This window comes from Terriglobia bacterium, from assembly GCA_020072785.1.
Lineage (GTDB): Bacteria > Acidobacteriota > Terriglobia > Acidiferrales > UBA7541 > Acidiferrum.
In genome coordinates this window covers 113710-171380 of the sequence record JAIQGG010000002.1, presented here as the reverse complement: position 1 = coordinate 171380, position 57671 = coordinate 113710, and the positions used below count along the sequence as shown (strand labels likewise).

At 64.7% G+C, this 57671-nt stretch carries 47 protein-coding genes and 2 tRNA genes (2 of these 49 only partly in view); 18 read left to right on the top strand and 31 right to left on the bottom strand.

The genetic code is table 11. The features are described from left to right. Window positions 1-383: the 3' portion of a phosphoenolpyruvate carboxykinase (GTP) gene (locus LAN61_04045; GenBank protein ID MBZ5539675.1), read on the top strand. The gene continues 1390 nt to the left of window position 1, outside the view; only the last 383 of its 1773 coding nucleotides appear in the window; its start codon lies beyond the left edge, outside the window; the stop codon is at window positions 381-383. 80 nt (window positions 384-463) lie between these two features. Here LAN61_04045 and LAN61_04040 read toward each other — a convergent pair whose 3' ends face one another. Then, entirely contained in the window at window positions 464-706 is a 243-nt protein-coding gene (locus tag LAN61_04040; protein ID MBZ5539674.1) for a hypothetical protein, read from the bottom strand. 349 nt (window positions 707-1055) lie between these two features. Here LAN61_04040 and LAN61_04035 point away from each other — a divergent pair, with 349 nt between their 5' ends. Next, window positions 1056-1517: a peroxiredoxin gene (locus LAN61_04035; GenBank protein ID MBZ5539673.1), complete on the top strand. Its 462-nt coding sequence runs from the start codon at window positions 1056-1058 to the stop codon at window positions 1515-1517. 166 nt (window positions 1518-1683) lie between these two features. Here the strand turns inward: LAN61_04035 and LAN61_04030 are convergent, their stop codons facing one another. The 3 genes from LAN61_04030 to LAN61_04020 all read right to left on the bottom strand — a co-directional run bounded on the left by LAN61_04030 (window position 1684) and on the right by LAN61_04020 (window position 4226). Then, complete coding sequence (locus LAN61_04030) at window positions 1684-2058, bottom strand: amidohydrolase family protein (GenBank protein MBZ5539672.1); 375 nt, start codon at window positions 2056-2058, stop codon at window positions 1684-1686. A 222-nt stretch (window positions 2059-2280) separates the two neighbouring features. After that, a complete protein-coding gene (locus LAN61_04025; GenBank protein MBZ5539671.1) occupies window positions 2281-2808 on the bottom strand; it encodes a c-type cytochrome in 528 nt (175 codons plus the stop codon). Between the two features lie 41 nt (window positions 2809-2849). Next, window positions 2850-4226 (bottom strand): Nramp family divalent metal transporter, encoded by a 1377-nt coding sequence (locus LAN61_04020; GenBank protein MBZ5539670.1) that lies wholly within the window; start codon window positions 4224-4226, stop codon window positions 2850-2852. 195 nt (window positions 4227-4421) lie between these two features. Here LAN61_04020 and LAN61_04015 point away from each other — a divergent pair, with 195 nt between their 5' ends. From LAN61_04015 to LAN61_04000, 4 genes are all read left to right on the top strand, one after another. Next, on the top strand, window positions 4422-4718 hold the full coding sequence (locus tag LAN61_04015; protein MBZ5539669.1) for a DUF3467 domain-containing protein: 297 nt from the start codon (window positions 4422-4424) through the stop codon (window positions 4716-4718). Between the two features lie 73 nt (window positions 4719-4791). Further along, window positions 4792-4868: transfer RNA gene (locus LAN61_04010), tRNA-Ile, on the top strand. Between the two features lie 494 nt (window positions 4869-5362). Further along, complete coding sequence (locus LAN61_04005) at window positions 5363-5746, top strand: PilZ domain-containing protein (protein MBZ5539668.1); 384 nt, start codon at window positions 5363-5365, stop codon at window positions 5744-5746. 48 nt (window positions 5747-5794) lie between these two features. Continuing rightward, entirely contained in the window at window positions 5795-6112 is a 318-nt protein-coding gene (locus LAN61_04000; protein MBZ5539667.1) for a PilZ domain-containing protein, read from the top strand. A gap of 84 nt (window positions 6113-6196) precedes the next feature. Here the strand turns inward: LAN61_04000 and LAN61_03995 are convergent, their stop codons facing one another. Both LAN61_03995 and LAN61_03990 read right to left on the bottom strand, forming a co-directional pair. Continuing rightward, on the bottom strand, window positions 6197-7855 hold the full coding sequence (locus tag LAN61_03995; GenBank protein MBZ5539666.1) for a GMC family oxidoreductase: 1659 nt from the start codon (window positions 7853-7855) through the stop codon (window positions 6197-6199). Beyond that, the gene (locus tag LAN61_03990; protein MBZ5539665.1) at window positions 7852-8508 is read right to left on the bottom strand and encodes a gluconate 2-dehydrogenase subunit 3 family protein; all 657 of its coding nucleotides are present in this window, start codon (window positions 8506-8508) and stop codon (window positions 7852-7854) included. The genes LAN61_03995 and LAN61_03990 overlap by 4 nt, the downstream gene beginning before the upstream one ends. 187 nt (window positions 8509-8695) lie before the next feature. Here LAN61_03990 and LAN61_03985 point away from each other — a divergent pair, with 187 nt between their 5' ends. After that, entirely contained in the window at window positions 8696-9313 is a 618-nt protein-coding gene (locus tag LAN61_03985; GenBank protein ID MBZ5539664.1) for a CDP-alcohol phosphatidyltransferase family protein, read from the top strand. 37 nt (window positions 9314-9350) lie between these two features. Here LAN61_03985 and LAN61_03980 read toward each other — a convergent pair whose 3' ends face one another. The 12 genes from LAN61_03980 to LAN61_03925 form a co-directional block, all read right to left on the bottom strand. Beyond that, the gene (locus LAN61_03980) at window positions 9351-10091 is read right to left on the bottom strand and encodes a 1-acyl-sn-glycerol-3-phosphate acyltransferase (GenBank protein ID MBZ5539663.1); all 741 of its coding nucleotides are present in this window, start codon (window positions 10089-10091) and stop codon (window positions 9351-9353) included. Continuing rightward, complete coding sequence (locus tag LAN61_03975; GenBank protein ID MBZ5539662.1) at window positions 10088-10990, bottom strand: diacylglycerol kinase family lipid kinase; 903 nt, start codon at window positions 10988-10990, stop codon at window positions 10088-10090. Before LAN61_03975 ends, LAN61_03980 begins: the two co-directional genes overlap by 4 nt. A gap of 29 nt (window positions 10991-11019) precedes the next feature. Then, entirely contained in the window at window positions 11020-12729 is a 1710-nt protein-coding gene (locus LAN61_03970) for an AMP-binding protein (GenBank protein MBZ5539661.1), read from the bottom strand. Then, complete coding sequence (locus tag LAN61_03965) at window positions 12729-12971, bottom strand: acyl carrier protein (protein MBZ5539660.1); 243 nt, start codon at window positions 12969-12971, stop codon at window positions 12729-12731. The genes LAN61_03970 and LAN61_03965 overlap by 1 nt, the downstream gene beginning before the upstream one ends. Before the next feature lie 87 nt (window positions 12972-13058). Further along, window positions 13059-14918 (bottom strand): CocE/NonD family hydrolase, encoded by a 1860-nt coding sequence (locus LAN61_03960; GenBank protein MBZ5539659.1) that lies wholly within the window; start codon window positions 14916-14918, stop codon window positions 13059-13061. 167 nt (window positions 14919-15085) lie between these two features. Then, window positions 15086-15889 (bottom strand): enoyl-CoA hydratase/isomerase family protein, encoded by an 804-nt coding sequence (locus LAN61_03955; protein MBZ5539658.1) that lies wholly within the window; start codon window positions 15887-15889, stop codon window positions 15086-15088. Continuing rightward, window positions 15886-17655, bottom strand: coding sequence for an AMP-binding protein (locus tag LAN61_03950; protein MBZ5539657.1), 1770 nt, complete (start codon window positions 17653-17655; stop codon window positions 15886-15888). Before LAN61_03950 ends, LAN61_03955 begins: the two co-directional genes overlap by 4 nt. 5 nt (window positions 17656-17660) lie before the next feature. Then, window positions 17661-19103, bottom strand: a complete 1443-nt coding sequence (locus LAN61_03945) for a polysaccharide pyruvyl transferase family protein (protein ID MBZ5539656.1) — start codon at window positions 19101-19103, stop codon at window positions 17661-17663. Continuing rightward, window positions 19100-20263, bottom strand: a complete 1164-nt coding sequence (locus LAN61_03940; protein MBZ5539655.1) for an SDR family oxidoreductase — start codon at window positions 20261-20263, stop codon at window positions 19100-19102. Before LAN61_03940 ends, LAN61_03945 begins: the two co-directional genes overlap by 4 nt. Further along, window positions 20248-22623 (bottom strand): SDR family oxidoreductase, encoded by a 2376-nt coding sequence (locus LAN61_03935; protein ID MBZ5539654.1) that lies wholly within the window; start codon window positions 22621-22623, stop codon window positions 20248-20250. Before LAN61_03935 ends, LAN61_03940 begins: the two co-directional genes overlap by 16 nt. Before the next feature lie 171 nt (window positions 22624-22794). Next, complete coding sequence (leuB, locus tag LAN61_03930; protein ID MBZ5539653.1) at window positions 22795-23901, bottom strand: 3-isopropylmalate dehydrogenase; 1107 nt, start codon at window positions 23899-23901, stop codon at window positions 22795-22797. A 224-nt stretch (window positions 23902-24125) separates the two neighbouring features. Beyond that, window positions 24126-25334, bottom strand: coding sequence for a 2-isopropylmalate synthase (locus tag LAN61_03925; protein ID MBZ5539652.1), 1209 nt, complete (start codon window positions 25332-25334; stop codon window positions 24126-24128). A gap of 116 nt (window positions 25335-25450) precedes the next feature. On the opposite strand from LAN61_03925, the gene LAN61_03920 reads away from it, so the two are divergent. Together LAN61_03920 and LAN61_03915 are read left to right on the top strand one after the other, a co-directional pair. Further along, window positions 25451-26335 carry a LysR family transcriptional regulator gene (locus tag LAN61_03920; GenBank protein MBZ5539651.1) on the top strand — a complete coding sequence of 295 codons (885 nt, stop codon included), beginning with the start codon at window positions 25451-25453 and terminating at the stop codon, window positions 26333-26335. Between the two features lie 157 nt (window positions 26336-26492). Beyond that, the gene (locus LAN61_03915; GenBank protein ID MBZ5539650.1) at window positions 26493-27302 is read left to right on the top strand and encodes a high-affinity nickel-transport family protein; all 810 of its coding nucleotides are present in this window, start codon (window positions 26493-26495) and stop codon (window positions 27300-27302) included. 24 nt (window positions 27303-27326) lie between these two features. Here the strand turns inward: LAN61_03915 and LAN61_03910 are convergent, their stop codons facing one another. The 3 genes from LAN61_03910 to LAN61_03900 all read right to left on the bottom strand — a co-directional run bounded on the left by LAN61_03910 (window position 27327) and on the right by LAN61_03900 (window position 30671). After that, window positions 27327-27791 carry a PaaI family thioesterase gene (locus LAN61_03910; GenBank protein ID MBZ5539649.1) on the bottom strand — a complete coding sequence of 155 codons (465 nt, stop codon included), beginning with the start codon at window positions 27789-27791 and terminating at the stop codon, window positions 27327-27329. A gap of 177 nt (window positions 27792-27968) precedes the next feature. After that, complete coding sequence (locus tag LAN61_03905; protein MBZ5539648.1) at window positions 27969-29423, bottom strand: hypothetical protein; 1455 nt, start codon at window positions 29421-29423, stop codon at window positions 27969-27971. A 90-nt stretch (window positions 29424-29513) separates the two neighbouring features. Further along, on the bottom strand, window positions 29514-30671 hold the full coding sequence (locus LAN61_03900; protein MBZ5539647.1) for a serine/threonine protein kinase: 1158 nt from the start codon (window positions 30669-30671) through the stop codon (window positions 29514-29516). 252 nt (window positions 30672-30923) lie between these two features. Between LAN61_03900 and LAN61_03895 the strand changes: the two genes are divergently transcribed. From LAN61_03895 to LAN61_03880, 4 genes are all read left to right on the top strand, one after another. Next, window positions 30924-31000: transfer RNA gene (locus LAN61_03895), tRNA-Arg, on the top strand. A gap of 509 nt (window positions 31001-31509) precedes the next feature. Beyond that, the gene (locus LAN61_03890) at window positions 31510-32802 is read left to right on the top strand and encodes a glycosyltransferase (protein ID MBZ5539646.1); all 1293 of its coding nucleotides are present in this window, start codon (window positions 31510-31512) and stop codon (window positions 32800-32802) included. A gap of 434 nt (window positions 32803-33236) precedes the next feature. Continuing rightward, entirely contained in the window at window positions 33237-33602 is a 366-nt protein-coding gene (locus LAN61_03885) for a cupin domain-containing protein (protein MBZ5539645.1), read from the top strand. A gap of 39 nt (window positions 33603-33641) precedes the next feature. Beyond that, on the top strand, window positions 33642-34847 hold the full coding sequence (locus LAN61_03880) for a saccharopine dehydrogenase NADP-binding domain-containing protein (protein ID MBZ5539644.1): 1206 nt from the start codon (window positions 33642-33644) through the stop codon (window positions 34845-34847). A gap of 20 nt (window positions 34848-34867) precedes the next feature. Here LAN61_03880 and LAN61_03875 read toward each other — a convergent pair whose 3' ends face one another. After that, entirely contained in the window at window positions 34868-35278 is a 411-nt protein-coding gene (locus LAN61_03875) for an EamA family transporter (protein ID MBZ5539643.1), read from the bottom strand. A 291-nt stretch (window positions 35279-35569) separates the two neighbouring features. On the opposite strand from LAN61_03875, the gene LAN61_03870 reads away from it, so the two are divergent. Further along, complete coding sequence (locus tag LAN61_03870; GenBank protein MBZ5539642.1) at window positions 35570-37000, top strand: glutamine synthetase family protein; 1431 nt, start codon at window positions 35570-35572, stop codon at window positions 36998-37000. Between the two features lie 392 nt (window positions 37001-37392). Further along, window positions 37393-39216 (top strand): cadmium-translocating P-type ATPase, encoded by a 1824-nt coding sequence (gene cadA / locus LAN61_03865; GenBank protein MBZ5539641.1) that lies wholly within the window; start codon window positions 37393-37395, stop codon window positions 39214-39216. Between the two features lie 210 nt (window positions 39217-39426). On the opposite strand, the gene LAN61_03860 is transcribed toward cadA, so the two are convergent. The 3 genes from LAN61_03860 to LAN61_03850 form a co-directional block, all read right to left on the bottom strand. Beyond that, a complete protein-coding gene (locus LAN61_03860) occupies window positions 39427-40524 on the bottom strand; it encodes a c-type cytochrome (GenBank protein MBZ5539640.1) in 1098 nt (365 codons plus the stop codon). Between the two features lie 324 nt (window positions 40525-40848). Next, complete coding sequence (locus LAN61_03855; protein MBZ5539639.1) at window positions 40849-41574, bottom strand: FHA domain-containing protein; 726 nt, start codon at window positions 41572-41574, stop codon at window positions 40849-40851. Between the two features lies 1 nt (window position 41575). Further along, a complete protein-coding gene (locus LAN61_03850; GenBank protein ID MBZ5539638.1) occupies window positions 41576-42415 on the bottom strand; it encodes a Stp1/IreP family PP2C-type Ser/Thr phosphatase in 840 nt (279 codons plus the stop codon). A 398-nt stretch (window positions 42416-42813) separates the two neighbouring features. Here LAN61_03850 and LAN61_03845 point away from each other — a divergent pair, with 398 nt between their 5' ends. The 3 genes from LAN61_03845 (at window position 42814) to LAN61_03835 (ending at window position 46066) form a co-directional block, all read left to right on the top strand. Continuing rightward, complete coding sequence (locus LAN61_03845) at window positions 42814-43467, top strand: peroxiredoxin (GenBank protein MBZ5539637.1); 654 nt, start codon at window positions 42814-42816, stop codon at window positions 43465-43467. Window positions 43468-43490: 23 nt separating this feature from the next. Continuing rightward, on the top strand, window positions 43491-44891 hold the full coding sequence (locus tag LAN61_03840) for an MBL fold metallo-hydrolase (protein MBZ5539636.1): 1401 nt from the start codon (window positions 43491-43493) through the stop codon (window positions 44889-44891). A 218-nt stretch (window positions 44892-45109) separates the two neighbouring features. Then, entirely contained in the window at window positions 45110-46066 is a 957-nt protein-coding gene (locus LAN61_03835) for a hypothetical protein (protein ID MBZ5539635.1), read from the top strand. Window positions 46067-46170: 104 nt separating this feature from the next. Here LAN61_03835 and LAN61_03830 read toward each other — a convergent pair whose 3' ends face one another. From LAN61_03830 to cydB, 6 genes are all read right to left on the bottom strand, one after another. Next, window positions 46171-47304 (bottom strand): DNA recombination protein RmuC, encoded by a 1134-nt coding sequence (locus tag LAN61_03830; protein MBZ5539634.1) that lies wholly within the window; start codon window positions 47302-47304, stop codon window positions 46171-46173. Window positions 47305-47454: 150 nt separating this feature from the next. Continuing rightward, window positions 47455-51336, bottom strand: a complete 3882-nt coding sequence (locus LAN61_03825; protein MBZ5539633.1) for a TonB-dependent receptor — start codon at window positions 51334-51336, stop codon at window positions 47455-47457. Window positions 51337-51490: 154 nt separating this feature from the next. Next, entirely contained in the window at window positions 51491-51799 is a 309-nt protein-coding gene (locus LAN61_03820) for a SemiSWEET transporter (GenBank protein MBZ5539632.1), read from the bottom strand. 182 nt (window positions 51800-51981) lie between these two features. Beyond that, the gene (locus LAN61_03815; protein ID MBZ5539631.1) at window positions 51982-54579 is read right to left on the bottom strand and encodes a PilZ domain-containing protein; all 2598 of its coding nucleotides are present in this window, start codon (window positions 54577-54579) and stop codon (window positions 51982-51984) included. A gap of 356 nt (window positions 54580-54935) precedes the next feature. Further along, the gene (locus LAN61_03810) at window positions 54936-57209 is read right to left on the bottom strand and encodes a protein kinase (GenBank protein ID MBZ5539630.1); all 2274 of its coding nucleotides are present in this window, start codon (window positions 57207-57209) and stop codon (window positions 54936-54938) included. 288 nt (window positions 57210-57497) lie between these two features. After that, window positions 57498-57671 carry the 3' end of a cytochrome d ubiquinol oxidase subunit II gene (gene cydB, locus LAN61_03805; GenBank protein ID MBZ5539629.1) on the bottom strand. Its footprint extends 879 nt past the window's final position, so only the last 174 of its 1053 coding nucleotides appear in the window; its start codon lies off the right edge, out of view; the stop codon is at window positions 57498-57500.

The window sequence follows — 57671 nt, the reverse complement described above, 5'->3', positions numbered from 1 at the left end:
AGATGGGCAGGCGCATCCCGCACGCGCCGAAGATTTTCCACGTGAACTGGTTCCGGCGGGACACCAGCGGGAAGTTTCTGTGGCCGGGGTTCGGAGAAAACGTGCGCGTGCTGAAGTGGATCCTGGAGCGCGTGGAGGGACGCGGCGAAGCGCAGGAGACGCCGATCGGCTATGTGCCGGCGCGCAGCGCGCTGACACTGGACGGCCTGGCGCTCGCGCATGGCGCCGTGGATGAACTGCTGCGCGTGAATCCGGCGGACTGGGAGCCGGAGCTCGCGGACACCAGGCAGTTTCTTGCAAAGTTCGGCGAACGCCTGCCGAAGGAACTTCTGGACGAGCACCATAAGCTGGCGCAGCGCTTTCAGCGAGCCGTGCCGGCCTGAGAACAATTCTTCGCCAATCGTAAACGTAATTGCCAGGCACGCTCCGCGCGCAGCAGGAGGAGGTGTGCCGCAAGGTCCGGCTAGAGGATGACGGAGATGGTTTCGTCGATGCGGACGTGGGTGGCGGGGATGCCGTTGATGGCGTAGGAGTCGCCGTTGGACTCGGTGAAGTGGAAGAAGCGGCTGATGTGGTAGTCCTCGTCGCAGGAGGAGAAGAGGCGCTCGGTTTCGCCGGGGGAGAGAGCGAAGGCAGAGAGAGGCACGGGCGTGCCGAAGGCGCCGGCGAGGGCGCAATAGCGGTCGACGAGTTCGGCAAGGGTCAACAATGGATTGGGGGACCGCACAGCGGCCGACGCCTGGAGCGGCTGCGCGACAGGGGACGTCGCGCGTGGCTGCGGAGCGGGGGACGGGGCACGGCGAGTGGCTGGTGAACTCATAATAATGCGCGACCGCACAGCGAACATTCTTCCGGGCGACCGCACAGCTTGCTGCACGGCCTCCTGCGGCGGAGTGTACTGCTGGGAGGGAGAGAAGAAAAGAGGCAAGAACCAAAAGCGCGGAGAAGAGGAAGAAAAGATCGGAAATCGGGAAGAACGAAGCGCGCGAAGGGTTTGTGGCGCCGGGCGGGTTTCGCTATCATCGTAGGGCGACTTCGCAAACGGAGGAAGAGACATGGCTATCGCAGTCGGACAGGCGGCACCGGATTTCGTGTTAAAGGATCAGAGCCAGAAAGAAGTGAAGCTTTCGGAATTTGCCGGGAAGAAGAAGGTCGTCCTGGTGTTTTACCCGCTGGACTGGAGCCCGGTGTGCACGAACGAGCACGCCTGCTTCGTGAACGACATGAAGGATTTCGAGAAGCTGGACGCGGAAGTGCTGGGCGTGAGCGTGGACAGCGTATGGTCGCACAAGGCCTACGCGGAAAAGATGGGGATCAAATATTCGCTGCTGGCGGATTTCCAGCCGCGCGGGGCGATGGCCGAGAAGTACGGCGTGTACCTGGCGGAAAAGGGGATCACGGGGCGGGCGATCGTGATCATTGACAAGGCGGGCAAGGTGGCGTGGTTCAAGAACTACGACATCCCCTCCGTGCCGGACATCAAGGAAGTGGCGGCGGCGCTGGCGCAGGTGAAGTAAGAGAAAGATTAGCCACAGAGACACCGAGACACAGAGGTACGGAAAGAAAAATGGGACGGCCCTGAATCGCGGGATTCAGGGCCGTTTCCATTTTGGGGATGCTCCGCGGCAAACGCGCCGGGGAAAAGAACCGGCGGGACGCCGGCGCTACCCGGGACTGGGTCGCTTAGCGGGCGGCGAGGTCGTTGCGGACGACGGAGCCGCCCTTCATGACGAATTTGACGGATTCGAGGACGCGCACGTCGGCGAGGGGATCACCGGAGACGGCGATGAGGTCGGCGTAGCGTCCTTTTTCGAGGGAACCGATCTTATCGGCCAGGCCGAGGAGGTCGGCGGCGTTGACGGTGGCGGCCTGGATGGCGTCGAGGGGTTGCATGCCCCACTCGACCATTTTGGCGAACTGCTTGGCATTGTCGCCGTGCGGGTAGACGCCGCCGTCGGTGCCGAAGGCCATCCTGGCGCCGCCCCGGAAGGCGCGGCGGAAATTTTCGCGCTGCAGGCGGCCGATCTTCTTTTCCTTCTCGATGGATTCGGGGAGCATGCCAACCTTCCCTGGCGCGGTGCGCTGCGATACAGGCGCGCCCTGCAAAAGACCGGCGAAAAAGCATGCGGTGGTTGCAAGCGCTGACGTTGAGATCCTTTCCGGCAGGAGCCGGAATCTTTCCGACAAGGTCGGAATCCGCGATCGGTCGTCCCGGTAAAAAACACCGGGACTCAGGATGACAATGCCTGCCTTTTGCGCCTGGCTTCTAAGCGCAGTGTTTTAGCGCGGGCTGGTTGCGACGGGACGGCTCTCGGGGGCGGGCTGCTTTCCCAAAGCAGGCTGCGCTTCGGAGGCGGGCGGCGTTTCCGGCGCGGAGGATTTCCGGGCGAAGCTACGGATGAGGAGGACCAGCTGCCAGCGCTGTTCCTCGGTCAATCGGCTACGAAAGGAAGGCATCGGCCTGCGCCCCTTGCTGATCTTGAAGAAAAGCTCGCCGTCGCTGACGGCGTTCATGCGCGGGGCATCGGTGAAGCTGGCGGGCGGGGGATCGTGCCTCTTGCCCTCGGGGCCGTCGCCCTTGCCCGTCGGGCCGTGACACTGCGCGCATTTGTCGCGGTAGGTCGTGGCCGCCGCCTGCAGCGCGGCCGCGGAGGGCGGGAGCGGATTTTTCCGCTGTTTGGCTTCCTCGGGGACGTTCCAGTCGCTCTTCTGCAGGGCGGCAAAGACGATGGCGATGGCGATCGCGGCGAAGATGCAGGCCAGAAGGAATTTGCGCAGGCGGAGACTTCTTCGGCGATTCGGATCCATAGGCGGAGAAATTTTCGCACATCCGCAGCAGGGCGGGAAGCTCAGGAGTGGAAGGTGAGCCAGAGGAGCTCGGCGTTGAAGCCGACGATGGCGATGGCGACGACCCAGGCACAGGCCGCGGTCCAACGGGAGTTGGCGAATTCGCCCATGCGGGCGGGGTCGTTGGTAAAGCGGATGAGCGGGATGACGGCGAAGGGCAGCTGAAAACTGAGAACCACCTGACTGAAGATGAGCAAGGCCGTGGCCTTCCCCTCCCCGGCAATGCCGATGACGATGGCCGCGGGCACGATGGCCAGGGAGCGGGTGATGAGGCGGCGCAGCCAGGGCTTGAGGCGCAGGTTGAGGAAGCCTTCCATGACGATCTGACCGGCGAGCGTGCCGGTGAGCGTGGAATTCTGCCCGGAGGCGAGCAGGGCCAAGGCGAAAAGAGTGCTGGCCAGGCTGGCGCCGAGGACCGGGGTCAATAGTTTGTAAGCGTCGCCGATCTCCGCCACCTGGGTCATGCCGCGGGAGTGAAAGGCGGCGGCGCCGAGGACCAGGATGGCGGCGTTGATGAACAGGGCGACGAAGAGGGCGGCGGTGGAGTCGAAGATGGCGTAGCGCACGGCCTCGCGTTTTTCCGGGACGGAGGCGCCAAAGGCGCGGGTCTGCACGATGCTGGAGTGGAGATAGAGATTGTGGGGCATGACCGTGGCGCCGAGGATGCCGATGGCCAGATAAAGCATCTCGCGATTGCGCAGGATCTCCAGTTGCGGGATGTAGCCGTGGGCGGCTTCCAGCCACAGGGGACGGGCGAAGAAGATTTCATAGGCGAAGCAGCCGGCGATGGTGGCCGTGAGGGTAACGACAAAGATCTCGATCAGGCGGAAGCCGCGGTTCTGCATGGCCAGCACCAGGAGCACATCCAAGCCGGTGAGGAAGACGCCGGCGAGAAGCGGCAGGCCGAAGAGCAGCTTCAGCGCCACGGCGGAGCCCAGGACTTCGGCAAGGTCGCAGGCGGCGATGGCGACTTCGCAAAGCACCCAGAGCACGAAGTTGATGCGGCGCGAATACTGGCTGCGGCAGGACTGGGCGAGGTCGCGACCGGTGACAATGCCGAGCTTGGCGGCCAGCCCCTGCAGGAGCATGGCCATGCAGTTGCTGAGGAGGACGACGCTGAGCAGGGTATAGCCGAATTTGGAGCCGGCGCCGATATCCGTGGCCCAGTTGCCGGGGTCCATGTAGCCGACGGCGACCAGGTAGCCCGGTCCGGCGAAAGCCAGCATCTTGCGCAGCCAGGAGGCGCCGTGGGCGAAGGGCACGGTGCGGTAGACCTCGGGGAGCGACGGTACAGGGGCCCTGGGGGGCTCCGCTGCGGGAGCGGGGGCTCCGCCGGCGGGGGTTAAGGCGTCGAGTTCGGGAGGAACCGTGGGTGTCATAGCCGAAAGGAGCCGGGCCTAAGTTAACCACGCTAAATCTATAAATGAAACTATACTTAATGCCGGGCCGTGTCAATGGCCCCGCAGACCCCTTTGTGCATTTTGCCAGCCTCTGCGGCTCCCTTCGCGAGGGCCCGGCAGCGGAAGCGGCGCGGGTATGATACTTTCGTGGGGATATTCCGGGAGAGGGCGACGATGGAAGAACAGAGGCAGGTACAAATCAAGGCGGACGAAAAAGAGCTGCAGGGGCAATACAGCAACCTGGTGATGATCCACCACAACGTGGAGGAGTTCACGCTCAACTACATCTACATTTTCCCCAACGGCGCGCAGGGCAAGCTGCTGGCGAGCATGATCGTCAGCCCGGCGCACGCCAAGCGCATCCACCGGGCGCTGGGGGAGAACATCGCGCGCTATGAGGCGCAGTTTGGCACCATCAAAGAGGCGCCGGAGGGAGGCACGCCGGTGCCCAACGTGGGGTTTGTGCAGTAGAAACGGGCGGGCAAGCAGCCGGGGATGCAGAAACCGCCCGGGCGTGCTAGAATTTTTGAGTTGTTGTTGGAGTGGGCCTGTAGCTCAGGTGGCTAGAGCGCGCCCCTGATAAGGGCGAGGTCGGTGGTTCAAGTCCACCCAGGCCCACCATTCCTTCCTTTCGCGTTTTCAGTGCTTCCCTTCGCATGCTCAGGATAAGCAAGTCCACCCAGGCCACCTTACCCCTCGTTAGCACCCTGCTTTTCGGCGGTAGTTCCGTTCGCTGCGCTCAGGATGCGCACCTCCACCCAAGCGCGGAGAATCGAGGCGAAGGGTCTCATCTTGAGATCGCTGATGATAACCCCTTCTATCTGCAGGTACCTCTGAAGGAATAAGCGGAATGTTTTTCAGAAGAGATACCAGGAAAAGTGCTGGGCCGAGAGTACTACCTTGCTTGCCAGCTCTTTGGTACCGCCAACCTATTCTTTTTGTGGAAATTAGCTCATATGATGTGACTGATGTGGACATGGTTCGAGCTCCCTGCGTCAACTACTTCCTGTGCCCATTTTGGCTGCCTGTTCGTACGTGCCTTGACGCTAAAGCCGGTCCGCAGGGGAAAGACCTAGGACAGGGTCCGGCAATTCCGGAGAGAGGATTCAGCCGCCATGCCAATCCTTCACTTCCGTAGCGTAGAACGCCGCCGTACCGCGCGAGTGACACTTCCTATCAGGTTGGTAGTCTCCGGCCACACAGAGACGAGCGAGAAATTCAGTGTCAAGACGCGTTCTCTCTCTGTGAGTGGCCATGGCGGGTTGCTGTCGCTCGATGCCACAGTGGTTGTCGGGCAGACGTTCCAGTTGATCAACGAAAATAATCAGCGGGAAGCGGAGTGCAAAGTCGTCTCCATTCGGCGGGGCCGTGACGGCAAGACGAATGTGGCATTCGAATTCGTAGATCCGCAAACAAACTTTTGGAATATGTTTTTCCCGGCCGTGGAGGTGAAACCATTGCGACGGGCGGGGCCTTCGAGAATTTCCGTGTGCGATTGAGACTGCACACGTATCACAGCTTTGCGAACTCTTAGACGGAGATTCCAAATGCAATCCGGACGACACCGCGCACGCCGATACCCCTTCGCCGCCAGAATTGAGCTGATTGACCTGCAATCAGAAGCTGAGACGCAAGGGCAAACCAGAGACCTAAGCCTGTTTGGCTGCAGCGTGAACACGTTAAAACCCTGGAAGGTAGGAACAAGAGTCCGAGTCAGAATCCTGCACAAGGGTGTCGTCTTCGTGGCTTTGGGCCGGGTAGCGAATACTCGGGCAAATGCCGGCATGGGGGTGATCTTCACCACCATCGAAGCGAAGAATCAGATGTCTCTCGAGAAGTGGATCGATGAGCTGAGAGGGCAGTGAAGACTGGAATGATAAATGCAATGGTTGGTCATCTGAACGCCATATCGCCAGCCGATAACTGCGGTACCGTGTCGCGCTTCGGCGCTAGAGCGCGCCGCGTTTGGCGAGGGCGGTGATGCGGTCGGCGGCGCGATAGGCCAGCGCCTGGATGGTCATAGTGGGCTGGCCGCGGCCGGAGGTGACCAGGCTGCTGCCATCGCAGAGGAAAAGATTGGGCACGTCGTGGGTGCGGTGATCGGGATTGATCACCGAAGATTTCGGGTCCTTGCCCATACGGCAGGTGCCCAGCAGATGAACGGCGATCTCGCTTTCCTCGATCGGGAAGTGCCACTTCTTGCGGGCCCCGGCGGCCTCCAGCAATTCGAGCGCGCGGTCATTGATCCAGTGCATGGTCTGGAGATCGTCGGGATGATCCTTGTAGGTCATGCGCAGCGCGGGAAGCCCCCAGGCGTCCTTCAGGCCGGGGTCGAGTGAAAAGCTGTTGGACTCAACCGGGAGCGAAGTGCTGTGTCCCATGACCTGCATGGTCCGGGTGTAGGAGTCCCGCAGGACGTCCTTGAAGCCCTTGCCCCACGGCGGCGTTCCAGGAGGAAGAGCAGCCAGGGCGAAGGAGATGGGCGGAAGATCAAACCGGGCATCCAGACCGCCTCCTCCGTAAAAGCCGAGCTTCCGCGTGTCCAGCTCGTAAAAATCATGGAGGACGCGGCTGACGGCAAAACCCTTGTAGTCGTTGAGAGGGTGTTCGAAAACGCCGAGCGCGAAGGATCCGCCATTGAGCATGAGGTATTTGCCGACCAGGCCGCTGGAGTTGGCCAGGCCGTTGGGAAACTGTTTGCTGGCGGAGAGAAGAAGTAAACGCGGGGTTTCCGCTCCGTTGGCACAGACGATGACGGTCCTGGCGCGCTGCAGATGGGCATGGCGCTGGGAATCGAAATAGACGGCGCCGGTGACGCGCCCGGCGGCATTGGTCTCGATGCGGTGCACATAGCAATTGGGGCGAATCTCGCAGCGGCCGGTCTTCAGGGCCATGGGGATTACGCTGGACAAGGAGGTGGACTTCGCCCCGACCTCGCAGCCGAAGAATTCGCACGAGCCACAATGAATGCAGGCGCTGCGGCCGGCGCGCGGCTGGGAAAGGATGGCCATCGGCGCGGGAAACGGATTCCAGCCGAGCTTGCGGGCGGCCCGCTCGAAGATCACGCCGGAGGATTTCACCGGCAGGGGCGGCATGGGATAGGGCTTGGAGCGCGGGGGATCGAAGGGGCTGGCGCCGGCGAGGCCGGAAACCCCGATCTCCCATTCGACCTTGGTGTAGTAGGGCTCGAGGTCGGCGTAGGTAATGGGCCAGTCGGCAAAGCCGGTGCCGGGGATGGCGCCGAGCTTGCTGCGCTCGATGAAGTCGATTTCGTGGAAGCGCCAGAAATTGGCGGTGAAATGGACGCTGCTGCCACCGACGCAGCGGCCATAGATGACCGCGGGCTGCTGCTTGGCTTGCTCCCCGGGGGTCTTGCGGAACGTGTTGGGCTGGGACTTCCAGTCGTTGGTCAGCGCGTGTTCGTTGAGAACTTCTATTTCATCGTGGGAGAAGTCCGCTTCGGTCCGATAGGGCCCTTGTTCGAGGACCACGACGCGAAAACCGTTGGCGGCAAGCTCTTTGGCCATGACCCCACCCGCGGCGCCGGAGCCGATGATGACGAAATCCACCTCGTCCGAGGTCTTGTAAAGCGGCTGGACAGGCTTCATTTCTTTTCTGTCTCCCGGGTAACCGGCTGCCAGCCGGGATAATCCTTGTCGTAATAGCCGAAGGGCGGGTCAAAGGAGTGCTCGTCTTCGCGGCCGATGAAGCGCCAGCCTACCCCGCCGGGGTTGCCGCCGCGCAAAGGATTGGCCAGAAAACCGGCGATGGTGTGAACGCGCAGCACAGCCAGAAAGGAGGGCTCGGCGGATCCCGGATCAAAGGGTCCCCAGCCTTGATGAGTCTGATCTTCCATGGCGTGCAGGACCGCATCCTGCTGCTCCGGTGTGGCTGCGGAGAATTTTTCTGTGCCGGGAAGCATGGCGCGGACCTTGGCCTGCATTTCCGGGAGCCCCTTTTGGTAGGTCTTGAGGGAATCGGCGGCAAAGGTCTTCAGGGCGCGGTCGATGAAGTAAGCAACTCCGGCTTCGCGCGCGCCCGGCAGGTCGTCGGTGGGAATGATGCGCGCGGCCGCGGCTGCAATTTCCACGGCGTCTTCGGCAGAGAAAACCTCAAATTTCGGCGGGGCGGAGGAACGGACAGCTTCGTGGCCGTGCTGTGCGGCGGAAGCGATTTCCGGCCAGTGGAGAGCGAGCCAAGCCGCCGGGATGCCCCTCAGCCCCTGGGCGAGGAAGCGGCGGCGTGCGAATACAGATTGCATTTCAGTACCCTCGCAAAGGCGTCCGAAACTCTATGCCGCAGGGCGATACGGGTCAAGCAAAAAGGCGGCAAACGACTCCCGCACATGGCACCGGAGGACCAGCGCGTTTGCGGAGCGGCGGCGGGCTAGTGTAGGATGCCGCAGAAACAGAAACGACCGCGCGAAGCGGGGTGATGGGCGCACAGGCATGGCTACGTTCACAGGAGCGATCGGCACCGGCAGCAAATGGCTGCTCGACAAGATTGTGGGGGCGCTGGCGGCGACCGGGATCAACCCCAACTTCCTGACCTTCCTCGGGCTGGTGGTGAATTTCGGAGCGGCGGCGATGTTCGCCACGGGGCGCTTTCGCACCGGGGCGATCATCATTTTCTTCGCGGGCTTCCTGGACATGCTGGACGGGCAGGTGGCGCGGCGGCAGAACCGGGTGACGGCCTTCGGGGCGTTCTACGACTCGACGCTGGACCGCTACGCGGACATGGCGCTGTACATGGGGCTGCTGGTCTATTATTCGGTGAGCGGGCGGACGCCCTACGTGGCGCTGGCGGCAGTGGCAACGGCGGGTTCGGTGATGGTGAGCTACGCGCGGGCGCGCGCGGAATCGCTGATCCCGCTGTGCAAGGCGGGCTTCATGGAGCGGCCGGAGCGGCTGGTGCTGCTGATCATCGGGGGGATGTTCAACCGCATGGGGCCGGTGCTGTGGGTAATTGCAGTGGTGTCGACGATCACGGTGATCCACCGGATCGTCTTCACGTGGCAGGAAACGCGCGCCGGGCGCACCCTGCCCGGGATCAAGCTGAGCCTCTGAGCGGCAATCGCTGAAACGGGCAACCGAAGGCCCGCCCCTACCCTCTCGTTTTTTTCAACCATTCCTCCAGCGGGGCGGCGATGACCGCGCGGACGCGGTCGCGCAGCGCGGGAACATCGTCCTTGGTGAGGCCTGTGGTCTCAATGGTGTCGTGAATGTAGACGGTGATGGTGGCGGGGCGGAGCATCCAGTCGCCGGTGCGATGGTGTTCGAACGAGCCGACCACGGTGACGGGAACGACGGGTACGCCGAGCTGCTGCACGACGCGGAAACCGCCGACCTGAAATTCGCTGAGGCGGCCGTCACGGGTGCGCTTGGCCTCCGGGAAGACGATGAGGCTGGTGCCGCCGTCAATGGCCGCCTGCGTGAGCCGCCACATGCGCTTGAGGTCGGAGGGGCGGCGCACGTCCGGCACGGGAACGTTGCCGAAGCGCTTCATCAGCCAGCCATACACGGGAATCTTGAAATGCGACTCCAGCTCCCAGCCGCGGACGAATTGCGGCAGCGCGCTATACAGCACGAAGGGATCGAAGAGGTTGACGTGATTGACCATGAAGAAGGAGGTGCGCTGGGGATCGAAGCCGGGGGCGCGGTGCACGACAAGTTTCGCGCCGGCCAGAAAGACGATGCGGCGGCAGAGGCCGCGCTGCAGCCAGTCATGCTTGCGCGGGTCGAGCACCGCGGCCAGCAGGATGAGGACCGGAACGAAGGTGAAAAAATGCAGCCCGCTGACCAGCCACAACAGCACGCTGCGCACGGCCGGCCACGCGCTTCTCATATGTAAACGTCCACGGCGGCGGGAAGAATATCCAGAGAATGGCAGTCGAGGGTGAAAACTTCGCCGTCCACGAGAACGTCCACGGGCGCGGGAAGATTGAATTCCACGCGGCGCACGGCGCGGCGCGAGGCCAGCGGGTGCTGGATGTGCGTGCCGTCATAGAGGCGGGGAAGCATGCGCACCAGCCCGAAGCGGCCGATGGGCCCCCAGCGCACGTACTCGATGAGGCCGTCGGTGGGGTCGGCCTGGGGAGCGATGAGCATCGTGCCGCCGGTGAATTTGCTGTTGCAGAAGGCGAGAAACAGGCAGCGGCGCGTGTCCCACTCGGTGCCGGCGTCGCAGCGCAAAGGGAAAGCGCGGCGGCGCAACTGCAGGACGCGCACGAAGACGCCGAGCAGATAGCCCAACTCGCCGAGGCGCTTGAAGCGGCGGTTGGCGAGCGCACCCACGTCCGCGGTGAACCCCACGCTCAGAAGATTGATGGAATAGAGCGTGCCCGTGGCGTGCGTGAGGCGGAGAAGATCGCAGCGGCGCGTGCGGCCCGCGAGGAGCGCCTGCATGGCGGCCTCCGCGCCGTTTTCGGAGAAATCGCGGAGAAAGGAGTTGCCCGTGCCGAGCGGGAGGAAAGCCAGCGCTACGCGGTCGGGAGCAGGGTCCGCGGCAAAGATGCCGTTGACGATTTCGTGGGCCGTGCCGTCGCCGCCCACCGCCAGGAACTGGCGGTAGCCCTGCCGGTAGCCCTCGTGGGCCAGCTCGATGGCATGCCCGGGTCCGGTCGAAGCGATGACGTCCACGCGCACGCCGGCATCGCGCAGGCGCGCGAGCGCCGGGCCGGCCAGCTTGGCCGAGCGGCCGCCGCCGGCGGCGGGATTCACGATGGCGAAAAAGTGTTCCTTCACAGTTCCTTCGCGAAGCGCCGGCAAACTCCTCACAGGGGCTGCATGGCGGCGTCGCGGTCCAGCTGCGCGATCCGCTCGGCGAGAAGATTGCGTTTGATCTTCAACGAGGCCGTACGGGGAAAATCCTCGGCCCACAATACCACGCCGTGGATGCGCTTGTAATTGAGCAGGCGGCTGTTGCGGGCATTGATTTCGGACTGCAGCTCGGGGGAGAAGGACTGCCCGGGCTCGAGATGCAGCACCAGGACGAGCTGCTCGCCGCTCAGGGAGCGCCGCGGCCAGATGTAGTTGGCGGCAAAGACACAGAACTCCCTGACCGGGAGGCCCTCGAAGACGTTCTCGATGTCCTCGGGGTAGATGTTCTTCCCTTCCTCGGTGACGATCATGTTTTTCTTGCGGCCGAAAAGCTGCAGGTGGCCGGTGGCGTCGAGCCGCCCGAGGTCGCCGGTCATCAACCAGCCGTCCACGATGGTTTCGGCCGTCAGCTCCGGCTCGTTGAGGTAGCCGGACATGACGGTGCGGCCGCGCACGGCCACTTCCCCGATGCCTTCGGCGTCCGGCTTGACGATGCGCACTTCCATGCCGGGGAGCGGCTTGCCCACGGTGTCTGCGCGGAACGGCCGGAGGTCGTTCACGGTGATGGCCGTGCAGGCCTCGGTGAGGCCGTAACCGTTGGCCACGGGAATGCCCAGGTCATAGAAGAACTGCAACGTCTGCGGCTCGGTGAACGCGCCGCCAACGATGATGGCGCGGAGCTCGCCGCCGAACGCCGCATGCACCTGCTTGAGCAGCAGGCGGCTGAGGGCGAGGCGCGGATGATCCCGCGTAAGCAGCTTGTTCAGGGCGATCATGGCGTTGAGCACCCGGCGCTTGAGCGGTGGCAGCGCGGCAAAGCGCGCCTGCAGGCCCTTCTGCAGATTCTTCAGGACCAGCGGCACCAGGCTGACATAGGTGATTTTGTACTTCGGGAAAGCCTCGCGGACGTATTCGGGGCGGAGGGTGCGCAGGTGCACGACAGCGGCGCCGCAGGTGAAAGGGCCGATGAAGCCGACCATGAAGTCGATGGCGTGGTTGGTGGGGAGAATGCTCAGGTAGCGCACGCCGGGCCAGAAGGGATAGAGCGCGGTGAGCGCGACGCACTGCGCGAGATAGTTCTCGTGGGTCATCACGCAGCCCTTGGGCTGCCCGCCCGTGCCAGAGGAATAGACGATGCAGGCCGCATCGCTGCGCTGGCGCAGGAGAAACTCCGGTTCGCCCGCGCCGCGGAACTCCTCCCAGCGCTGCGCACCGGCGAGGTCCGCGTTCGGCGGTGCTTCGCTGACGAGGATCGTGCGCACGGCGCACTCGGCGCGGCCGGGCGCGGCGGAGAGCTGCCGCCAGATGGGGTATTCGGTGATCAGCACCGTGGCGCCGGAGTGCTTCAGCAGCTGCCAGTGCTCGGCGGGGGTGAGCTTGTAATCAAGGGGCACCAGGACGCCGCCGCGGAAGAAGATGGCCGCAGCGGAAATCAGCCACTTAGACTGATTGGTCATGATAATCGAGGCGCGAGCGGCGGCGGCAAAACCAGCGTCCTGCAGGGCCCGGGCGAGCGGGAACGCACACTGCTGGAAATCACGGTAGGTGAGCCGCTCTTTCTCTTTCTCGCGGTCCGCCTCGATCAGACAGACTTCCCCGGCAAAACGGCCGAGGGCATCGTGCAGAGCCGCGCCGAGCGACTCATACTTGGTGAGGTCCAGCATTACAGGCGGGCCTGGATGCGGTCAGCGAGGGTGCGGAAATCGCTGACGCCCTGCACTTCGTAGTCGGGGAGCTCGATGCCGAAATGGTTTTCGAGGCGGGTGAGCAGCTCGAGGGCCTGCAGGCTGTCAATGCCCAGCTTCTTGAAGAAGTCGTCGTTCGGCGCCAGCGTCTCGAGGGGCACGTGGAAATGCTGAGCCGCCAGGGCGAGGACTTCCTGCGTGGTCTGCTCCAGTGTACGCATAGCAATGAATTTATCATCCCCGCGGGAGATGGAAAAGCGAAAGTGGCGGGGAAAATCCGCCTGTGCAGCGGCCCAGCCAGGGCCACATCAGGGGATGACCGGCAGGAGGATATAGGAGACGTGGGAGCCGGAGTGGTAAACGGTGTTGCGGGCCACATGCCAGACCGCTCCGTCAAAGTTGGCGCCGCCGGTGTTGAGGTTGCGGTCGAAGCGCGGAAAGTTGCTGGAAGAGATTTCCAGGCGGATGCGGTGGCCGGGGCCGAAGTAATTGCTGGTGGCGTTGAGGTTGATGTGCAGCTCGTAGGTTTCGCCGGGCTTCAGGAACGCCGGCTTGTCGTAGCCCTCGCGGTAGCGCGCGCGCTGGATGCCTTCCTGCACGTTGTAGGCGGTGCCGTCGGGATAGACGTCCACGAGCTTGGCGGTGAAGTCCGTGTCCGGAGCGTCCGAGCTGACGTAGAGGACGACCTCGACCGGGCCGGTCACTTCGGCGCCCTTTTCGAGGAGCGGCGTGGTGTAAACGAGGACATCCTGGCGCATCTCGACGTCGGACTGATCCACGGCGCCGGATTTCAGGTCGCCCAGGGCTGCGCCCCAGTCCGGTCCACCGGTGGAGGGCACGGGCGAGCGCGGATCGTAGACATAGTGGTCGGGAGTTTCCTCCGCGGGGCGGTCGAGGGAAAGAACGCCGTCGCCAAAGCGGCTGTTGGCATGCCCCTCGCTGCTCAGGTAGACCTGCATGAACTGGGTGCGGGCCAGAGGCCACTCGTTTTCGCCGCGCCACTCATTCTTGCCCATGACGAAGAGCTGCACCTTGGGCATTTTCTGGACGCCGTTGTCCGCGCCCTTGAGCCAGTGGTCGAACCAGGCGAGATAGAGACCGAAAAGATCGAAGCGCGCGTCGCCGAGATCGCGCGTACCCACCACGGTATGCTCCGTGGCCTGCTCGTAGCGGCAGTGCGTGGTGGGTGCGATGACGACGAACTGATTGTCGCGGGCGAGCTGGCTCTCGCTGTTTTTCTGCAGCAGGTCCAGGAGGCGGAAGGTGTCGCCCGCGCCGTAGTCGTACCAGGAATCCACGAACAGGGCGGGCACATCGAACTTGTCCGCGCTGGTGACGTAGCCGAGGGTGCGCCACCAGGGATCGCCCTCGGGGTGCGCGACGAAGTCGTCCCAGTCTGTCGCGGGCATTTCCGCGCGGCTCATCAGGCCCTTCAGCGGCAGGCTCCGCCAGAGCACGGGCCAGTCTACTTTCGGCGGAGTGAATCCGGCCGGAGGGGACGCCCCGGGCGCTGCCCGCGGCCGCTCCTTTACGCCGTTCGAGAGAAACCAGTCCGCGCTCGCCGCCAGCTCGAAGGCGCCGCCGCGCCGCGCGCCGAAATACTGCAGGGCGCCGCTGGCGGCCTGGGGGATCATCGCCAGATGGTGCACGCTGCGGTTCTTGGCCATCTCCACCTGGTTTTCGCCGGAATAGGAGCAGCCCGTGGTGCCGATCTTCCCGGAGGACCAGGGCTGTTCGGCCAGCCACTCGACAGTAGCCGTGCCGTCCTCGGTGTCCGCGGCGGAAACGGTGAAACTGCCTCCGGATTCATATTTCCCGCGCACGTCCTGCACGGCGACGACGTAGCCCTGCCCGGCAAAGCGCCGGGCGTTGGCGACGTTCCATTCCGCGTTTTTGTCGTAGGGAGTGCGAATGAGGATGACGGGGAAGCGATCCTTTATCTTTGTGACCGCGAAGCGGTCAACAGGGTTCGCGGTCACCGGGAAATAGAGATCGGTGGAGAGGAGCACGGAGTCGCGCATGGGCACGCGTACGCTCTTTTCGACGCGGATTTCATACTGCGGCGCGGGGGCAGGAAAGGAGGCCACGGGGAGCTGCGCGGAAGCCGCGTGCGCGCCGCAGAAGCAAACGAGAAACGCGGCGATTCCTCGAAGAACGGTACGGCGCATGAAGGCTCCTTCCTGCTGCGGACAAGGGAGCGATTTGCGTCCCGGGATTCCCGGGGATGCTTGTCCGTACAGTGCAATGTCGCGGCCGGGTTACTACTAACCATGCCACGTTCGCGGGGGTTTGCGGCAAGCAGGGCCCCAAACAGTAAAGTGGCGGGCGGCGGAGATCAGGGCAGGTAGGGCATGGCGTCGGTGGACGCGACGAATTTTTTGAGGCCGGCCATGACTGCGGGGCGCATGAATAGTTCACAGAAGATATCGATTTCACGGCGCAGCTCTTCGCTGGGGATGGGCTTGATGAATTTCTTGGCGGCGATGCGCGCGCCGGCGTCGAACTTGGCGACCTGCGCGGCGGTGGAGCGCGCCAGGCGGAGCGCTTCGCCCTCGGCGGCGAGCTGCGCAACGAGGCCCACGGCCTGGGCGCGCGCGGCATTCACGCTGCGGCCGGTAAGCAGGAGATCGCGGACGAAAGCGTTGCCCAAGTCGCGCTTGAGGCGGGGGATGCCGCCGAAGCCGGGGATCAGGCCGAGGCGCAGCTCGGGAAAGGCGAAACGGGCCATCTTGTCGGCAACGATGAGGTCGCAGGCCAGGGCCAGCTCGAGGCCCCCGCCGAAGCAGACGCCGTGTACCGCGGCGATGGTCACGAGCGGAGCGGCATCCAGGGCGTTCAGAACCTTGTGGATGCGCTCGAGGAAATCGCGCACGCCTGCCAGGCGCTCTTTTTCGGCAAGCGGAGCGGCGGCATGATACAGCTCGCGCAGGTCGGCGCCCGCGGAAAAGCCGTGCTTGCGCGCGCTGGAGATAATGCACGCGCTGGTTTCGGAAGAGAGCGCTTCGAGCGCGGCGGCAAATTTCTCCAGTTCCGAGAGCATCTCCGAGCCGATCTCGTTGGCGGGCTCGCGGTCGAGCGTCAGTTCGAGGATGCCCTCGCGCCATTCCCAGCGCAGCGTTTTGCCCGTAAAGGATTTCATGCCGGCTTCCTGTTGACCGCTTTGCGGTCACCCTGCTTGTTGGCCGCTTCGCGGCCACCTTGCTTGCCGACCGCTTCGCGGTCAGCCGTGACATCGTACATGGCATTGATTTCGGAAGCGAAGCGGGAGTTGATGGCGTCGCGGCGGAGCTTGCCGTTGGCCGTGAGCAAGCCATTTTCCGGGGTAAAAGCTTCGCCGAGGACGCGGAAGCCGCGCAGCTGGCGGTAATGGGGCAAACCCGGATTGACGGCGCCGAGCGCGGCCTGGACGGCGGATTCTTTCACGGCGCCGCTGACCAGCACACCCAGGTAACCACGGCCGTTGCCCACCAGGACCACCTGCTGCGCGGCGGGGAGAAGCTGCTGCAGCTTCTCCTCGATGGGCTCGGGAGCGATATTGTGGCCGGAATTGAGAATGATGAGGTTTTTGAGGCGGCCGACGATGCGCCAGTTGCCGCGCACGTTGACCTCACCCTGGTCGCCGGTGTGGAACCACCCGTCCTGCAGCACGCGGGCCGTCTCTTCCGGGCGCTTCCAGTAACCGGGGAAGATGTGCGGGCCGCGCACGAGGATCTCCTCGTGTTCCCCGATCTTCATCTCGATCCCCGGGATGGCCGGACCCACGAAACCGGGCTCGGGAGGCTGGCGTGGATCGTCCATGGTGCAGATGGCCGTGGTTTCCGTGAGTCCGTAGACCTGCAGGACGGGGATGCCCAACATGTGGAAGAACTGCTGGGTCTCTGGGGCCAGGGGCGCGGAGCCGCAGATGATGGCGCGCAGGTGGGGGCCGAAGCGCGCGCGGATTTTGGAAAAGAGGAGCATGCGGCCGAGATCGAACCACACGCCGTCGAAGGCCTGCCCGCGTCCGGCGTGTTGGCGCTGCCAGGCGGTGCGCGCCCGGGCAAACAGCATGCGGATGGGCTTGCTGCGCCTGGCGATGGCCTCCTCGACGCCACGGCGCACGCGCTCGAGCAGCGTGGGCACGTTCAGGAAATAGTCCGGGGCGGCGAGGCGCATGTCGTCCGCGAGGCGCGCGAGGTCCGTGGAGAGCGTGAGCTGGCTCTCGCGCGCGAGGCAAGAGAGGAGCAGTATCCACGAGCCGGCAAAATTGAAGGGCAAATAGTGGAAGACCCGGTCGGGACGGGATGCCGAAACCATAAGCTGGTTCAGCCGCGCGGTGGTGCAGCCGAGCATGTGATTGACGTTACCCAGATTCAGGCACACGCCCTTGGCCTCGCCCGAGGTGCCGGAGGTGTAGATGATGGTCAGGAGCGCGGAATCCTGCAAAGCCACGGGCGCATCGGGGATGGCTGCAGCCGCGCCGGCGGCGTCCCCGCACAAGACCTCCTCGAAGAGCACGCGCGGCGGAATTTGTGGTCCACTGAGCGGTCCACTGGGCGGCCACAGATCGGCGATGCTCTCCCCGAGCGGCGCGTCGCTGCAGAAGAGGAAGCGCGGCTGGGCGTCCTGGAGCATGGCGGCGAGCTCGGCGGGAGCCTGGCGCGCATAAAGCGGGATGACCACGAGGCCTTCGGCCATCAGCGCCAGGTCCAGTGCGATCCAACGGATGGAGTTGGGGCCGAGCAGGGCGCAGCAGTCGCCGGGCTGGAGGCCAGCCCGGCGCAAAAAGGCGCGGGCGTGGCGGACCTGGTCGAGAAGTTCCCTACCGCGCACGCTAGCCATGCCTCCAGCTTGCAGCTCCTGCAGGACCACGCGGTCCGCGGCCTGCTGGAGCTGCGCAAAGATGTTTTCGAGAAAATTGGCCATGGGAATCAGGATTGCGCGGCGCGCGCAAGCTCCGGAGCGGATTCGTAGCGCGCGGCGAGCGCGCGCAGATTCGGGCTGAGCGGCGGGAGATAGTCTTCCCAGCGGAGAACGCCGCTGCGCAGCGGAAATTCGGGGTACTGGCGGCGGACGGCATCCTCGAGGAAGACGCCCATGCGCGCCATGACCTTGAGGTTGCGCACGACGGTGCGCGCAATGCCCTCGCGCACGGCCTCCTGCTCCGCATGCAGGCGCTCGAGGACGGCCAGCAGCTTGGGCTCGAGCTCCGGGTCATCCACGGTGAGGAGGAGGTGCTGGTGGCCGCGCTCGGTCATGAGATTGTGGATGCGCTCGTCCATGGTGACGCCGGCAGAGGCGACCAGCCCGGGCATGGAGGTGACGATGCCGTGATAGCGCGAGGAGACCATCAGCGCGCACTGGCGCAGGATGCTGACGAGCTGGAACATATCGTAGTCGTCCGAGGTGAGCACCGGAGTGCCGGGAAGCAGCGCGGCGACGTCGCGGCAGGCGCGGGCGTCAAGCCGCTCCATGGCCACCAGCACGGGAAAAACGTTGTGGCGCTCGCGGAAGGCCGCGGTGGCACGGGCGAAGGCGGAGATGTAGTGGCGGTACTTGGCGTCCACGGCGGCGCCGGACTCGTGGAAATAAACGGTGCGGTACTGGCTATCCTGGAAAGCGCCGGTGGTGACGCGCGCCAGATACTTGGCGATGGAAGCCTTCACCGGCCACCAGAAGGGGTGGATGGGACACAGGACGAGGACCGGAGTCTTCTCGTCCCAGCCGGCTGCGCGGAGAGCCTGACGGCCGTATTCGGGCGGGTGCGGTTCGAAAGTCCAGGCGGTGTCCGTACCGAGCTCGGTGGGAACGCCCAGGCGGCTGAGAAGGGTCTGCGATTCGGGATTGCGAGTGATGATCAGCGAATCGCGGACGTAGCGCGCGCACATGCGCTCGAGGAGCGAATCCATGTGGCCGGCTTCGGCGCCGTAGCCCACGGAAAGCTTGTTCTCGGCGGAGGCGATGCCTAGGGAGCCGATCATCATGGTGGTGAGGGCGTTGGCGAACTTGCTCTTGAACATCGAGCCTTCGCAGGCGATGACTCCGTGATTGGCGCGCACCTCGCGGAAGAGAAACGGCGGGTAGACGTCGGGGAGATGCGCCTGGCGAGTGCCCGCGAAATAACCGCGCGTGCGCTTGAAGTTCTGGGTCATGACGCTGAAGTCCACGTGCTCGGCACCAAGTACGTGGCGCACCTGGCGCAGCATCTCCTCCACGCGGACGTCGGCGCCGGTGTTGCGCGTGCCGTTGTAGCCGGCAAAGAGCAGCTTGAGTTTTTCCCCGGGGGTCCAGCGGCGGCCGAGTCCGCACACCCAGCCGATGCGCGTGATCTCGATCAGCGCGCTGACCCAGGCAACGAGGAGAAAATCGGTCATACGGCGGCGCTCCCCGCCGCTCCTTTGGCGGCGGCATCGGCCGCGGCGCTGGCAGGCCAGGGCTGCGCCGGATAGCGGAAGTGGTTTTCGCGGCTGAATTTCAGGAGCGGATAGGCGTAGGCGGAAAATTTCGCAGGGGCCTCGCCCAGTTCGGCGACGACGCGGGAATTGTCGAAGACCGTGTTCCACACCAGATACGGCCAGAAGACCTGGAGCAGCGCCGCGCCGCGGCCCAGGGAACCGCCGCGCCGCGCCAGCCAGTTCACGGTGGAGGAAAACGGCCCGCCGAGTCCCGGCCAGTAGAGCGGGCGGCGCCATCCGCCGGCCTGCGCCAGGGCGTCGGTGAGCTCGCGGCAGGTCTGCGAGCCGGTCCCGGAGGACAGATGGTAGATGCGGTGCGCGGCCTGGTCCTTCTGATGAATAGCGACGATGGCCTTGCCGACGTAGTCCGCGGGCACAATGTCGATCCGGTCATCGGGGCGGAGCGGCAGCACGGGAAGGCTAGCGAGGACGGAGAAGGCGCGCACCATGTCGAACTGCGTGGTTTCCGGACGGCGGCTGTCGCCGAGGACGATGGCCGGGCGGAAGATGGTGCGCGGCACGTCGGGGAGCAGCTGGGCGACCATGTGCTCGCAGAATTTCTTGGTGCGCGCGTAGGGATCATAGTCGGAGCGGGCCCAGTCAATGGAGGCGTCTTCCTGGACGACTTCGTTCTGGCGGCGCCCAGCGACGGCCACGGTGCTGACGTGACTGTAGCGGCGCAGGCCGTGGCGATCCTGAGCGCGGCGGGCGAGCTGGATGACCTCCAGCGAGCCGCGAAGATTGACGTTGAGGCACTGCTTTTCCGATTTGCGGTTGAGCGAGGCGGCGCAATGGATGAGCGAATCGGTGGAGTCCACGAGCTCGTGGTAGTCGTCGCCGCTCAGGCCGAAGCGTTCGCTGGTGAGATCGCCGAGGAAGATGCGCACGCGGCCGCGCAGGTGCTCCTGGAATTCGGGAAAAGCGAAGTGCAGCTGCAACGACTGCCAGAGGCGCTCGCGCGCCTCCTGCTGCGTTTTGGCGCGCACCAGGAGATTGAGGGGCTCGCGATGCCCGGTGAAGAGCCCGGCAACGATGTAGCTGCCGAGATAGCCTGTAGAGCCGGTTACGAAGATCGCCATAGTGGATCGGAGTGCGGCGCGGAGGCGGGCGCGGCCGCCCCCACCGCTTCGCCCGGCCAGTCGAGCTCCCGCGGGGCGCGCGCCTCGAGCGGTCTCCCTTCCATGAGCGGATAGCACCAGCGCCGCAGCGCCGGAATGTGGATGTTAATCCAGTAGTCCCACCAGTCAATGTTTTCCGGAGCGAACGCGAAGAGCTCGCGTTCTTCCGGGGAAAGGACGGCGGAGAGCAGGCGGGCGTTCTCGGCCTCGAAAACGTGCTCGTTGTGGAGAATGAACGGCTCGTAGAGCTCGATCAGCTTTTCGGCGCGGATAAGGTCGCGCTCCTGGCGGGCCAGCGGGGGCTTTTTCATGCCCAGGGAGTCGGCGAGGCGGTTGATGCGGGAGACGACCGCCTTCTGCATGGGGATGGAGAGGCGCTCGTAGCGCAGCTTGGAGACCGGGATGGTTTCGAACTTGCGCTTGAACCAGTGCTCCATGCCCGGCTGGGTGCGGTAGTGCTTGCGGTGCGCCAGAGCGGTTAATTCGATGGAGCGGCCCATGTCGCAGGGACTCACGGCGGAGGTGGCCAACTGGTAGAGGCGCGCGTTGCAGCGGCTGACGACGGCGGCGGCGATGAGCGTCATGCCGCGGCAGACCATGTCCACGGGAATGACGTCGAGGCACTTGTGCTCGTTGGAGGGGAGCTGGCGGAAGTTGGTGCCCAGCAGATAGGAGAGCGGGCCGGAAGTGTTGATGCCCTCGTTCCACCCGGTGAAGGGCGAGCGCGTGGAGCTCTCCACGATGGAGGGGCGCACGACGGCGATGGCCAGGCCGCGCCCGTGGCGCGCGAGAAGCGATTCGCCGAGACTCTTGGTGAAGGTGTAGGTGTTGGGCCAGCCGAGATGCCTGGCGCGGCGCAGGCCCACGCGGGTGAGGCGGTTGCGCGCCCAGCGGATGCGGTTGCGTTTGAGCACGCCGTCCAGTTTGCCTTGCGGCACGTCCGCGGGGTCGCCGCCGCGGCCGAGGGCCTGGCGGCGCAGCGCGGCGGTAAGTTCCGGGCTTTCGGCGCGCTCCTCGACGCAGCGGATGGTTTCGCGCAGGGAGGCGATCTCGCGCTCGGCGTCAAATGCGGGGTCGTGCGCGGGATTGTAGTTTTCCTGGAGTTCCTCGGTGACGCGGCCGTCGCGCGCGCCAATGACGTAGCAGGTGGAGAGATGCATCAGCCCGGCGTGATCGCACTGGCGCAGGAACTCGAGCAGGTGCGCGGCGGAATCCACGTTAGAGGAGAGGGCGTCGCGCAGGTCGGGATTGAAATCGGTGAGGCCGGCGCTGTTGACGACGAGATCGAGCGATTTCCCAAGGCGCGCGCGCGTGGATTCATCCAGGCCCAGCCCGGAGACGCTGACGTCGCCTTCGACCACTTCCACTTTCTGCTGCAGGAAGGCGGCCAGGCCGCGCCCATGGCGTTCCTGGAGGGTGTCGAAGGTCGGCGACTCTTCCACGATTTTTTCGAAGCGCCGCCGCGCAGTGGTGGTGCGGTTGCGGCGGATCAGCAGGGTGATCTTGCCGATCTGCGGGATGTCTTCCAGGAGATTGACCAGCCAGACCTTGCCGATGAAGCCGGTGACGCCGATAAGCAGGACGTGCTTGCCGGCGAGCATCTCGCGCACGCGCAGCTCCGGGACGCGCGGGGCGGCGCCAAAGAGCACGACGGGGCGCTGCACGTTGGGGCTCGGGCGCGCCGCGGGTTGCAACGCGGCATCGGCCGAGTCCGGGGCACCGGTGCCGCCGAGCTGGCGCAGCAACGCCGCTTTCTCGATGCGGCCGTTCGCCGAGCCGCTGGAGAGCCAGGTGAGCGGGCCGCGCGGCAGGACCAGCGGATCGAGGAGCCGGCCGGTGGCGTGGCCGTCGCGGAATTCGAGGCGGTTGGCGATGAGCCAAGCGACGCCGAAATGCCGAGCCAGCGGGCGGATGATATGGTCCAGGCCCTGGCTGACCAGCGCGATGCGCTCCCCGCGGCGCACGGCCTCGGTAAGTTCCGCGGCGGCGGCCTGGCGCAACTGCGGCTTCAGCACGTACTGAAAATACTCTTCGCCGAGGGAGTCCAGGCGGTCGCGGCTGACGCCGCGCAGCAGCATATAGAGAAAGCGCGTGGCCCATTGGCGGCTGGCGGCAAAGACCAGCGGGCGCAGCAGGGCCATGGCGGCCATGCCCGCGCGACGGGCCCAGCGCTCGGAGAAGCTCTGCGCGTTCCAGGTAACGTAGCCGACCGGACGCAGCGCGCCCAGCTCGAGCAGACAGCCCTCCACCCGCCAATAGGCCAGCGGCCCGCCGGCGGCCGATGCGGGTTCCGTGCTTCGCGATAGGTGAGATGGCAACATGGTGCATTGGCGGACGCTCTGATTCCGCAAAACCTGATCTGGTGCGGAACGCGTGCCGCCGGCTGTCTTCAAACGTACTTGTGGTCCTCGACTGGAACAGCCCCTCGACTCAATGGAAGGTCAAAAGTAGCATCCTCAGCGACTTCTCGCAAGGCGCGGGGCAGCGCGGCGCTAAACGCCCCAGCCGTAGCGCTCGGCGTGGCCGAGGGTGAGCTGCATCTCCTGGCGGAGGTGCTCGGTGAAGGCGGTGGTGCCGACGACGCGGGAGCCGGGCTCGGCGATGTCGCCGGTGCGGTAGCCCGCGGTGAGGACGCGGTCCAGGGAGCGCTCGACCCAGTCGGCTTCAATGCCCAGGCCGAAAGTGTCGCGAAGCATCATAGTGACGCTCAAGATTGTGCCGATGGGGTTGGCCAGGTCTTTGCCGGCGATCTGCGGCGCGGAGCCGTGAATGGGTTCGAAAAGCGGCGCGCCGGTGCCGAAGCTGCCCGAAGGCAGCAGGCCGATGGAGCCGACCAGCGCGGCGGATTCGTCGCTCAGGATGTCGCCGAACATGTTGGAGGTCAAAATCACATCGAACTGCGTGGGGCGCAGCACCAATTGCATGGCGGCGTTGTCCACGTACATATGCTCGAGCTGCACCGAGGGATAGAGGTGGCTCATCCCCGTGACGGTGCGGCGCCACAGCTGCGAGCTGGTGAGCACGTTGGCCTTGTCCACCGAGCAGAGGCGGCGCGAGCGGCCCTCCGCGCGGTTGTAGGCGAAGACGGCGATGCGCTCGATCTCCGGCGTGGAATAGCTCTCGGTGTCGAAGGCGCGCTCGACGCCGCCGCTCTGCTCGTTGCCGCGCGCACCAAAGTACATGCCGCCGGCCAGCTCGCGGACAATTTCCAGGTCCAGTTCGCCGAGGCGCTCGCGCTTCAAGGGGGAGATGTCGCGCAGCGGCTCGCGCAGGCGCACCGGGCGCACGTTGACGTACAAGCCCAGCTCCTTGCGGATGCCGAGCAGGCCGCTCTCCGGGCGCTGGCCCACGGGCCGCGCATCCCACTTGGGGCCGCCGACCGCGCCGAGCAGCACCGCATCCGCCTTGCGGCAGGCTGCGAGCGTGGCCGCGGGCAGCGGCTCTCCGGTGGCGTCAATGGCCGCGCCGCCGAGCGGAAATTCCTGGAGATCGAACTGGTGGCCGAATTCCGTGGCGCACTCGCGCAGGATGGCGGTCGCGGCGCGAATCACTTCCGGGCCGACTCCATCGCCCGGCAGCAGCACGATCGTCTTCTTCAGCATGGTCACCGTGAACTCCCTCTCAGGGCCCGCAACGTGTCCTGTGCGCAGCGCGCCAGGCACATACGAAAATGGCTCGGATCCAGAGCCGCAATGCCCATGCCCCGGCTAGGGGCTTACCCAGGCACCCCGCTGCGGAGCGCGTCCGTTCCTATGATGCTCCCGGGTAAGGGGCGCAGCCAAGCGCCGCCGTGCGCGCCCCGCCGAGCGGGCGCGGAGGATCGTCAGGCCACCGACGGGGCCGGGGAAGCCGTCGCGGCCGAGGCCATGCCCGCCGGCTTGCGGCGCATCACTTCATGGGCAATGGCCACGAGGTCGCGCGGGCGCAGCTGCTTGGCCTGGTCGGCCAGCGTGGTTACCCGGCGGTAGCACTCGGCCAGCTCCGTGTCGCTGGGATCGTAGCCCAGGTCGCGCAAATTCAAGCGCAGGGCGTTGCGCCCGGAATGCTTGCCAAGGACCAGAGAGCGCGCCGGCACGCCCACCGTTTCCGGCGAGATAATCTCGTAGGTCAGCGGATTCTTGATGATCCCGTCCTGGTGAATGCCGGCCTCGTGGGCGAAGGCGTTGGCGCCGACCACGGCCTTATTCGGCGGAACCTGCACCCCGGTGATCTCCGAGAGCATGCGGCTGGAAGTAAACAACTCCTCCAAGCGTACATTGGTCTTCAGCCCGAAGGAGGCCTGGCGCACCGCCAGGGCCACCACGACCTCTTCCAGCGAGGCGTTTCCGGCGCGTTCGCCGATGCCGTTGATGGTGCATTCGATCTGCCGCGCGCCGGCGCGAACCGCCGCCAGGGAATTGGCCACCGCCAAGCCCAGGTCGTTGTGGCAATGCGCGCTGAAGGTGACCCCCCGCGGGTCGCCCAGATATTCGCGCACGCGGCGGAACATCGCCGCATATTCCTCGGGAACGGCGTAGCCTACCGTGTCCGGGAGGTTCAGGATGGTGGCCCCGGCTTCCACGGCCACTTTGCAGACCTGGCAGAGATAGCCGAGATCGCTGCGGCTGGCGTCTTCGGCGGAAAATTCCACTTCGCCGACGCGCTGCCGGCCGCGGCGGATCATGGCCCCGATGGCTTCGCTGGCCTGCTCGCGGGTCACGTTGAGCTTGGCCCGCAGATGGAGGTCGGAGGTGGCGAAGAATACGTGCAGGCGCGGATGCGCGGCGGGTTCCAGCGCTTCCAGCGCCGCGTCCACGTCCTCTTGCTTGGCCCGGGCCAGCGCGGCAATGCGCGCACCGCGCACCTCCCGCGCCACGGTCTGGACCGCTTGCAGGTCGCCCTTGGAGGCAATGGGGAAGCCGGCTTCGATGATGTCCACACCCAGGGCGGCCAACTGCCGCGCCATGCGCACCTTCTCCTCGGCATTCATGGAAAAGCCAGGCGATTGCTCGCCGTCGCGCAGGGTAGTGTCAAAAATGCGTATGAGGTCCATAGACCCCCCTAGTGAGCCAGTAGACCAGAATGGGGCCCGCGAGTCTAATTTATCTTTATTCTAGTTTTTATAATATTGCCTTATACTAGCGGCAGTCCCCTCCGGAGGTCGAACCCGTGGATTTCGGCGAATTGCAGATGTTTCTGGCGGTGGCGCGCGAGGGCAGCTTCTCCCGGGCCGCCGAAAAGCTCTACCGCACCCAGCCGGCCATCAGCCTGGCTATCCGCAAACTCGAGGATTCCCTGGGCCAGTCACTATTCGTGCGCGGCGCCCGCCCCATCCGCCTCACCGACGCCGGCAAGCTCCTGAAGGAGTACTCCGAGCGGCTCATCAATCTGCGCGACGAGGTCCAGAAGGGGCTGGCCGACCTGGAGGGCCTGCGCCGGGGCGAGCTGTCGCTGGGGGTCAACGAAAGCTCGATTCATGCCCTGATCCCGGCGTTGGCGCGCTTCCTGGATCTGCACCCGGGCGTGCAGATCCGCGTGCACCGCGTCTACTCGCGGGACATCCCCCACGAAGTGCTTAATTACCGGCTGGATCTGGGGGCGGTGTCGTTCGTGCCCCGCGAGCCGCAACTGCAGGCCACGGAAATCCTGCGCGACGAGCTGACCCTGGTAGTGCCGCCGACCCACGCCCTGGCCAAGCGCCGCTCCGTGGACATCGGCGAGCTGGGCAAGGAGATCTTCATCGCGCACATCGTGGAATCGCCGTTCCGCCGGCGGGTGATCGAACTTTTCGCACGCCACCGCACACCGCTGCACATGCAGGTGGAGCTGCCGACCATCGAGAGCATCAAGCGCTTCGTGCAGATGGGCAAGGGCGTGGCCATTGTGCCGCGCATGTGCGTGGGCTGGGAAGTGGAGCGGGGCCTGCTGACCGAGGTGAAGGTGAAACAGCTCAGCATGCCGCGCCACCTGTACCTGATCTCGCGGCGAGGCGCCAAGCTGCAGCACGCCGCCGCGGAGCTTCTGCGCCTGTTGAAAGAGGGCGAGGCCGCGTAAGCCCCGGAAAACTTTTTTCCAGCAAGGTGCCAGGCCTGGAACTCCTGCCGGGGGTAACTGCGGGATGCGCGCGCGGCGCGCTTCGGGTATGCTGCTGGGAGCCGCTCGCCGGGGTCCCCGGCGGGGCACCATTCCAGCAAGGGCAGCCTGCAAGAGTATGGACAGTCTTTTCGCCATCGTCACCATCGGATTCTTCCTGGGCATGCGGCACGCCACCGACCCGGACCACGTCGTCGCCGTCTCCACTATCGTCAGCCGCCAGCGCTCGGTCGCTCAGGCCGCTTTGATCGGCGTGCTCTGGGGGCTGGGACACACGCTGACGATTCTGGCTGTGGGCGCGGGCATACTTCTCTTCCATCTGACGATCCCCGCGCGCGCGGGCCTGGCCATGGAGTTCTCCGTCGGCCTGATGTTGATCGTGCTGGGATTGCTAAACCTGAGCGGGGCGCTGCAGTGGATCAGCGAGAAGTTCGCGCCGACGCACCCGCCGCACGCCGGCAAGCACGTCCACGTGCATAGCCACGAAGGGCACCTGCACTTCCACGCGCACACGCACGCGCCGCAAACGGCGCATCATGGCGAAAGCCTGGAGCCGCCGGCGTGGCTCCGGCGCGTTTTCGGCCGTCTCGGAATCTACCAGGCGCTGCGGCCGCTGCTGGTCGGAATTGTGCACGGTCTGGCGGGGTCGGCGGCGGTGGCCCTGCTGGTGCTGGGCGCGATTCACAATGCCCGGGCGGGCGTGCTGTATCTGCTGGTCTTCGGCGGCGGCACGATCGCGGGGATGATGCTCATCACCATGGCCCTGGCCCTGCCCATGACGCTCGTGGGCCGGCGCTTTGCCTGGATGCAGCGCGGCCTGAGCGTGACCTCCGGCGTGGTGAGCATCGCTTTTGGATTGTTTCTTTCCTACCAGATCGGCTTCGTGGGCGGGCTTTTCACCAGCCACCCCAGTTGGACGCCGCACTGAGCTGCGCAAGCGGCCAGCGGGGAATCAGGCGGGCCGGTCCGGCTTTCCCGGCAGGCACATGATGGTCGAGAGTAACGTGGCGCAATGCGTCTCGCGGCCCGCTTTGCGCACGTAAACATCCGCCGCGCAGATCTTCAGCGTCTTCCCGGAGCGCAGCACGCGCGCCCGCGCCAGCAGCTCTTCCCCATCGGCCGGCGCCAGCAGATTCATCTTGTACTCGACCGTCAGCACCGAGGAATCCTCGGGCATCAGCGTGTACGCGGCATAGCCGCAGGCGCTGTCGGCAATCGCCCCGGAGACACCGGCATGGAAGTAGGCATGCTGCTGCGTAAGTTCCGGCCGGTGCTGCGCGCGGATCTCGCAGTGTCCCGGGCGCAGTTCGGTGATCCGCGCACCGAGATGCTGCATGAACCCTTGCCGCGCAAAGCTCTCCCGCACGCGGCTTTCGTAAGACGGATCCAGCGCTGCGGGCTGCTTTTCGTGCTCCATAGCGCGGGAGTATACCTGCACAGGCGTTCCCGTGCGAGAGCCAATCCGGCTGGCCCGCGGCTGGCACAAGAAAAAGCGCGTGGTCAGCGGGACAAAAGAAGATCAGTACTTTGCAAGCACGAGCGGTAAGCGCGAAGACGGCGGACAGCCGGAGATCCGATCGCACGAGACCACGCCCTACGGTTCGGGGAGGTTCGGGATCGTCCAGACGTTGCTGTTGGAATTAACGGCGCCATAGGCCAGGAAGCGGCCGTCGGGCGAGGCGGCCGGCAGGCCGACATCCCAGGCGGCACGGTAGAGGACCTGCGATTCCCCGTTCAGGTTCACATGCAGGAGCAAAGCGCCCTTCGAAGAATTGCGGACCGCGAACAGGCTGTTGCCGTCCGCAGCCCACGCCAGACCGATAAGTTCCGTCACGCCCTTCAGAGAGAGGTCGCGCGCGGCCCCGCCGCCGAGCGGCACGATGCGGATCGTGGCCGCCTGCGTGTCGAACCAAGTGACTGCGATGCGCGAGCCATCCGGGGAGAGCGTCCAGGCCGGCTCATCGGGAAATTCCACTCGCGTGGGCTGGCCCTTCTTTCCCTGCGCCGGATCGAAAGGAGTGAATACCAGATGCTTCTTCTCTGCGTCTCCTTCCACCAGAACGCAGGATCCTTGGCGCGAAGACGGGCAGCGGAAACCGGGAACGTCGCCGATGTTGCGCTGGATATCTCCCGGCCAGCCCCAGCTCGCATAACCCTGCACTTCAAAGAGCGGCTCCGGCGGGCCGCCCGCCACGGGCATGCGCATCAGATGTCCGGAAGACGGCTGGGCCTCATTGGGCATTCGCGGCCAGGAAAGATAGACGATCCACGCCCCATCGGGACTCATCTGCGGCATTCGTTTCTCTTCGGGAGCAGTGCCCATGGCCTCGGCGGAGCGATCGGTCACCTTCTGCCTGTAGAGATCGAAATTGCCGTTGCGGTTGGAGTAGAAAAGCATGGTCTTGCCGTCGGACGTCCAGCCGCCGGGCCAGTCGTTCTTCTCGCTCAAGGTCAGCCGCACGGGCGTTTTCATCTGCGTCCCGTTCTTCTCGAGTTCTCCGACATACACATCGCTCTGGTCGCGATCATTCACGAAGGCCAGACGTTTGCCGTCGGAGGTTGCGCTCAGCTTCCAGAAGATGAATCCAGACCAGTCCGTCAACTTCCGGGGTTTGCTGCGCGGCGCACCGGTCTTCGGATCCAGGCGCAGTTCCCAGAGGTTCATATCGTCGCGATGCGGAGAAGCCTCCTGCGCCGAATAGACCAGACGGTTGCCGGGCAGCCAACAGAAATCCCGCACATCGGAATTGGCGAGGACCACAACCGGATTGCCGCCGTTGGCATCCCGGCCCTCCAGAGTGAACTCCGGATCCTGCCCCGTTTGGTGGATCCTCGTGAATAGAATCCGCTGCCCGTCGGGAGACCAGCTCGGCAACATGATCCCGTCGCCTTTCACTCCCGGCACAATCGTATGCGCCCCTTCTCCGTCCGCGTGCATAACCATGACTTCCGTCGGATGTTTGGCCAGGAACAGAATGCGCGAACCATCGGGGGAGACCGCCGCACCCCGGGCATCGTCGCGCAGCTTGCGGATTGTGCCGCCGATCACATTGATGACGTAAATTCCTACATGATCTTCCGCACCGACCGGCCCGCTTACCAGCAGTCTGGTTCCATCCTGGAACCAATCAAAGCGCGCTCACCGGAAACAGAATTCGTCGGGGATGGGCAGGGACTGGGTGTCGCCGCTGCCCAGCAGCCGCAGGTGCAGCCCTTCGAGATCGGCAAAGGCCAGGTACTTGCCGTCCGGAGAAAGCGCGGCGGTGAAGACTGGATCTTCCGCGGAGTTGGTGGTGATCTGCGCAGGGTTCAGCTCGGCCTGGGTAAAGGGGCGCTTGCCTTCGAACCAGCCGGCCTTGTAGCCGCTGAAGCCGATCACGGCCAAGAGTACGGCGGCGAACGCACCTGCAGCCAGCGGCCCGCGGCGCGCAGGAGAAGAGTCCACCGCAGCCGCGGAAGCCACCGCCGCAGTGCGCGAAGAGTCGCTGTCGCGCTTCAGACGCTGCAGATCGGATTCCAGGTCGGAGGCCGTCTGGTAGCGCAGTTTGCGGTCCTTCTCCAGCGATTTATTGATGATGCGCTCGAGCTCCGCCGGCAGATCGGGATTCAGGCGCACCGGGGCAACCGGCGCCTTGTGCAGAATCGAATCGAACATGGCCGCGGAGGTGCTGCCGGAAAAGGCGTTGCGGCCGGTGGCCATCTCGTAGAGCACGACGCCGAGAGAGAAAAGATCGGAGCGCTCGTCGAGTTCCTCGCCGAGCGCCTGCTCGGGCGACATGTAGGCCACCGTGCCCACAGCCAGCCCGGGGCTGGTGAGCAGATCCTCCCCGGGCCCCATGGTCGGCAGGTCCGATGCGGTCACCCCTCCGGGCACGCGCTCGCGCGGGCCGACCTTGGCCAGCCCGAAATCCAGGATCTTCGCCTGCCCGCGCTGCGTCACGAAAAGATTGGCGGGCTTGATGTCCCGGTGCACGATGCCCTTGGCGTGCGCGGCCTGCAGCGCATCCGTTACCTGAATGGCCAGGTCCACCAGCAGCGGCGTCCGCAGCGGCTTCCCGTCGATGCGCTCGCGCAGCGTCTGCCCCTCGAGCACTTCCATCACCAGGAACGGCTGCCCTTCGTAATCGTCAATGTCATAGATGGTGCAGATATTGGGGTGATTCAGGGCCGAGGCCGCGCGGGCTTCGCGCTGGAAGCGCTCCAGAGCCTGGCGGTCGCGGATCAGATCCGGGGGCAGGAATTTCAGCGCCACGGAGCGGCCCAGACGGTCGTCTTCGGCGCGGTACACCACGCCCATCCCGCCGCCGCCTAACTTCTCAACGATGCGGTAGTGCGAAACCGTACGCCCGATAAAGTTCTGCTTGTCCACGGTCCGCAAAGTATATCAGGCGTTTGCAAATCGCAAGCACACGCTTGGCGGGAACGAAACTGGGTGTCGCCTTGCCGGAATAGAAACTCTTCAATTAAGAAGCACGAGCCTGGAGTTCAGATAAATGGCAAGGAACGACTGCCCTTGTAACTGGTGTAAACTAAAAATGTTGGGCGATACGGGCCTGTAGCTCAGATGGATAGAGCAGCGGTTTCCTAAACCGTTTGTCGGGAGTTCGACTCTCCCCAGGCCCACCAGCGTCCTCTTATCATTCACACTCTGCGAAGTTCAGTGGATCCCGAAGGGCTGAACAGCGTTTCGGGTGACCGCGAAGCGGTCAACTCTTGTGTGGCGGTCTGTTTCTGTGCTTTAAAACCGTAATACCGATAGCTGCAGGAATGACACCGATACGCGTGGATGTTGAGCCGGTGCAGAATGAGCTTCTCGAAGAGAGCTTTCCTCTTCGAGCGATGCACCTTAGCGCTTCCGCATCTCGGACAATTATGCCGTCTTGCCATAGGGAGCCCCCGACATCTGACATGCTAGCGGACGGAGGCTTCCTGATGCTGCAGGACAAACCAGGCTTTGCACCAAAAAGTTACTCCCCGCGGCTGAGGATCTTCGCTTCGCCAGGCGTGAGCCAGCCTATGGCGCGGCAGAGTATTCCGTGGAGAACGGCGCCGCTTATTGGATAGACTCTAAGGCCGCAAGGCGCGGTTGGGCGCGGGAATGGATCGAGACACTGTCCGGGGGAGCTGCGCGTCACATGGGACAACAAAAAGTCATCGCCTTCTTTCCCGAGGCGGCCTACGGCCCCGCTCTGAATTCCGTGGGCATTGCACAGGCCTGTGAAGCCCTCGGCCACCAGGCCGTCTTTCTGACCGCCCCGGACATGGCCGGAGTTTACGCGGGTTACGGCTTCCGGGAATTCATCGTCAACATGGCCCAGCCGATGGCGGCGGACGAGGCTGCCCAGTACTGGCAGAACTTTATCAACGGCCATATCCAGAACTTCGACAAGTCGCCCTACGAGCAGATTGACAACTACGTGCGCGACTGCTGGGACGCCATCGTGGAGACGGCCGTCTGGGCGCAGAAGGGTCTCCCCCAGGTGCTCGAACAGGTGCGCCCGGACCTGATCTGCGTGGACAACGTCATCCTCTTTCCCGCCATCAAGCAGTACGGCAAGCCCTGGGTGCGCATCATCTCCTGCAGCGAAAACGAAATCCCCGACCCGGAGATTCCCCCGCACCTCTCCGGCTGCGGGGAGAAGGACCGCGATTGTTTCCGGCGCTACGAAGCGCACTTCAACGAAGTCATCCAGCCGATCCACGCGCGCTTCAATCAATTTCTCGCCGCGCATGGCGAGGCTGCCTATCCCCTCGGCCAGTTCTTCGAAACCTCGCCCTATTTGAACCTGCTCCTCTATCCCGAAGCGGTCAAATTCACGCGCCGCCACCCCCTCGACCCTGGGCGCTTCCAGTACCTGGAGGGTTGCGTCCGCCAGGAGCAGCCCTACACGCTCCCGGTTTTCCCGGCCAACCAGGACAAGCCGGTCGTCTACGTCAGCTTCGGCTCGCTGGGCTGCGGCGACACCAAAACACTGCAGCGCCTGATCGCCGCGCTGGGCCATCTCCCGGTGCGCGCGCTGGTCAACGCCGGCGGCTATCTCGACGCCTACACAGCGGTCCCGGCGAACGTCATCCTCGACAGATGGTTCCCGCAGCCATCGTTAATCCCGCAGGTGGATGCCGTGATTCATCACGGCGGCAACAACACCTTCACCGAATGCCTGTACTTCGGCAAGCCCTCCCTCATCATGCCCTACGTGTGGGACGGCCACGACAACGCCACGCGCGTCCACGAAACCGGGCACGGCATCAAGATGCACCGCAACCACTGGGCGCCCGAAGAGCTCGCCCGCAATCTACACGTCCTTCTGACCGATCCGGCAATGCAGCAGCGGCTCGCGGCCACTTCTGCGCAGATGCACCGCCAGCCCGGCCCAGGCAAGGCCGCAATGCTGCTCAATAAGCTCTTGCGGCAGCACCGCGCATGAGCCGCCCGTTCAGCGGCAGCCAAACGAATTCGTTCGGTGAATGTGATTCACGGAAAGGCTGCAATCCCGGCGTACGTATGACTCTCGATCGAACTTCCTCGGCTCCGCATCTTCATCCCGCCGCGCAATGGGAGCAGCACGTCGCGGGTCAGGACGAGCGCTTTCTCCTCCGCGACGCCCACGCAAAGATCGTTGGCCTTGTGCTGCACAGGAGCCCGGACGGCGCGGTGGAAGTGGGCATCCGCCGCTGGTCCCCAGGAGCAGCACCCTTTGCCGTGTCCGCGGATACGCTCTGCCACTTCACCTGTGGCCGAGCCGTCTTCCATAGCGGACAGGGCGAGACGCTGGAGATCGCTCCCGGCACGGTCGTGCACTTCAAGCAAGGCTGGAGCGGCCATGCGGAGATCGCCGAACTCCTGGATGCAACCTTCATGATGTGCGCAGGAGGGCCAGCCGAGCGCACGCCGCTGCTGCGCGACGCAATGACCGCAAGTCCTCTCAAGGACTGGGGAGCGATCCCCACGATACTAGACGGGACTTCGCACACCGCCGGCATCCTGCTGAGCCGCGAGGCTAATGGCCGCGCCGAAAGCGGCATCTGGACCTGCACCTCGGGCGTGTGGCGCTGCGAAGTGATCCACGACGAGTTCTGCCACTTCCTCGAAGGCTCCTGCACCTACACCCACGATGGCGGCGAGCGGATCGAGATCCAGCCCGATACGCTGGCCTTCTTCCCGCAGGGCTGGGCCGGCCGTTGCGAAGTGCACCGAACGGTGCGCAAAATCTATATGATCCGGTAGGACGTCCCGGGAATTCCGGACAAGGAGAAGCGGACTGACATGCGCATTCTACTGATCGGCGGCGCCGGCCTGATGGCCGCGGGAACCGCCCGCGATCTTCTCTCGCCCTTGTCGCCGGGCGTGACCCGGGTCATCGCCGCGGATTCCAGCCGCGAGCGTCTCGCTGTTCTGCAACAGGCGCTCCCCGATCCGCGCCTGGAGACGCGCCTGCTCGACGTCACCGATCGCGCCGCGCTCCGCGCTCTGCTCGCCGGCTGCGATCTGTGCATCAATGGCGTTCCTACTTTCGCCGGCTTTCAGATGCCCCTCTTCGAGGCCTGCCTCGAAGCGCGGCGCACCTACGCCGACTATGGCGGCATGGGCGTCTACACCGTGCAGCAAAAGGCGCAGCAGAAGCGCTGGCAGGAAGCGGGCGTCACCGCGGTGCTCGGCCTGGGCTCCGATCCCGGCCTGTCCAATGTCCTCTGCCGCGCCGTGGCCGACCGCCTGGATCGCATCGAGCGCATCAATCTGTATTGGGCCGCCACGCGCATCGGCCCGGAAAATCCGGTCCTCGTGCCGCCCTACAGCCTTTCCACGGTGCTCGCCGAATACGCCAATCCCAGCCAGCAGTTTCTCGACGGGAAGCTGCGCGAGGTTCCTCCGCAGAGCGGCCTGGAAACGATGGAGCTTCCCGCTCCCTGGGGACGCACCACTTTCCTGCACTCGCAGCATTCCGAGCCGCTTACCGTGCCTTTTGCCCAGGGCATCGCAGAAAAAGGCATTCGCGAGTTCACCTGGAAACTCTCGCTTCCGGAACGCGAGCATGAAGCCTGGGTTGGTTTGGTAAAGGCCGGCTTCGGGGCCTTCGAGGAAGCCGTCACTGTGAAGGGAGTTGCGGTGCGCCCGCTGGACGTGCTGCAAGCGGTGATTGATCGCAACATCGCGCGCAACCGCGCCCGCATCCCCGCGCAGGAAAGCCACGAGATGCACTTCGCTGTCGGACACGGCACCCGCGGAGGCTGGCCCTGCCGCGTCACCTGCCGTGTGATTGGCCGCCCGGATCCTTTCTACGACGACTACGCCGACGCCGGCACCTCCATGTGCATGTCCGTCGGGGTGCAGCAGATTCTGGCCCGGCCATTGCTTCCGGGCGTCTGGGCGCCCGAAGAATATTTCGAGGTCGATCCCTTCTTCACCGCGCTGCGCCAGCGCCGTTTCGCCGTAGAAATCGAGATCCAGACGATCGAGACACCGGCGTCGTAACGCGCGGAGAGCGCGCCGCGTCACTCCGCCAGGAGCACGCTCGCGATCAAGGCAAAGGCGATCCCCGCTGCCTGGCGCGGCGTCAGCTTCTCGTGTAGAAACAGGATGCTCAGCAGGATAGTGATCACCGGGTACAGCGCCGAAAGCGTGACTACCGTGGAGGCTTTGCCCTGCTCCAGTGCCGCGAAAAATGTCAGAAAGCCCACGAAGGTGAAGAATCCCCCGGCGAACGACCAGCTGAATCCCGGCAGCGACGGTTCGATCTTGAATTTTTCGATCAGCAGCACCACGAAGGCGAACGCCAACACTCCCACCGACTGAAACAGCAGCATCTGCCGCGGCTTGGAATGCACGGCAGCCAGCTTGCTGAAAACTCCCCAGATCCCCCACAACAACACCGTCAGCATGGCGTAGAAATACCAGATCTTCACGTTTCCTCCTGTCGTTGCATGACAGCAACTTTTTCTGCGAACACCCGCGCCACGTCTCCCGCAAGCTTTTGCCCGCAGCCCCCGCCCGGTCACCCGGCGAGGGATATTCCCATACTTCGCCGGAAAATACACAACCACTCGCCCGCTCCACCGCGCGGCCCCGTTATCGCAGCCATCAGTTTTTTCGATTTGACGCTCCGCCGCAGCGGCGATACCCTACCCCCTGCATGATTTCGCTTTGGCCCCTGAATTCGCCGCTGAATTGCCGATCACTCCAACACGAGGAGATTCATGTCGAACGAACTGCGTAATTTCCTGGCCCTTTCCTATGAAGAGCTGGAAGAACTGAACCTGAAGGCCAAAGAGCAGCGCAAAAACCGCGTTGCCGCCCACAAGGTCCAGGAGGACCGCCTCAAGTATCTGACCGACGAGAAGCGCATCAAGGCCGTCACCGTGCTCTTCAGCGACCTCGAAGGCCGCTTGCACATGCTGGACTACGACAAGAAGTTCCTCGTCAAGAGCTGGGACAACCTCACCTTTGACGGCTCTTCCATCCGCGGCTTCACCGCACAGCGCGAAAGCGACCTGCGCCTGGCCATGGACTGGGGCGCCTTCTACTGGGCTCCCGCCGATTTCTTCGGTTCCGGCAAGGTGCTGGTTTTCGGCGAAGTCATCGACAAGGACGGCTCGCCCTACACCGCCGATATCCGCGGCGCCCTGAAGGGGTTTGCCGAGGAGCAGCACAAGAAGGAAGGCTACACGCTGAACGCGGCCAACGAAATTGAAGGCTTCCTCTTCAATGGCTCCGACGCGGAGCGCCGCTACCACGAAACCGGCAGGTTCGACTACGTCAACACCGGCGGTTATTACCATTCCCTGCCCGGCGACCCCCTGCGCACCTTCATCGACACCGCCGCCGAAGTGCAGCGCGCCATGGGCTTCCAGAACGAGAAGGACCACCCGGAAGTCGCGCCTTCCCAGTTCGAAATCAATTACAGCTACGGCGAAGTGGTGGCCGCGGCCGATCAGATCCAGCTCTACAAGCTGATCTGCCGCCAGGTGGCGAACAAGATGGGATTCACGGCCAGCTTCCTGCCCAAGCCGGTGGTCGGCGTCAACGGCAACGGCATGCACACCAACGTCTCCGTCAGCAAGGGCGGCAAGAATCTCTTCTGGGATCCCAAGGGCGAAGAGAACCTCAGCAAGCTCGGCTGGTCGTTCGTGGATCGCATCCTGACCCACGCCAACGATATCTGCCTGCTGCTCAACGCCAGCGTCAACGCCTACCGCCGTCTCGACCCGCACTTCGAAGCCCCGAACCAGATCAAGGCTTCGCCCGTGGATCGCGGCTCCATGATCCGCATCCCCATCGGCAACGAAAAGAGCATGCGCGTGGAAGTTCGCTCGGTCGGGCCGGACGCCAATCCCTACCTGGTCATGTACTCGATCTTCAAGGCCGGCCTGGAGGGCGAGACCGCCAAGATTAAGAACCTGCGCCAAGCTGAACGCTACCTGCCCGACAACGTCTACACCGCCCTCGCCAATTTCAAGGAAGCCGCCTGGACCACCAAGCTGCTCGGCGCAGACGTCAAGGGCCGCTACGCCGACCTCAAGGAGGCCTCCGCCGACCGCTGCCCCCGTATGCTGGGCACCTTCGTCAAGGCGCCCGAGGTGCAATATCACCACGAGGTCTACAATCAGTTCCTCTGGAACAAGTTCTAGGCTTCCGCAAACAATTCAGAAAAACAAGACGTCCCGCTGAGCCGGGACGTCTTGTTTTTCTGCGCAGGTGTCCCCTGGCGCTGCCGGACCCTACCCCTTCTTTCCGCCGCTCTTTTCCCCTACACTTCCTCTAGGTAGCCGTGACCCCTGGCGTTCGCCGGGACCCCTGCCATATCCCCGGTCTTACGCCGCTACCTGCACCATCCGGCGCACAAACGGCCCGCGAGGTGACCTTGCCGATGGACACCACATCCGGCAGTTCCGCCGCCGGGGATGTCTCCCCGGCGCGCGGCGCACCTGCGCCGAAGAAACCTTCCCCGCTCCCCGCGCCGCGCGCCTGGCGCCTCTCGCATTCCCGGGAAACCTACATCGCCGCGCTGACCGCCGCCGGCATGCTCGCGCACTTCCTGCTGCGCTATGCCGCGGGCGCCAGCCCTTCCACCTCGCTCCTTCCTCTCTACGCTGTTCTGCTGCTGGGGGGCGTGCCGTTGGTCATCGCCCTCGGGCGCAATCTGCTGGCTCGCGAATTCGGCTCCGATCTCCTCGCCGGCATCTCCATCCTCAGCTCCATCTTGCTGGGGCAATACCTAGTGGGCTGCATCATCGTGCTCATGCTCTCCGGCGGCACAGCGCTCGAGGAGTACGCCACACGCCGCGCCTCCTCGGTTCTGGAAGCCCTGGCCAAACGCATGCCCCAGGTGGCGCACCGCAAGCGCGAAGTGGGCATCGCCGACGTGCCCCTCGAAGAGATCGCCATCGGCGACACCCTGATCGTCTTCCCCCACGAGCTCTGCCCGGTGGACGGCGTGGTCGTCGAAGGCCACGGCATCATGGACGAGTCCTACCTGACCGGCGAGCCCTACGAGCTTTCCAAAACCCCCGGCTCCAAGGTCCTCTCCGGCAGCATCAACGGGGAGACGGCGCTGACTATCGCCGCCGAAAAGCTGGCCGTGGACTCCCGCTACGCCAAGATCATGGAAGTGATGCGTGCCACGGAAGAGCGCCGCCCGCATCTGCGGCGCCTGGGCGACCGCCTCGGCGCCTGGTACACGCCGCTGGCCGTCGGCGTTGCCGTCCTCACCTGGCTCGTGACCCATGATCCCATGCGCTTCCTGGCGGTCGTGGTCATCGCCACGCCCTGCCCGCTGCTCCTGGCCATTCCCGTGGCCATCATCGGCGCCATCTCGCTCTGCGCCCGCCACAGCATCATCATCAAAAATCCCGCGGTCCTCGAGCAGATCAGCAACTGCCGCTCCCTGGTCCTCGACAAAACCGGCACGCTCACCTACGGCAAGCCCGCCCTCACCGAAATCCTCGGCCCCGCGGGCTTCCGCCGCGACGAAGTGCTGCAGCTTGCCGCCAGCCTCGAGCAGTACTCCCGTCATCCCCTGGCCGGCGCCGTGCGCGATGCCGCCCTGGGCGCTTCCCTGCCGATGTATGCGGTCAGCGAGATGACCGAAAAGCCCGGCCAGGGCCTCGCCGGACAAGTCGCGGGCAAATTCGTCAAGATTACCGGCCGCGACAAAGTTGCCGCGGAGGCTCTGCATCTGCCCCCGGTCGTCTCCGGTCTCGAATGCCTGGTCTTCGTGGACGGCGTCTACGCCGCCACGTTCCGCTTCCACGACGCGCCGCGCAAGGAGAGCCGCTCCTTCGTGGACCACCTCAAGCCCCGGCACAAAATCGACCGCGTCCTGCTGGTCTCCGGCGACCGCAAATCCGAGGTGCAATACCTCGCCGACGAAGTGGGCATCACCGACGTCTACGCCAGCCAGAGCCCGGAGCAGAAGGTGGCCATCGTGGTGGAGGAGATGCGCCGCGCGCAGACCATGGTTGTGGGCGACGGCATCAACGACGCCCCGGCGCTGATGGCCGCCACCGTGGGCATCGCCTTCGGTCCCAACAGCGACATCACCTCGGAAGCCGCCGACGCCGTCATCCTGACCACTTCGCTGGAAAAAGTGGACGAGCTCTTTCACATCAGCAGCCGCATGCGCTCCATCGCCCTGCAGAGCGCCGTCGGTGGCATGCTTTTGAGCATGATTGGAATGGCCCTGGCCGCTTTCGGCTACCTGCCCGCTCTCGAAGGGGCGGTAGCCCAGGAGGTCATCGATCTCGTCGCCGTGCTCAACGCCGTGCGCGTGGCCCTGCCGGTCGAAAAACTCGCTGACATGCCGAGCCTCGGCCCCCGCCGCCCCGCCCTACCGGCAAGGTTTTAGCAAGGTGCCGGAAATCGCGTTGGCGGTTGTCCTCCCGAGCGGAGCGATAGTTGATTCCGGCGCGCCGGAAAAGATCTCCCCGGAAACACAGGCCAGCGGTGAGGAGGCGAAGTTGCGTCCGGTCTTGGCGTCAACAAGAAACCGGCCGGTGCGCACCTTGCAATGGGTACCCACCGGCCGGCTGATTTTCACCACAACCGCAGATGCGGCTTACTTCCCTTCCGGCGGTCCGACGTCGGGAGGCAGCTTGCCGTCCAGCGATTTCAGGAACTCCTGCAGATCCTCGCGCTCCTGCCCGGTCAGAAAATCCAGAACGTGGATTTCCTTGTCCAGGTGTGGATTGGAATTGCCTCCGCCGATGTAATGGTCGATCACATCCTTGAGCGTGGGCATGCTGCCGTCGTGCATGTACGGAGCGGTCTGCGAGATGTTGCGCAGCGTCGGCGTCTTGAACGCCCCGGTGTCCGCCTCATTCTTGGAGATCGCGGCGCGGCCGGTATCGGTGAAATTGCCCCGGGTATCCGCGCCGATGCCGATGTTATGGAACTTGTTGTCGGTGAACAGCGCGTAATTGTCGCCGATCGTGTGGCACACGGCGCAGTTGCCTTTCTTCGGGTCCTGGAACACTTTCAGCCCGCGCTGCGCGGACTTCGAAAGCGCCTTCTTGTCGTGTCTGTAGTAGTAGCGGTCAAACGGGGAATTCCCGCTCAACACCGTGCGTTCGAACGAACCGATGGACTTCGCCACCATGTCGATGGTGATCTGGTCCGTGCCCCAGGCCTTCTGGAAGGCTTCGCGGTAGCTGGCATTCCCTTGCACGTACTTCACCACGCCTTCCAGCGTGTGCGCCATTTCCACCGGGTTCTGCATCGGCCCCATAGCCTGGTCTTCCAGGCTCGGCGCGCGCCCGTCCCAGAACTGCACCGTGTTGTAGGCCGAGTTGATTACCGTCGGCGCGCTGCGCCCGCCGAGCTTGCCACCCACCCCCGAGGAAAACGCCTTGTTGTCGGTGAATCCGCTGGCCGGGCCATGACAACTGGCGCAGGAGATGGTGTCGTCCAACGAAAGTGCCTTGTCGTAGTACAGCCGGCGGCCCAGCGCGATGGTCTCCACGGTCGGCGGATTGTTTGCCGGCACCGGCACCGGCGGCAGCCCCAGCGGCGCCTTGATTTCAATGGTTTTCCCTACAGGCCGCGCGGCTCCCTGCGCCTGCACAACCTGCGGATGGAACGCTCCGGCATACCACAGTCCTGCTCCGGCTGCGGCTGCTGCGAGAAGAATATGGAAACGAGTCACTCGATGCAGCATATCGTCCTCCCTTACTCCACACCTCAAATCGAGAGTAGGCAGCGCTCCGGGATTTGTCAATCCAGCCACTTTCCACGCCCTGCCTCAGCTCGCAGCGGCGGTGGCATTGATCCCGGCGCGGCCGGGAGGCCGCGATGTAACGAGACAACCCGCCGCTACAGCAACCTCGACCAACACCCTTTTCCTCATGCTTCGCAGACCGCGCGAAACACCGCCTAACGTATGCGCAGGATGTCCGGATTCAGAGGAAGAAGGCCCGGCGACCGTCGCAGTAGCGGCAGCCGCCGGCGCGGAGCCCCGGCGCCCCGCCCTTCGTCTGCTTCGCTATTCGCGGAAGAAGAAGTTCAGACGCACGCCGCAAACCTCGATGAGGTCGCCGTCGTTCAGACGCGTGGGCCCGTGAATCGGCATGCCGTTCACCGTGGGAATCTTGTCGCCGGGCCCCAGATAGTAGCCGTCATCGCGATGATTGATCTGCGCGGCGACCTCCGGCTTGAACCAGCCCTTCAGCCGCACCGTGGCCATAGCCGATTTCCCGATCACCGTCAGCTTGTTCGTGAGCATATAGTCCCGCTGATCGGTCTTTCCGCCGAGCACCGCTAGCGAGGGCATTTTCAGCCGCCCCCCCGCGAACTGCGAGCGCTCCCCCAGGGCAACGGCCTGCTGCAGCAGGTCGCGCCTCTCCTTGGTGTCCAGCACCATGGTTTCATCAATGCGCGGCGCGCTGGCCTTGCGCGCGCTCTCCAGCGTCAGCGGCCCCTCTCCGGTGGCATCCACCTTGATGTGATGCTTGCCGATCCAGATGGAATCGCCGTCGTGCAGGGTGGCGCGCTCGATGCGCAGATCGTTCACAAACGTTCCGTTCAGGCTGTCCAGGTCCTCCACCACGAGCTTGCCCGCCTCGAAATAGACGCGCGCGTGGTAGTTGGAGACCGCCAGGTTGTCCACGGGAATGTCATTGTCCGGCGCGCGCCCGATGCCCACCGGCACGCTCCCCACGGGCACTTCCTTGACCACCCGGTTCTCGAACATCAGGCTGAGCTTTGCCATTTCAAACGCCTCCTCCCGCATCCCCGTTTGATCCCGTCTTCCGGGCGCTCCCGCGCAGCCAGGAAAACAATCCCTTCGCTTCGGAATCCAGCCGTACCACGATCACCGTGACGTTGTCCGCTCCCCCGTTTTCATTGGCCAGCGCCACCAGCTTTTCCGCCGCCCGCTGGGGATCGGTTTCCGCTTGCAGCGTCCCGGCAATTTCCGGCTCGGTGACCATGCGCGTCAGCCCGTCCGAGCAGATCAGCAGCACATCCCGCGCGATGAGCGCGTGCTCATCCGTATCCACTTCCACTTCCGCCTGCGTCCCCAGCGCCCGCAGCAGCACGCTCTGCATCTCGCTCTGCTCGGCTTCCGCCGGCGTCAGGATGCCCCGCCGCACCTGCTCGGCCACCAGCGAATGATCGTTGGTCAACTGGTGCAGCCCGCCCATGCGCAGCAGATACACCCGGCTGTCCCCCACGTGCGCCACGCTCATCCGTTCGCCCTCAATCCACACCGCGCTCAGCGTCGCGCCCATTCCCTGCTGTTCCGCATGCTCTTCCGCCGAAGCGTAAATATTCCGGTTGGCCAGGTGCACCGCGCTCACCAAGCGTCTGGTGCGCTCGCTCCAGCCCACCACCGGCTCGCCGAACAGCGGCGCGGCTTGGTCGATCTGCGCCTCCAGACAGTGTCCCGCCACCGTTTCCACCGCCAGCGCACTGGCGACTTCCCCGTGCGCCTCGCCGCCCATCCCGTCCGATAGCACGAACAGGTTCAGCGGCGCCACAATGCGGTAACTATCCTCGTTGTTCGAGCGGACACGGCCCACGTCGCTGCTGCCGCCGCATACAATTCGCACTGGCTTTGCTCCGCACTATTCCGGCGAGCCTCGACTCGCCCGTCCGATGGCTCACCCGCTGCCCGGACACACCCGCTCCGGACTGTCTGCTCCCACGCTAACAGAGCCCTGCGTCCTCCTCAATGGACTGGCCTCAACTAGTTATTCGCATTTTCGCCACTTTCCGCCGTCGGGCATCCCCGCACAGGCCCCCGCATCCGACGCTTTTTTGTGCCATTTCGGTGACGGGTCCGCACAGGCGGGCCCCTAATCCCAGTTCACCGCCTGCCGCTGCAATGATGTAAGATCTCTCCCGCTCTAGAGCCCGGTGCAGCGAGCTCTCTTACTCAAACGGATCGCGGAGCAGGTCGCGGAATATAGCTATCATTCAGGCACGCAGGAAAGGAACGCAAGCAGCCATGACAGACACCATCAGCCTTCCCAAGATCGGGGAAACCGCTCCGGACTTCACCGCCGTAACCACGCACTCTCCGGCGATGAAGTTCAGCGAATGGCAGGGCGATTCCTGGGTCGTATTTTTTTCCCACCCCGCCGATTTCACGCCCGTCTGCACCACGGAACTTACCGAATTCGCCCGGCGCAACGACGAGTTCAAGGCTCTGGGCGTCAAGCTGATCGGTCTGAGCATCGACAGCATCCACTCCCATCTGGCCTGGCTGCAGAACATCAAGCAGATCATGGGCGTGGAGATTTCCTACCCCATGGTCGCCGACATCGACATGAAGGTCTCCAGCCTCTACGGCATGCTCCACCCGGGAGCCAGCGCCACGGCCACGGTGCGCGCGGTCTTCGTCATCGATCCCAAGCGGGTGATTCGCGCGATTATTTACTACCCTCTGAACGTCGGCCGCAACGTGGACGAGGTGGTCCGCCTGGTCAAGGGGCTGCAGACCGCCGACACCCAGGCCTGCGCCACGCCCGTGAACTGGCAGCCGGGCCAGCCCGTGGTTGTGCCCGCGCCCAAAACCGTCGAAGACGTCGCCCGCAACACCGCCAACAAGGACTACGAGAAGAAGGACTTCTACCTCGCCTTCAAGGCTCACAAGAAGTAGCGGGGCCGACCCGGGAGCGTGCCATGGAATTTCAACAGTTCTATCTCAGCTGCCTTGCGCATGCCTCCTACCTTGTTGGCTCGGAGGGCATCGCCGCCATCGTGGACCCGCAACGCGACGTCGACATCTATCTCGAGGAGGCCGCCCGCCGCGGGCTCCGCATCCAGCACATCATCGAGACCCACCTGCACGCCGATTTTGTCTCCGGCCATGTGGAACTGGCGCGCCGCACCGGCGCTCAGATCTACCTGGGCGCGCAGGCCGGCGCGACCTTTCCGCACGTTCCCGTAAAGGACGGCGAGGAAGTCCGTTTTGGCCGCGTCGTTCTGCGCTTTCTGGAGACCCCCGGCCATACCCCGGAGAGCGTCTGCATTGTGGTCACCGATCTGGACCGCTCCGAAAAGCCGTGGGCGGCTCTGACCGGAGACACCCTTTTCATCGGCGACGTCGGCAGGCCCGACCTCTCCCCGAACCACACTCCCCAGCAGCTGGCGGCGCTGCTCTACGACAGCCTGCACTCCAAACTCTTGACCCTTCCCGACGACGTTCTCGTCTATCCCGCGCATGGCGCCGGCTCCCTCTGCGGACGCCAGATGAGCACGGACCTCTCTTCCACCATCGGCACGCAACGCACTCTGAACTATGCCCTGCGCGCCGCCAGCAAAGACGAGTTCGTCCGCCTGCTCACCGATGATCTTCCCGAGCGCCCCGGCTACTTCCTGCGCGACGCCGCCATCAATCGCAGCGGCGCGCCCGCGCTCTCCGATCTCCCGCCGCTGCTCGGCCTCTCGCCCGCCGCATTCGAAGCCCAGCGCAGCGAAGGGCTGATCGTGCTGGACACCCGTCCTGCAGCAAAATACCTCCCTGCCCACATTCCGGGTTCCGTGCAGATCGCCTTGGGCGGCCAATTCGCTTCCTGGGCCGGCGCTCTGCTTGGTGTAGATGCCCGCCTGCTCCTCGTCGCGGAAGATTCCGCCGCCGTGGAGGAAACCCGCATGCGCCTGGCACGCGTGGGCATCGAGAAGCTCGAAGGCTACCTGGAGGGCGGCATCCTGGCCTGGCAAAAAGCCGGCCTTCCCCTGGAGAGCATTCCGGAGATCACCGTCGAGGAACTCCACCAGCGCATGCGCGGCGCTGAAGGTTTGCAGCTGCTCGATGTGCGCCGCCAGGGCGAGTGGGATTCGGGCCACATCGCCGGCGCTATGCTCAAGCCGCTGAACAATCTGGAAAAGGACTTCGACGGCCTCGACCGCAGCCGCCCTCTCGCCGTGCAGTGCCAGGGCGGATACCGCAGCGCCATCGCCGCCAGCCTCCTGCGCCGCGCCGGCTTCCAGAACATTATCAACATCGCAGGCGGCTTCAGCGCCTGGACCACCTGCAAGCTGCCCGTGGCGGCAGCCAGCAGCGCCCCCGTCAGCCACTGAGTCTCTCTTGTAGCGGCGGGTTTGCCCCGCCGTCCCTCTTTGCTTCCCTTTGTAGGGGAATGCGCTTACGTTGTGCTTTGCGCTTGTTAACGGCTTCCGAAGCGGAAGACCAGCCCCGTGAAAATCCGTATGTTGTTCTGTGATTCGAGGATCGAGCAAGGACTGAAACGCGTCATGAAGTAATCGACCTGGGCAGGGCTCTCATCTACAATCCTTGCGTGCTCCGCCTCCGCCACTTCTGCTTTTCTCGTCTATTTACCCTGCGCCTCGAAGGGCTGGCCCTCGTTGCCGTGACGATCCTCGCCGCACTTTCCGTCTTCCCGGCTCTGGGCCACGCACAGAAGCTGCCCGCGGCCCCGGCGCCCTCCGCCGCGCGCATCCTCCTGCTGCCCCGGCGGGCCCTGGCCGGGGAACGCATCACCTTGGCCGTCCTCGACTTCACTGGCCGCCTCACCCCCGGCGTCAGCGTCGCTTTTTCCAGCGGAGACCGCGTCACCACCGACGCCACCGGCCGCGCCACCCTGGCCGCACCCTCCGCTGCGGGCACGTTCTTCGCCTCCATCTCCGGACGCCCCGGCCGCGTGCCTCTGACGATCGTCGCCTCGCAGGCCCTCACCGGCGCCGGCGGAACCCCACGCGCGGGCGAAACCTCCCTGCCACGCCTCGCCGTGCTCGCCATCCCGCGTTTTGCCCTGCTCGCCGACCGCTTCGACCTCTTCGGCACGGGTTTCTGCGGCGCGGCCGATGCCAACCGCGTGCTCATCGCCGGCCAGCCCGCGCTGGTCCTTGCCGCCTCTTCGCTGGCGCTGACCATCCTCCCGCCCGACGGCCTCCCCCCCGGCCCCGCCGAAGCCACGCTCGCCTGCGGCGAACGCGCCGCGCCTCCCTTCTCCCTGCACTTCGTGTCGCTCGAGCTGGTAGCTTCTTCCGCCCCCCTGGCCCCCGGAGAAAAGCGCGAGCTCGTCATCCTCGTCCATGGCACCGCGGAGCGCGTCCCACTCGAAGCGCGCAACCTCGCCCCGCAAATCGCCGAGCTCGCCGGCGGCAATCCCGTGCGCCTGCCCTCCACCGGCGGCCCGGAAAATTCCGCGGGCCTGCAGCTCTTCGGGCGCAGCCACGGCTCCTTCCTCATTAGCATCCGCCTGGTGCCCTCCTACGTCCCGCCGCACCGCTGACCTCTCCTCCGCCCCGGTCGCACCGCAAGACTGCGGCAGCCGGCGGACTTCCGCACGCACTCCGGCCAGACAACTCTTTGCGGTATTTGATTTTTCCAGGAGGACTAGGCGATCTGCTTGGCGTTTTTCGCCGGCGGCAAGGACAGCTCGCCGGGCCCCGCTTCGCCCAGCGCACCCGCGGTTTCCGTGCCCAGCATTCCGCCTAGCGTGTTGTGCACCTTCTCGAAGCGCTTGTCCGCGTCGCTGTAGCTCTGCTGCGCGTTCTTCAGGTGCGTGCCCAGCTTCTCGAACACTTCCGTGAAGGTGTCCATTTGCTTCTGCATCCCGGAGAGGCCGGCGACCAGGCGCTTGGCGTTTTCCTCGATCTGCAGGCCGCGCAGCCCCATGGAAATCACGCACAGGTGCGCGTAGAGAGTGTTCGGAGATACGGCGATGACTTTTCTCTCCCGGCAGTAGGCGTCCAGTTGCAGTCCCTTGCTGTCCTCGGTCATCAGCATCTCGTAGTAGACGGCTTCCGAGGGCACGAACATCAGCGCCACATCCAGCGTGCCCTCGTTCGGCACGATATATTTTTTGCCGATGGAGTCGGCGTGGCCCTTCACCGCGGTGGCAAAGGCGCGGCGCGCCTCGTCACCCTCGGCGCTCAGGCGGCGGTAGGCATCCAGGGGAAACTTGGAATCGATGGCCATGAGCTTCTTGTCGCGCAGGAAGATGACCGCGTCGGCGGCCTCCCCGCTGGCGAAGCGGTACTGCATGGCGTACTGCGCGGAGGGCAGCGAATCCTCGAGCAGCCGCTCCAGGGTCACTTCGCCCAGCGACCCGCGGGACTTGGCCCCGCCCAGAATGTGCTGCAGGGTCTGCGTGGCCTGGGACATCTCGCGCCCGGCCTCCTGCACCTCGCCCAGTTGCTTCTGGATCTGCCCGATCATCTCGCGGGAGTTTTTCAGCTCGCCGCTCATCGCCGCCTGAGCCGCCGCGGAGATATTCGCGGAATCGGTCACGCCCTTGTGCAGCGCCTGGGTCACCGACTCCAGCCGCTGCGCCACGCTCTGCTGCATCTGCCCGATCTGCTGGCTGAAATTCTGCGTCTGCCCGGCGAGCGTCTGCAGGTCGCGCTGCAGCTGTTCGCTGCGCGCGCGCGCCTCTTCCTCGCGCCTCCGGCTTTGCCTGCTCTGCAGCACCTGCCAGAGCACGAGCAGCGCCACCACAACCGCCAGCACGATCCATACTGCGTTCATCGTTTCTCCAACTCCCTCGCGGGAAACGGCTTCCCTACTCTACTCGCAGGAGCGCAATTCTGAAAACCCCGGAAAGTAAAAAGGGCTTCCCAGTTGGACCAGGAAGCCCTCTTTTGACTTTTAACTTTCGACTTTCAACTTCCTTTTCTTCTACCAGTTCAGTTTCAGCGCGAACTGGAATTGCCGCGCGTCGCTGGCGGCCGCGGGCGCGCCCGCCGTGCACGTTGAGCCGGCCGCCGGGCTGCAGAGCTGGTTCACTGCCGCAACGTTGGTGCGGTTGAACAGATTGAAGGCGTCGGCGATCAGGTCCAGCTTAAAGCGCTCGCCGAAGGGCACCCGCTTGGAGACGCGCAGGTCCCACTGGAAGAAATTGGGGGCGACGAAGGCATTGCGGCTGAGATTGCCGTTGCAGCCGTAGCCCAAGGTTGTCACTCCGGGCACGCTGAACGAAGCGCCGCTGCTTGTAAGGCAGGAGTTCGGGAGCGTAAAGGTCACGCCGGGAATGTACGGCGAGGTGGCCGTGACGGCGCCGGAGCCCACGGAAGGCCGGCCGTTCGAGGCCCCCAGGCCCAGCCGGTAATCCACACCGGTGATAATCGTGTAGGGCCGCCCGGAGGAAACCTCGACGATGGGGGCCACCGAGAAGTCTCCCAGGAAATGCTTCCAGAAGCTGTCGCCGCTCTTGGCGCTGGGGCTCTGATAGACGGCGCTGGTGACCCAGCGGTGGCGCTGGTCGAGATTGGAATTGCCGCGTTCCAGGTTGGGGAAGCGGCTGTCCTGCGGCTCGAGAGGAGACTGCAAGTCAATCGAGTCGTCGATGGTGTGCGACCAGGTGTAACTGGAGAGCAGTTCGAAGCCCTTGGAGAAGCGCTTGGTCACGTTGACCGTCAGCCCGTGATAGACCGAATTGCCGTTGGACATCTGGGCATCCACGCTGTTGAAGGGCACGGGCGCGCCTTTACCTGTGGGATAGCCGGCGAGTCCCGCCAAGGTAACAAGCCCAGGATAGGCTGGTAACCCTCCGAAGGACGGATTGGGTCCGGACGGGCGGAAGAAATTGAATGCCGCCGCCGTGCCGAGAAACTGTCCGTCGAGCGCAGCCACCGGGCAGCCAAAGAGCACACCCAGAACCTGCGGAGCGATGACGTTCACGCCGCAGGTGGTCGGTGTCGACCCAAAAGAGGCGGCCGGAGCGACTACCGTGGCCGGGCTGCTGAAATTGAGACCTGCCACCTCCGCATTGACGAAGTTCTGCGTCAGCAACTGCGGGTCCGTGGGGTTAATGTCCACCGGGCGGTTCAGGTGGATCGCGTGCGTATACTGATAGCCCACGCTGATCTTCCACGACCCGGCTATCTCCCGCTCGACCGTCAAGTTCGATTGCTGGGCATAGGCAAATTTGAAATCCTTAGACACCGGCAAGTTGAACGGCAGAGCCGAAAGCGGGAAGCCCGCCGTCAGGAAGTTCTGGTTGGCAAACAAGGAATTCGTGCCAAAGGGATCGAAGCGCTGCTGGTTCGGCTGATAGTACATGCTGGGCAGAGAGTTCAGCACGCCCTGGAAGATCGAAGAACCATTGAGATTTGCGGGGCTGTCCAGGCCGCCGCCGCACGCAAGTGTCACCAGGCCGCAGGCGGAGGGGGCGCCCCCGCCGGAGATCAGTTGCACGGACTGGCCGCCATCCACGGTGATCGCGTCGAAGGCCACTGCCAGCAGGGGATGATCGTAGAAGATACCGTAGCCGGCGCGGATCACGGTCTTGCCGTCGCCCTTGGGATCCCAGGCCAGGCCGATGCGCGGAGCCACGTTATTCTTGTCGCGCGGGATTCCTTCCACGATGCCCAGGGCCTGTTCCGCCGCCTGGTTCACCGCAGTCGCCGCCGGGAAGATCGGCGTGAGCTCGACATCGTAGCGCACGCCATAGTTCAGGGTCAGCTTACGGGTTATCCGCCAGCTATCCTGCGCGAAAAAGCCCAGGGGGATGTTATTGAGGGGGCGGTTGGCGGCTCCGATTCCCTGGATGTAGGTGGTGGGAAGGCCCAGGCCGTAGGACTGCACGGCGGTGGTGCCGGGCAGATTGATTCCCCCCACCGAATCCGGTATTAATCCGCCAGTAACCGTGGAGATGGGGTTCGCGCCGAAGTTGGCCACCCCGCCGAAGTCGAGCTGGAAAATGGTGGGTTTGGAGGTGCGCAACTGTATATAGTTCACGTCCCCGCCCATCTTGAAGGTGTGATTGCCGCGCACCAAGGTGATGTTGTCGGTCCACTCCCAGCGCCGCTCGATGCGATCCACCGTGGAGTACGGCTCCCGCCCGAAGTAGGCATAGCCCGGTATGTTCACGCCGAGCTGGTCGCCGCCGGGAAGTTTCGAATAGCCGTAATGCAGGCCGCGGCGCGCGAACTGAAAGCGGAACTGGTTGAAGGTCCGGTCGCCGATGATGGTGTCGTGCTGGAAGGTGCCGGAAACGTCGCGGCTCTGGTTCATGCCGGTGCGCGATCCGGAGTTCTGTCCGAAGACCTGGTTCTGGGAAGTGGTCTGAATCCCGGTCACCAGCGAGGGGGAAACGCCCACGCGCAGGAAGGAGGTATTGTGGTTGTTCCAACGCTGGTCCAGGCGGCCCGACCACAGACTGGTCTTTTCCATCACCGGGAAGTTGCCACGCAGGGACATCAGGCCGACGTATGACGCCGGCAGCGGCGCGATTCCAGCCGGAACGACGGAGCCACCCGGCCCGACTGCCGCAAATCCGCCACAGAACACTGCATTGATGGTCTGACCCAGGGGGCAAGGCACTGGAAACGAAAATTCTCCCGGCACGATGTATGGGTTTAGGGAGCCGCCGGACAATGTCGACGCCAGGGCGCCGTAGTCGGTCTTGTTCAGGGCCACGCTCGAGGCCGATCCCAGGATGGTGGCATACTCCCCGGCAAGCGCCACCTGGCCCGCCCCCAAAAGACTGTTTACCGCTGTCGTCTGCGGCCCGGTCAGGAGAAGACCTTGCAGCCCGCACCCTCCACACTGAAACGGCGCAAGGTCGAAATTGTTCTGGCCGATGCTGGAGAAGCCGGTCTCCTCGCGCTGCGTGTATTCGTAGGAGAAGAAGTAGAAGGACTTGTCCTTCTTGATGGGCCCGCCCAGCGTGGCTCCTGCCTGTACGCGGGTGTAGGCCTGCTTGACTGGTATCAGATTGCCGGTGGCGGTATCCACCTGCCCCGAGAAGGCGTTGCGCGCCTGGAACGACTTGTTGCGCAAATAGCCGAAGAGGTTACCGTGCACGTCGTTGCCGCCGCTCTTGGTGACGATGTTCACCACGCCGCCGGTGGCACGGCCGTACTCGGCGTTGTAGTTGCTCAGAATGAGCTGGAACTCCTGCACCGCCTCCTGCGAGACGGTGGCCCGGATGCCGTTGATCGAGTTATCCACGGCGTCCGCGCCGTCCACGTTGACCTGATTGGAGCGGCCGCGCTGCCCGCCGACGTTCAGGCCGCTGGTCGGCGCGGGGCCGATGGAGGGCGCCACGTCGCGGCTGGTCTGTGAACTGGTCAGGGTAAAGTTGATATAGTTGCGGCCGTTGATGGGCAGGTTATCGATGCGCCGCTGCTCCACGGTCTGGGAGCTTTCCGTCTTAGTGGTCTCGATGGGCGCGGTTTCCGTGGTCACCGTCACCGTCTGCTGCACCCCGCGGAGTTGGAGTTGCAGGTCGAAGGTGGCCGCTTCGCCGACCGTCAGCACCAGCTCGGGATTCTCAAAGGCCGCGAAGCTGGCCCCGCCTTCCACGGTCAGTTTGAATTTGCCCGGGGGCAAGCCCACCAGGCTGTAGCGGCCGCTTTCATCGGCGACGGTGGTGCGCTCGGCGCCGGTGCTCAGGCTGGTCACCGTCACCTTCGCGCCTTTTACCGCCAGCCCCTGCGGGTCGGAAATCGTTCCCGAAAGATCCGCCGTGTTTCTCTGCGCCGCCGCAGTTCCGGCAAAGAACAGCGCCACCACACACACCAACAGAACGGCCAGCATACGCTTTGAGCAATGCATGCCACCCTCCTCCAACGATCTCGTCCGTTTTCCGCTACCCCGCTACGGTTTGCAGACCTGTTCGCTCCCTAAGGCGTAAGCGAATGAATACTCGGCTTTTACTGCAACCACGGGCGCTTTTCAATAGGAATCTTTTGGGGGCGCGGCGAATGGACTACGAAGCAGACACCCCAGCCCTGGCGGCCGGCGGGTGCGCGGCGCGGCGCTCGGCGCGCAGCTTGAGAACCAATGCGGCCAGCACCAGCAGCAGCGTGGCCGCATTGGCCAGGATCACGGCCTCCGCGCGCAGAAGCAGGCCATAGATCAGCCACAGCAGCACGCCGAGCAAGTAGATGTACAGCATGGAGTAGGACAGGTCGCGCCCGCCCTGCTTCCAGATCTTCCAGACCTGGGGCACAAAGGCGCCGGTGGTGCACACCGCGGCGCAATTCCCGACGATGGCAATCCAGGTTTGCACGGTCATTCTTCGCTCTCCTGCCAGAAGCTTGCCGGATTTTCACCTGGCTGTCGAATGAAACGTCGGTGCATACGCTCGGCCCCCGTGCGCAGGACGGCCAAGGGCCGCAGACGCAGGGGCCGGCGTCCGCTTGTGGAGTAGCCCGGTCTATTTTTCCGGGGAAACGCGGGAGAATTCGAGCCGCGCGCTCAGGTATCCAGGTGGCGATGTACCAGGCGACGCAGTTTCTCGCGGTCGTCTTCCTTCATGTGCACGATCTCGATGCCGCTGCCGTCCGGACCGGCGGTGCGCACCACGGCGGTGCAGTGGATCTTGCGCATACCCGCGCGCATCTCCAGCTGGATGGAGTCGCCCACCGCCAGCTTGCGGGGAGATTCCAGATAGGCGCCGCCCAGGCTGATGGTGCGCACGCGCGCGGAGCTGGACTGCGGCCCTGCGATCTGCGCCGTCAGCGGGGATTCCAGGGCCACGCGAGTGTAGCGCCGTGGCACCGGGAACGGCTGGTTCATCTGTCCTAGGGTTTCATAGGCCGCGCGCACGCGCGCGGAAGACGGGCGGTTCTCGATCAGCGCCAGGGCTTCATCGGCCGCGGCGCGCAGCCCGCCGGGCTCGGCATAGCTCAAGCCGTCGCGGCCCTCGGCCAGTTCGTGCAGCAGTCCCACGGCTTCCCCCGCGCGCATGCGGCCGAGGGCCTCGATGGCCTTGATGCGCACAAAAAGATCGCGCAGGACGGTGTGCTCGCCGGCGGCAATCTCCATCAGGGTGGCCAATGCCGTCATCTCCTGGGTCACGCCGATGTGGTCGATCATCATCGGCACGACCAGCGGATGGGCTTCCGCGAGCAGCGCCGAAAAAACGAACGCGGTGCTGACCGCGGAAGCCGCGTTGGCCGGCCGCGCCAGCTCGGATACCGCCAAGTCCTGCAGATTCCATTCCCAGCTCGCCAGCGCACGAGGCAGCGCGCGCAGCAGCCGGTCGGCGTCGGTGGCGGAGAGCAGCTTGATCGCCGCCAGCACGCGTTGCCGGCGCGCTTCATACAGCCGGGCCTCGAGCAAGCCCAGCACCGGCACGCCGATCGCGCGCAGCAGCCGCGCCATGGCCGGCACTTGCTCCTGGCCGCGGGGCTCGGTCAGCAGCAGCGCCAGGCGGTCCAGCAGGCGCTCCGGATCGCGCTGTAGCAGGCGCGGCACGATGGGATCGAGAGCGCGGTTGGCCAGCGCGGCATCCACCAGCAGCAGCCAGCGGTCCTGCGCTACCAGACGTTCCGCCAGCGCCGCCATGTGCCCGTGTTCGCTATCGCGCGGCGCCTTCTCCAGCCCCGCCAGGATCGCTTCGAAACCCGCAAAGTCCGCGCGGGTGACGGCGATGCCGCCCAGCGTCTCCAGGAAAGCCGCCAGCAGCGCCCCGTTCTCGGGGATCGTTTCTTTCTCCAGGGCCGTCAGCGCCCCGCGGCTCAAGTCCTCGGGAAGCTGATTGGGCCACAGAGATTCCAGAAGGGGCGTCAGTTCCACCAGGCCCGCGGCCACCGTACGCCGCGCCAGGGGATCCGTCAGTGCGAGACCTCGTGCATAGTTCAGCAGAATGCTGCGCGCTTCGCGCCGCGGCGCATCGGCTCCGGCGTCCGAAAGATGGCGCAGCGTGCGGCGCAACGCCGAGACCGGCACGCACCAGATCTCCGGCCCGCGCAGCGTCGCGGAGCGTTCCCGTGCCGGCAGCTCCGACCAGAAGCGCTCGATGAGCTGCTCGCGGTGCGCTTCCTTGGCCCATTCCATGGCCAGCGCGGAAAGATGCTGCGAGGCATGCGGACCGCCGTAGGCGCCCGCAGACACCAGTACGTCGCCCAAATGCTGGAACAGCGGCCGCACGCCGGCCGCGGCCAGCGTTCCGGCGGCAAATTCCGCGCCCAGGAATTCCAGCACCAGGCTCTCGGAAAGCCGCAGCAGGTAGGGCTGCGCGCGCTCGGCATCGCGCGGCGCATACTGAGAGATCGTGCTGAAAAGCAGGCGCACGGTGGCCTTGCTGGTCTGTTCCAGCACCGCATGGATGGCCCGCGCCGCGTCCTCCGCGGAAAGCCCGCGCGCCGCTTCCAGCGGCGGCGTCAGGCGGGCCAGCAGGCGCAGCGCGGGTACGAGATCTTCCACGTGCGGCGCGCTGAAGGGCGTGTGATCCCCGCCGTCCTGCGGCGCGCTTCCGCCGTAGGCCACCAGCGCGGCCACCAGGCTCGCCAGCACCGAATCCACGGTCCGCTCACTCTGGGCGTTGACCAGGATTCCTTCCACACAATTCTCCGCCAGGCGCGCCGCCCAGGGGCCCGCACCGCTCTGGTTCATCGCTTTCTCTTCCGCGCGTTGCGGCGGCGCGTGCATCAGGCGCGCGAAGGTGTCCAATTCGCCGACGTGGAATTTTTCTGCGAAGAACAGAGCGTTAATGCCCGCGCGCTGCAGATCGTCCGCCAGCGACGCCAATTCGCCGCGTCCATCCGGCAGCGGCGCCGGGCCCAGCTTGGGCACCAGGACCCCGCCGCGCTCCAGGCGCAGTTCCAGCCCGTTCAGGCTGCCGGCCACGTCGCGCAATGCTTCGTAGGCGGCATCCAGGCTTTCCATCGTCTGCGGGTGGTCTTTCTGATAGAGCCGCGTGGAACGCAGCAGGATCTGCAGAGAGCGTAGCGCACGCTGCACCTTCGCGACGTGCACCTCGCGCCGGCGCGTCTCGCCCATGCGCAGCGGCTCTGCGACCAGCGTCGGCACATCCTCCATCATTGCCGGCAGTTCTTTCATCGGGGACACCGTGAATCCCTGCGCCTGTGTGATTTCTGCTTCCTGGCGCAATATCTGGGCTGCCTTACCTGCATCCCGGACCCTTCCCTGTGTGACCGCCACGCGGTCAACTTCCCTTCTTGCTGCTTCTCAGGCCCCGGCCTGGAAAGCCTGCGAGGACCCCTCCGTCAGCAAATCTGCTGCGGAACAAACAGAGGACTCGCGCTAAGCAAATAGAGCAATTGACCATCCGTAGAGAAATACGGATAAATCCTTTGCCTACACCAAGCAGTATAGCAAGTACTAGAACTATGCTGGGATGCCTGTTCCTAAGTGATACCTGTCGGGTGCTACTTGGGCAGGTTCTGGGGGTGGGGGAGGGATACTTACCGGAACTTTCGCTCGAGCTCGGCGCTGACCTCCACGGTCTGCCCTTCTTGCACGCCCACGAACTTCTTGCTGGGGCGATAGCCGTTCAGAGCGAAAGATACCCAATGGGCTCCTGCGGTCATCTCGACGCGCGCGGGGGCAAATTTGCCGGTGGGCTTACCGTCGATCAGGATCTCCGCGCCGGGCGGGCGGGTTTCCACGTTGACCCAGGCTGGATGGTAGGAGCGCTGCGTGAGCGTGACATCCAATTGTGTCTGAATGTTGTCCTTGAGCTGCACCTGTTCGGAATGGCGCTCATAGCCTTCCAGGCTCACGACGAGATCGTACTGGCCCGGAGCGATGGGCAGTTTCAGGGGTGTTTTCCCGGGTTGTTTCTGGCCATTGACGAACACATCCGCGCCCGGGGGCTGGCTGCGCACATAGATTCCCTGCACCAGCGATTCGAGCGCGAACTTCTTGTCAATCACGGCCCTGGGACGCACCTGCAGATTCGCGCGGACCGCCTGGTAGCCGTCCTTGTTGACCTCCAGGAGGTAGGGCGCCGGGGGCAGATTGTTGAAGCTGCACGGCGTCTGGCAATTGCTGACCAGGATCCCCGCGGCCCCGCGCAAGGTCGCCGTGGCCCCGATTACATCCGTCACCACGTGAATCGCGCCGCGCCCGGTGAGCGGAACGGGATGCTCGCCGGCGGCTTCCGATCCCGGCGCGCTCTCCGCTATGTCGTCGTAGTTGACATCGTCCACGATCTGCACGCTTTTCGGCGCAGAGCGCAGGCTCTCCAGGAGATCGCGATGCTCGCTCGGGCGCAACCGCCCGGTCAGTGTCAGGGTGTTCCCGGTGCCGCCCAGTTTCACGCGGCCGGTTAAACCCCTTTGCGCGATGACTTCTTCCATACGCCCCTTGAATTCTGCGGCCCCGGGGCTCAGGGGACTCCCGGGTCTCTTCAGCGGCGCGCTCGCTGCCGGACTCTCCACGGGCTTCGTCTCGACAGCGCCGGTGCCTGGGCTTGCAGGAAGAGGCGCTGGCAAACTCGCTTCCTTCTCCGTGGATGGGTCCTCCACGGGTACTGGCGGCGTGACAGCCACGGCCGGATTCTTCCCTTCCGCGCGCTGCGCTTCACGCCGTTGCATCAGGTCCTCGAAGAACGGGCGCACACGGTAGCTGCCGAAGATGATCACGCCGAGAAGAAACAGCGCGGCGAGCATCGTTCCCAGCATGCTCTTGGACTTTTGCGGAGGCTCGGCCGGCGCCGCGCGGTGCACGGCAGGCGTTGGCGCCGGACTCGCGGCGCTCGCCGGGCTGGGATCCGGGCGCAGGCGCAGCGGCTGGACGGCCGCCGGGGGCGCAGGCGCTCGGGGCGGCGGGGCGGCGGCACGCGGGGCTCGATGGCCACCGGCTGCCGGAGCAGCGCTCAGGACCATGGTGGATTCCGCACTGCCGCCGACCGAGCGGTAGTTGCGCAAATCCTCGAGCATCTCGTAGCAACTCTGGTAGCGGGCGTTGGGATCTTTGGTCAGAGCCTTCAGGATCACCGCGTCGATCCCGGGATGAATGGAAGGATCAATCTGCCGCGGCGGCTGGGGCTCCTCATTCACGATTTTGTAAATGACCGTGGTGATGTTCTGCCCCGGAAAGGGCTTTTCCCCGGTCATCATCTCGTAGAACATTACGCCCAGCGAAAAGATGTCCGAGCGCCCGTCCACAGCCTTGCCCTTCACCTGTTCCGGGGACATGTAGCTGGGCGTGCCCATGACGTGCGCGGTCTGCTGGGTGCTGCCGAACTGAAGGATCTTGGCGGTGCCGAAGTCCGTCACCTTCACGGTGTCGTCCGCGGTCATCATCAGGTTGGCGGGCTTGATGTCGCGGTGCACGACGTTGCGCTCGTGCGCGAACTGCAGCGCCGAGCAGGTCTGCTCCAGGATGCGCAGCACCCGCGCCAGCGGGAACCGCTGCCCGGATTCCAGCAGGGCCTGCAGGCTCTTGCCCTCCACCAGTTCCATGGTGATGTAGTACAGGCCGTCTTCTTCGCCCGCATCATAGACCACCACGATGTTGGGGTGCGTGAGCAGGCCTGCGGCGCGCGCTTCCGTCTGGAAGCGCTGCAACATCTCGGGCCGCGACAGCCCTGAACCTTCCGCCGAGAGGCGGATAGTCTTGACCGCCACGGTGCGCCCGATCACCGGGTCCAGGGCCTTATAGACGACACCCATGGCGCCGCGGCCCAGTTCGCCCATGATTTCATACCGCCCGGCTTTGTTCGGCGTCCCCATCAGCAATTCAGCAGGAAGGAGAAATCCCCGCTGGCTCTTCCTCTTTTTTCTGTCTCAATCCCTCAGGCGTCTTGCGCGGTGTACCAGCGACACATCGCCCCACTCGGGCTCGGCGCACACCCGAGCTCCCTTCTTGCACCTTACGCACCTGCTTTTCGGTTGGTCAATGCCGCCGCCGTACCTGTGTTTCGCACTTGGCACGTGGCGGAGTCGAACCCCTGCCTCAAAACCGTTGCCGCGGGGAAGCCTCGCTGCTTGCGCTTCGCGCCCCACCCGCGCTGGCCCGGCTCATTCGCCCCAAGAATCCTGTAACTTCTCTTCGGCCTCGATCTTTCCGGCAAACGACCGGTACACGAATGTGAAATATCCGGCCGTCAGGATCATCCCGATGATCCACCAAACCAGCCCGATCTTCAGGCCGTAGGCGCCTGCTTTGGCGCTCGCAATCGTCAGGGCATACAC

What these genes read in the sequence shown, in the direction of transcription:
- LAN61_04035 (MBZ5539673.1), top strand. Translation starts at nt 1,056, where the DNA reads ATGGCTATCGCAGTCGGACAGGCGGCACCGGATTTCGTGTTAAAGGAT.
- LAN61_04030 (MBZ5539672.1), bottom strand. Translation starts at nt 2,058, where the DNA reads ATGCTCCCCGAATCCATCGAGAAGGAAAAGAAGATCGGCCGCCTGCAG.
- LAN61_04025 (MBZ5539671.1), bottom strand. Translation starts at nt 2,808, where the DNA reads ATGGATCCGAATCGCCGAAGAAGTCTCCGCCTGCGCAAATTCCTTCTG.
- LAN61_04020 (MBZ5539670.1), bottom strand. Translation starts at nt 4,226, where the DNA reads ATGACACCCACGGTTCCTCCCGAACTCGACGCCTTAACCCCCGCCGGC.
- LAN61_04015 (MBZ5539669.1), top strand. Translation starts at nt 4,422, where the DNA reads ATGGAAGAACAGAGGCAGGTACAAATCAAGGCGGACGAAAAAGAGCTG.
- LAN61_04005 (MBZ5539668.1), top strand. Translation starts at nt 5,363, where the DNA reads ATGCCAATCCTTCACTTCCGTAGCGTAGAACGCCGCCGTACCGCGCGA.
- LAN61_04000 (MBZ5539667.1), top strand. Translation starts at nt 5,795, where the DNA reads ATGCAATCCGGACGACACCGCGCACGCCGATACCCCTTCGCCGCCAGA.
- LAN61_03995 (MBZ5539666.1), bottom strand. Translation starts at nt 7,855, where the DNA reads ATGAAGCCTGTCCAGCCGCTTTACAAGACCTCGGACGAGGTGGATTTC.
- LAN61_03990 (MBZ5539665.1), bottom strand. Translation starts at nt 8,508, where the DNA reads ATGCAATCTGTATTCGCACGCCGCCGCTTCCTCGCCCAGGGGCTGAGG.
- LAN61_03985 (MBZ5539664.1), top strand. Translation starts at nt 8,696, where the DNA reads ATGGCTACGTTCACAGGAGCGATCGGCACCGGCAGCAAATGGCTGCTC.
- LAN61_03980 (MBZ5539663.1), bottom strand. Translation starts at nt 10,091, where the DNA reads ATGAGAAGCGCGTGGCCGGCCGTGCGCAGCGTGCTGTTGTGGCTGGTC.
- LAN61_03970 (MBZ5539661.1), bottom strand. Translation starts at nt 12,729, where the DNA reads ATGCTGGACCTCACCAAGTATGAGTCGCTCGGCGCGGCTCTGCACGAT.
- LAN61_03965 (MBZ5539660.1), bottom strand. Translation starts at nt 12,971, where the DNA reads ATGCGTACACTGGAGCAGACCACGCAGGAAGTCCTCGCCCTGGCGGCT.
- LAN61_03960 (MBZ5539659.1), bottom strand. Translation starts at nt 14,918, where the DNA reads ATGCGCCGTACCGTTCTTCGAGGAATCGCCGCGTTTCTCGTTTGCTTC.
- LAN61_03955 (MBZ5539658.1), bottom strand. Translation starts at nt 15,889, where the DNA reads ATGAAATCCTTTACGGGCAAAACGCTGCGCTGGGAATGGCGCGAGGGC.
- LAN61_03950 (MBZ5539657.1), bottom strand. Translation starts at nt 17,655, where the DNA reads ATGGCCAATTTTCTCGAAAACATCTTTGCGCAGCTCCAGCAGGCCGCG.
- LAN61_03945 (MBZ5539656.1), bottom strand. Translation starts at nt 19,103, where the DNA reads ATGACCGATTTTCTCCTCGTTGCCTGGGTCAGCGCGCTGATCGAGATC.
- LAN61_03940 (MBZ5539655.1), bottom strand. Translation starts at nt 20,263, where the DNA reads ATGGCGATCTTCGTAACCGGCTCTACAGGCTATCTCGGCAGCTACATC.
- LAN61_03935 (MBZ5539654.1), bottom strand. Translation starts at nt 22,623, where the DNA reads ATGTTGCCATCTCACCTATCGCGAAGCACGGAACCCGCATCGGCCGCC.
- LAN61_03925 (MBZ5539652.1), bottom strand. Translation starts at nt 25,334, where the DNA reads ATGGACCTCATACGCATTTTTGACACTACCCTGCGCGACGGCGAGCAA.
- LAN61_03915 (MBZ5539650.1), top strand. Translation starts at nt 26,493, where the DNA reads ATGGACAGTCTTTTCGCCATCGTCACCATCGGATTCTTCCTGGGCATG.
- LAN61_03910 (MBZ5539649.1), bottom strand. Translation starts at nt 27,791, where the DNA reads ATGGAGCACGAAAAGCAGCCCGCAGCGCTGGATCCGTCTTACGAAAGC.
- LAN61_03900 (MBZ5539647.1), bottom strand. Translation starts at nt 30,671, where the DNA reads ATGGGCGTGGTGTACCGCGCCGAAGACGACCGTCTGGGCCGCTCCGTG.
- LAN61_03890 (MBZ5539646.1), top strand. Translation starts at nt 31,510, where the DNA reads ATGGGACAACAAAAAGTCATCGCCTTCTTTCCCGAGGCGGCCTACGGC.
- LAN61_03885 (MBZ5539645.1), top strand. Translation starts at nt 33,237, where the DNA reads ATGTGCGCAGGAGGGCCAGCCGAGCGCACGCCGCTGCTGCGCGACGCA.
- LAN61_03880 (MBZ5539644.1), top strand. Translation starts at nt 33,642, where the DNA reads ATGCGCATTCTACTGATCGGCGGCGCCGGCCTGATGGCCGCGGGAACC.
- LAN61_03870 (MBZ5539642.1), top strand. Translation starts at nt 35,570, where the DNA reads ATGTCGAACGAACTGCGTAATTTCCTGGCCCTTTCCTATGAAGAGCTG.
- cadA (MBZ5539641.1), top strand. Translation starts at nt 37,393, where the DNA reads ATGCTCGCGCACTTCCTGCTGCGCTATGCCGCGGGCGCCAGCCCTTCC.
- LAN61_03860 (MBZ5539640.1), bottom strand. Translation starts at nt 40,524, where the DNA reads ATGCTGCATCGAGTGACTCGTTTCCATATTCTTCTCGCAGCAGCCGCA.
- LAN61_03855 (MBZ5539639.1), bottom strand. Translation starts at nt 41,574, where the DNA reads ATGGCAAAGCTCAGCCTGATGTTCGAGAACCGGGTGGTCAAGGAAGTG.
- LAN61_03845 (MBZ5539637.1), top strand. Translation starts at nt 42,814, where the DNA reads ATGACAGACACCATCAGCCTTCCCAAGATCGGGGAAACCGCTCCGGAC.
- LAN61_03840 (MBZ5539636.1), top strand. Translation starts at nt 43,491, where the DNA reads ATGGAATTTCAACAGTTCTATCTCAGCTGCCTTGCGCATGCCTCCTAC.
- LAN61_03830 (MBZ5539634.1), bottom strand. Translation starts at nt 47,304, where the DNA reads ATGAACGCAGTATGGATCGTGCTGGCGGTTGTGGTGGCGCTGCTCGTG.
- LAN61_03825 (MBZ5539633.1), bottom strand. Translation starts at nt 51,336, where the DNA reads ATGCATTGCTCAAAGCGTATGCTGGCCGTTCTGTTGGTGTGTGTGGTG.
- LAN61_03820 (MBZ5539632.1), bottom strand. Translation starts at nt 51,799, where the DNA reads ATGACCGTGCAAACCTGGATTGCCATCGTCGGGAATTGCGCCGCGGTG.
- LAN61_03810 (MBZ5539630.1), bottom strand. Translation starts at nt 57,209, where the DNA reads ATGGGGACGCCGAACAAAGCCGGGCGGTATGAAATCATGGGCGAACTG.